The following is a 57,523-nucleotide window of genomic DNA, read 5'->3' on the forward strand; positions in this document are numbered from 1 at the left end:
GAAGAGCAGTGGGCGAAGATCCAGAAGGAGAACGCCTGATCATGGCGCTGCACGTGACCCTCGTCTCCGCGGAGTCGGAGATCTGGACGGGAGACGCCTCGCTCGTCGTGGCGAAGACCGTCGAAGGCGAGATCGGTTTCATGTCCGGTCACGAGCCGGTGCTGGCCATCCTCGCGGAGGGTCAGGTGCGCATCACCACCACCGACGGCAGCAAGGTCATCGCTTCGGCGAAGGACGGCTTCCTGTCGATGGAGGGATCGGACCTCACCATCGTGGCGGGCAACGCCGCACTGGTCGCCTGATCGGCTCTCGCTGAATCGACCATACGAAGCGCGCCGGCAGCCCTCGGGCTGTCGGCGCGCTTCGTCGTGTGATGACCGCTGCGTCATCGGGAAAGGACAACGTGCTGGTACTTCTGCCCCCATCGGAGACGAAGCATCCCGGTGGGAGTGGCGCGCCGCTGGATCCTGCCGCTCTCGCGTTCGGCGAACTGCTGCCGCAGCGTGAGCGCACCATTGAGGCCCTGGTGTCGCTGTCTTCGGACGTCGATGAGGCGGCGCGCGTCCTGAAGCTCAGCGAACGTCAGCGCGGCGACATCGCCGTCAACGCGGCACTGCGTGCGGCACCGACGCTGCCGGCGGTGGACCGATACACGGGGGTGTTGTTCGACGCGCTGGCTGCGAGCGATCTCGATCGCCCGGCGCGACGCTGGCTCGGTGAGCACGTCATGATTCACTCCGCCCCGTTCGGGCCCGTGGGCGCTCTCGATCGGATCCCGGCGTATCGGCTCGCGGCGGGAACGTCGATTCCGTCACTGGGCGCCCTCAAGCGCCTGTGGGCCCCAGCGGTATCCGCGGCGATCTCCGCGCATGCCCCGGCATTCGTTCTGGACCTGCGATCGGAGGCCTATGCGTCGCTCGGCCCGATACCGGACGATGTCGCGAGCGCGTACGTGCGCGTTGTGACGGCGGGGGAGGACGGCACCGTGCGCGCCCTCAACCACTTCAACAAGCACGCGAAGGGCGAACTGGTTCGTCGGCTTGCCCAGGAGCGCCCGCGGATCCGCTCCCGTGCCGGTCTGCTGCGCTGGGCCGACGATGCCGGCGTGGTGCTGCGAGAACGCGGTGCCGAGCTGGACCTGGTCGTCTGAGCGTCGGGCATGAGAGAAGGGCCGGAGCGATGCTCCGGCCCTTCTCTCATGCGTCTTACTTACTTGATGAAGCGGAAGTTCACGGGGTAGCGGTAGCTGCCGCCGCCGTTGACCTTGACCGCTGCCAGGATGCAGAACACCACGTTCGCAACCCACAGGAGCCACGGCAGCTTGCCGACGATGTCAGCGACACCCCACGCGCCCACGGACCACAAGATCCCGGTGAGAATCGCGGCGACGATCGTCACCGCGACCTGGCCGATCAGAAGCGTGATCTGCCAGTTGACCGCCTCCTTGCCCTCCACGTTGGTGCGGGGCCCACGGTCCTTGCCGATCAGCCAGATGATGAGCGGCGGGATGATGTAGAAGATGCCGCTGAGGTGCGCCCACATGGCCATTGTCTGGTCCTGCTGCGGGGCGTAGGGCGGGTTGCCGCCACCGCTGTACTGCGGCTGACCGTAGCCGGGCTGCGGTGCGCCGTACTGCGGCGGCTGCGGTGCGCCGTACTGGGGTGCCTGGGGTGCGCCGTACTGCGGCGGCTGCGGCGCACCGTACTGCGGCGCCTGCGGTGCCTGGGGTGCGCCGTACTGCGGCGGCTGCGGCGCACCGTACTGCGGCGCCTGCGGGGCCTGGGGTGCGCCGTACGCCGGAGGCTGGGGCACGCCCTCCTGGGGTGCGCTGTACTGCGGTGCCGCGGGTGCCTCATACTGCGGGGGCTGGGGCGGAGTGGGCTGTCCGGCGTTCGGGTCGTATGCGCCGGGCTGCGTCGGGTCCTGTGCCGGCGGCTGCGGAGCGCCCTGGGGCTCCTGGGGCTGCTGCGGCTGTGAGCCGTTCGGATCGCTCATGAGGGGCCTTCCATCTGTTTCGTTCCGCGCAGAAAATCAGGCGGGGTGCGGAATGCGAGGTCCGCAAGCAATAACGGTAGTCTGCACACCGCGGCGAGGCAACGAGGGACGTCGCAATTGCCGACTTCGTCATCCGCTGGAGACGTGGTGCGCGATCCACGCGTGGGCCGTGGCGCTCGCCGGTTCATGTCGTCGGGGTCTACTAGGATGAATCACAGCCTCGGCGTGAGGCATTGGAACCTGAGGGAGGCCTGGCGTGACGGAGCGCGGCACGACAGAGTCTCTCGTGGTCGCGCTGCCCAGCGGTGATGACGTCACGCTCACCTGGTACGGCGCCACCGACACGGGTCGCCGGCGCGAAGTCAATCAGGATGCCTTCCTCACCAGCTACCCGCTGTTCGTCGTCGCTGACGGAATGGGCGGTCATATCGGTGGGGAGATCGCCAGCGCCAGCACGGTGGAACGGCTGCGCGCAATGGTCGAGAAGGGCAAGGTCTCGGCCAAGGCCATCGAACGCTCGCTGACACGCGCAGTGGCCGACATCATGTCCCACCCGGAGACCACGGATGAGGGAACCGGCACCACGCTCACCGGTGTGTACCTCGATACCGATGCCGCCCGTGAATCGTGGGTCACGCTCAACATCGGCGACTCTCGGGTCTACCTGCTGCGCGACGACCAACTGGACCAGCTCACCACGGATCATTCGGTGGTTCAGGAGCTCATCGCCGCCGGGCGCCTCAGCCCGGAAGAGGCGGAGAATCACCCGTACGGCAACGTCATCACTCGCGCGGTCGGTCCCAGTGACAAGGTCGTTCCCGACTACGTGCGGGTCGAGATCTGCGATGGCGACCGGTTCGTCGTCTGTTCGGATGGCCTCACCAAGGAACTCACCGACTACGGAATCCAGCACTTCCTCAACGCCAATCCCGACCCTCGTGATGCGGTCGAGGCGATGATGCAGGCCGCGCTGGAGAACGGCGGTCGCGACAACGTCACGATCATCGTGCTGGACGTTGCTCGTACTCCCGCAGCGCGCTGACACGGGCCTCGTCGTCGACACGCGGCGGCGAAGAGAGCCGCGCTAACCGTCTGACGCGGTGCCGGTGAGGTGTGAGCTTCCTCCCCAGGAGCGGCGTGGCCGAATGTTGTTCTGATCGTCCGGGCTCTGGCGCCGGAGCTCCTGCCGATGCAGGATCGTCAGGGGATGAGCTTTCTCCTCGCCGCACGAACGACAGGGGCGGAGGAACCGCTGGCGCTCCCGCCCACCCCGGCGCCGCAGCCGGCCACGTCCCTCCCGCTGGTGGCCGCCATCGTTCCCGTGATCGGAGCCATCGGGATGTGGATGATGACCGGCTCGGCCCTGATGCTGTGGTTCGCGGCGCTCGGTCCGTTGATGCTCGTGGCGGGACTTGCGGATCGCGCACGAGGACGTCGCCGGGAGGGACGACGCGAACGCGCGTCGTTTCTGACGGCGATGGAGGCCGCGGCCGACAGCGTGGCGCAGCGTCAGGCACAGGCGCGCCGCGATCGGTGGGCGGCTCATCCGAGCACCATCGATCTGGCGGACGCGCCGGCAGAGATCTGGCGGAGCCATCCACAACGCGAGGCGACGGTGACCCTCGGCAGCGGCACGGTCCCGGTGGAGACCAGTATCGGGCGCGGCGATGAGCGTCCGGAGGTACAGGCGTTGCGTGCGAGCGCTCAGCTGCTCGCCGACTCGCCGGTCGTCGTTCCGCTGGATGGTGACATCTGCGTACGGGGCAATCCGATCGCTGCCGCTGCGGTGGCACGGGCCATCGTCCTGCACGTCTGTCTGCTGAATCCTCCCGGGCAGTGGCAGGTGCTGGCTCGAGGAGAGTCCTGGCAGAACGATCTTCCGCACACGGTGGGAGCCCCGGGCGCGCGGACCTTGGCTCTCGTCGGGCCGACGGATCCTCGTCCGCCGGCGGACGTGACGGTCAGCTGGATCGATCGTCGAGGCGTTGTTCCCACCGGTGCGCCCACGGTCATCGAGCTGGATCAGGCTCTCACGGCAGTGGTCGGTCGCGGTGCAGTGACGGCTCCACTGCGCTGCGAGGCGGTGTCTGTGGCGCAGGCCCTCCGCACCGCGCAGAGCCTCGGAGCGCGAGCGGAGAGCGGATCATCGTCAGATGACCCGTTCGTCTCTTTCGCCGAGCTCGGCGAGGCCGAGGGAGTGCTTGCGGTCCCGATCGGCCGAGCCGGTGGGCAGGACGCCGTTCTCGACATCGTGACAGACGGTCCGCACGCCGTCGTGGTGGGAACGACGGGAGCAGGCAAGAGCGAGTTCCTCATCACCTGGGTAGCCGCACTCTGCCGCTCCTATCCGCCGGACGCCGTGCAACTCATGCTCGCCGACTTCAAGGGCGGCACGGCGTTCGAGCCGCTCGCGAGCCTGCCGCACGTCGTCGGCGTGCTGACCGACCTCGACGGCGATCTCGCCGAGCGCGCCGTCCGCTCCCTCGCGGCCGAGGTCCGGCGCCGGGAGGCGGTGATCGCCGCGGTCGGGGCGCGCGATATCGGCGACGTCCGCGTCAGCCTGCCCCGCCTGATCATCGTCGTGGACGAGTTCCCGGCGCTCATCACCCAGCATCCGGAGGTGGAACCCGTCTTCACCGATATCGCGGCGCGTGGGCGAGCGCTCGGCATGCACCTGGTGATCGGCGCCCAGCGTGTCGCCGGGGTCGTGCGTGACGCCACCCTGGCGAACTGCCCACTGCGCATCGCCCTACGAGTATCGAGTGATCAGGACAGCCGCGCTGTGATCGGCGATGACGATGCCGCCGGCATCTCCGGCGGCCCGGACGGACGCGGGATGGCGTACGTGCGACGCAGCGGCGATGCGGTGCCGATCCGTACGCGTATCGCGCTGACTTCGACCGCGGATCTCGATCACGTGACCGGGCTTCATCACGATATTCCCTCGCTGGCCAGACCGTGGCTTCCTCCCTTACCGGAGCGCATCGGTCTGAGTGACGTGAGTCAGCACATCGCCGATCTGGACGAGGAGGACGGATTCTCAGCGGCTCAGCACCTGCTCATCGCGGTGGCGGACGATCCCGACCACCAACGCCGCCGGGCGGTGCGCCTTCGCCTCGGCGAACGGGGACTGGTGCTGCTGGGGAAGGCGAAGTCGGGCAAGACGACGTTCATCGACATGCTGGATGCTCGGGTGAGCCAGACGCTGCGCATCACGTCCGATCCCGAGATCGCGTGGGACGCGCTGGCTCGCTGGGAGGCGGAGCGTCCCGCACTCGTGTTGATCGATGACGTGGACGTGCTCCTCACGCTGTGGCCGGAACCGTGGGCGGCAGAGGCGGCCAATCGCATCGAGAGTCTCATCCGTCGTGCCGGGATGACGGGGACGACGGTGATCCTCACAGCGCAGCGCGCGTCCGGCCCGTGCGCACGCATCATCGACCTCATCCCTCGCCGAGCCGTGCTCGCGCAGGCGAACCGCGCGGATCACCTTCTCGCCGGGGGAGAGTCGTCGGGCTTCCGTGCGGGTCGTCCTCCCGGCCGAGCCACTCTCGACGGACTGGAGGTGCAGCTGCTCTGTCCCGACGAGGGAGCGGGCGACGCGCCCGCTGCATCGTCGGCTATGCCGACGGAGCGATCGTCGCAGGGCGCGGGAACGGGCACGGACACCGCAGCGTCCTCTGCCCCGGCGCGGCGATGGAGGCCCGCAGGGTCGGGCGCGCTGACCGGGGTGGTGCTGCGGGGATCAGCTCAGCGGCACCGCCACCTCGAGCGGATCTGGGCGGCATCGCTCCTCTCCGTGTCCGAGGTTCCCGCCACCGAGCTCGATCCACCACGGGATGTCGTTCTCGTGGGCGATCCCGAGCAGTGGCAGCGTGCCTGGCGCCTCCTGGAAGCCGTGCGACGAGAGGGGGAGTTGGTGATCTCCGCGGAGTGCTCGAGCGATGTCCGCACTCTGACCGGTGACCGTTCACTGCCGCCCTTTGCGCTGCCCGGACGAGCCTGGCTCTGCCGGATGGGTGGCGCCCTCACCCGCGTGACGTGGGACTGAGCGTGGGCCGGACCCGTGCGCGGAGGTCGAGCTCGATGCGGCTGCGCAGATCAGTGGAGCACGGTCGATCGGATGTGCACTCCGGGCGCCCGCCGGCGCGGACATCGAGCCCCGCGCAGCCGGGCAGATCAGAGGTGCACGGTAGACCGGATCCGGCCGACCGGGCGTCCGCCGCCGCGCACGTCGAGCCCCAGGACCGCGTCCGCCTCGGCGACCTGCGCCGCCGTGAGAGCCCCCGCCTGACCAAGCAGGTGGACGGCAACGGTGTGACCGGCACGCGTGGAGCCGTCCAGCGTCTTCACCACGACCGTGGTGCCGTCCGCAGCCACCATCGTCTGCACGCCTTCGGCGCCGAACTTGGAGTAGACGCCGAGCTTCTCCACGAGCGAGCTGTCAGGACGACCCGGTCCTTCGATGGTCCAGGGATTCTCGCGCACCGCCCGCATGAGTTCGCCGGCGAGTCGGTACAGCGCAAAGGGAGAGCGCTCGGAGGCCGTGCCGACGCGCTGAATCGCACGGGCGAGACCGGCGAGCGTCATCGCATAGACCGGGGCACCGCACCCGTCGACGGTGGTGATCTGCATCTTCTCGCCCACGAACCGCTCGATTACGTCGCGCGCGTGGGCCTGCAGCGGATGGGTGGGGTCGGTGTAACCCGCGGTCTCCCAGCCCGAAGCGCGGCACGCGAGGAGCATCGCGGCATGCTTGCCCGAGCACGCCATCCGCAGGGGCGAGATGTCCTCGCCGCGACGGATCATGTTGTCGCGCGTGGCGCTGTCGGCCGGCCACGAGGCCGGGCATTCAAGATCGGAGGGGCGAAGCCCGCCGCCGAGGAGCATCTCGGTGATGACTTCGACATGCAGGTCCGTGCCGACGTGGCTGGCGGTCGAGATCGCGAGCTGCTCGCCGGCAAGCTGCGCGCCCGCGGTCAGGGAAGCCAGAGCCTGAAGCGGCTTCATCGTGGACCGCGGCAGGATGAGCGCGTCGGTGCGCCCGAAAGAGCCCCGGATCTCACCATCGGGAGAGAGCACGATGGCCGCGCCGGCGTGCCGGGATTCCACAAAGCCGTTGCGATCCACCACGGCCAACTCGACCGCATCCTGCACACCGAAAGTTTCCATCACCGTCACCGTCCCAGCCTACTCGCGCGCGAGTCCGACGCCCCGGCCCATGCCGTCGCCAGCGTGAGAGACTGCCATCATGAGCCAGCACGAGTATCGCCAGCACGCCGAGTGGACCGGAAACACCGGAGACGGGACCACCGGCTACCGCGACTACGAGCGCTCCGTGACAGTACGCGTGGACGGCAAAGCCGACCTGCTGGCTTCCGCGGACAAACCCTTCCGCGGCGATCCGCAACGCTGGAACCCCGAGGACATGCTGCTGTCGTCGCTGGTGTCCTGCCACCTGCTGAGCTATCTGCATGCGTGTGTGCTGGCCGGCGTGGTCGTCACCGCGTACACCGACGACGCCACGGGCACGATGATCACCGAGGGCAACGGAGGTCGCTTCATCGAAGTCGTGCTCCGCCCCCGCGTCACCGTCACAGAGGCCGACATGGTCGACCGTGCGATCGCCGCGCACCGCGACGCACACGAGTGGTGCTTCATCGCGAACTCGGTGAACTTCCCGGTCCGGGTGGAGCCGGAGATCGTCGTCGCTTGAGGCAAGCGTTGGCGGGTGCGCGGAGCCCAGGCTTGCGGTGCTGTGACTCCGTCGCATGCGCTTGCGGTGTTGTGACTCAGTCGCGTGAGCTCGCGGTGCTGTGGCTCCGCGCGTGCGCTCGCGGAGTCAGCGGCGCTCGTGGGGCAGAACCTGCTTGATCCGCTCGATCGGGTTCTGCGCGGGGGCCTCGTTGTACACGCCGGCCAGCTCCTGGCCGGAGAGGGCGTGGATCGCGGCCATGATCTCGTCGGTGGCGAGCCGGCGTGCACGCCCCGAGTCCGCGGAGCCGTGACGTGTCACGTCGATCGGCTCACCGAAGCGGACCGTGATGCGCTCCTTCCGGGACGGGAACTTCGCCCCCTTCGGCAGCGCCTTGTCCGTGCCGATCAAGCCGACGGGAACGACGGGAGCTCCGGTCTGCAGCGCGAGGAACGCCACACCCGTCCGCCCCTTGTAGAGGCGCCCATCGAGTGAGCGGGTGCCTTCGGGATAGAGCGCGACGGCGCGGCCCTGATCCAGGATCTGACGCTGCTGATCCAGAGCATCGAGTGCCGCCTGCCCCGCTCCACGACGGACGGGGATCGCACCGATGGACGTGAAGAACGTTCGCGACGCCCACCCGCTGAAGCCCGTGCCATCGAAGTAGCTCGACTTCGCCAGGAAGTGAACGGGGCGGGGTGCCGCCACGGGGATGGCGATCGAGTCGATGAAGGAGAGGTGGTTGCTGGCCAGGATCACGCCGCCGGAACGCGGGATGTTCTCGCGCCCTTCGATGTGGGGGCGGTAGATCAGTCGCGCGACCGAGCCGATCGCCAGGCGACCGAGGGAGTATGCACCGCGGTTCATGGTGCCGGCGGAGTCCGTGCGGGTGTCGACTTCGGGTGCGTCGGCGTTCTCGGACTCGGGAGAGGTCATTGAGAGATTTTAACGTGCGACTCATTCCGTACTCGGAATGCCCCCGTCGCCCGCGCGCGTCCTGGACCCGGTGTTCCCAGCAGATCCGTATGGGGAATGCGGGACAATGGATGATCCGTCCGAACCAGAGAGGTGCCTTCGTGCGCTCACGTCGCCTGTTCCCCCTGATCGCTCTCGGCCTCGCGGCCCTCGCGCTGACGTCCTGCTCGGGAACGTCTTCGCCCGACGCCGGCTCCTCGTCCTCGGCATCGTCGTCCGCCTCGGCGGGAACCGCTGCTGCTACCGACGTCTGCGAGCAGCCCGCAGCCGAAGGCGACATCTCGAAGTCCGTCACCGTCTCGGGCGACGATCTCACCGCCGCGCCCACGATCAAGATCGCAGACGCCACGGTTCCCACCGCCATCGAGCGCACCGTCGCCGTCGCGGGCACCGGCGACAAGCTCGCGGACGGTGACTATGTGAGCTATGCCGTCACCATGTTCGACGCTACGGGCACGCAGACCTCGGACCAGGGTCACGACGGCACGGCCCTGACCGAGCAGCTCACCGCCACCACCGGCATCGGCCAGATCTTCGGGTGCGCGAATGTCGGCAGCCGCATCGTGATCGCCGCACCGCAGCAGGACGGTTCGGCGGGCTACTGGGTGTTCGATGTGCTCGGTGCCACGCCCGGTGCGCAGTGGTGCACCGTCTCGGACAAGCCCGGAAAGCTGCCCGAGGTCGCATTCGACTCGGCGGGCAAGCCCACCATCACCATCCCCGCGGGCACCGCGGCACCCACCGAGGTAGAGCTGAGCGTGCTCACTGAGGGCGACGGCGATGTCGTCGGGGAGGGCGACAGCGTGACCGTCGACTACACCGGTGTGAAGTGGTCGGACGGCACGGTGTTCGACAGCAGCTGGGACCGCGGCGAGCCCGCGACCTTCTCCACCACGGGTGTGGTGACCGGCTTCAAGCGCGCGCTCGAGGGGCAGAAGGTCGGGTCCACGGTGCTCGTCGCCATGCCGCCGAAGTGCGGCTACGCCGGCACCGGCAACGAGCTCGCCGACGAGACCCTCGTCTTCGTCGTGAAGATCGAGTCGTCCACGCCCGCCGCGGGCTGATCCGGATCTCTTGAGCCTCGCGCAACGCGTCGTCCCGTGAGGGGCGGCGCGTTGCTCGTTCTCGTGCGGGATTCCGTCATGCCCGTCGCCGATCTCTCGTCTCGGATGCCGCGAGTTCCGCGTTGTGCCCGAGAGCCGCGTCGTTAGGCTGGGGACATGCGTCGCATCCTCATTCTCGGCTCCACCGGCTCGATCGGAACGCAGGCGCTGGACGTGATCCGCGCCAATCCCGGAAGGTTCGAGGTGGCGGGTCTCGCGGCGGGGACCAACCACGAGGCGGTCGCCGCGCAAGCAGCGGAGTTCCAGGTCGAGCACACCGCGCTGGGAGCCGTCGAGGCCGAACAGCTGGTGCGCGATGTCGACGCGGACGTCGTCCTCAACGGCATCACGGGCTCCGTCGGACTGGGGCCCACGATCGCGGCCCTGGAGAGCGGACGCACGCTCGCCCTGGCAAACAAGGAGTCGCTGATCGTGGGCGGTGAACTGGTGACCTCGATCGCCGAGCCGGGTCAGATCGTCCCGGTCGACTCAGAGCACTCCGCGCTGGCACAAGCTCTGCGGTCCGGAACCTCTGCCGAGGTGCGTCGACTCGTGGTGACGGCATCCGGCGGCCCGTTCCGTGGGCGCGACCGCGCCTCGCTCAGGGACGTGACGCCCGCGCAGGCGCTGGCGCATCCCACGTGGGACATGGGGCGCGTCGTCACGACGAACTCCGCGACCCTCGTGAACAAGGGTCTCGAGGTCATCGAAGCCCATCTACTCTTCGGGGTGCCCTACGACCGGATCGACGTCGTCGTGCATCCGCAGTCCATCGTCCACTCGATGGTCGAGTTCATCGACGGGTCGACCATCGCTCAGGCGTCGCCACCGGACATGCGCCTGCCGATCTCGCTCGGACTGGACTGGCCGCACCGGATCGGGGGTGTCGGGCAGCCGCTGGACTGGACCACCGCGACCAGCTGGACCTTCGAGCCCCTCGACGACGACGCGTTCCCCGCTGTGCGCCTCGCCAAGCGCGTCGGGCGTGCCGGCGGAACGTTCCCTGCCGTGTTCAACGCGGCCAATGAACAGGCGGTGGACGCGTTCCACGAGGGGCGCCTGTCGTTCCTCGGCATCGTCGACCTGATCGAGCGCGTGGTCGATGCGCACGAGGCGCCGGCGTCGCTCACCTGGGAGTCACTCGCCGAGGCAGAGGCCTGGGCGCGTCGCACGGCCGACGCCCTCATCGAGAAGGCGTAGCCAGTCAGGAGACGTGCCTGACCTCAGCTGGGCTCGCGTGCCGAGTACGGCGTGCCCGCTTTGTCGAGGAGTCCTCGGAGAAGCGCGTGTTCTCGGGCGAGACCTGCGAAGCGCTCCCTGGCGTGACGGGGCAGTGAGCGCGAAGCTCAGTCGCTGTAGGGGACGGGCCAGCGGGGCTCGGGGACCGGCCAACCGGCGTCACGGAGCGCGCGTCGTGCGAGCTCACGCGCCGAGTATGGCGTTCGGACGCCACGGATGTCGCGATAGTCCTGATGGCCGGGGCCGGCCCACAGGATGGCGTCACCGTCGCCGACCAGCTTCACGGCCTCGACGATCGCTGTCTCGGGCGGCGAGTACTCGTGGATCTCCGCATCGGGCCGAGCGAGTCTCGCGCCCTCGATCAGCGTGCGTCGGATGCCGCTGGGCTCCTCGAAGCGCGGGTGGTGATCGGTGACGACCAGGATGTCGCTGCCCTGAACGCCGGCACGACCCATGTCGTGCCGCTTCGTGGCGTCGCGGTCGCCGTCGGCGCCGAAGAGCATCAGCACCTTGCCGGGTGTCACCCGCCGAACCGCGGCCAGCGTCTTCTCGAAGGCATCGGGGGAGTGGCCGAAGTCGACGTAGACCGCCGGTCCGCGCTCGCCGGACACCAGCTCCGTGCGGCCCGGGAGATACGCGGTGACGCGGCCGTCGCGCTCGAGGGCCGCGACGATGCGGTCCCAGTCGTAGCCGCCCTCCAGCAGCATGACGATCGCGAGGCCCGCGTTGGCCGCCATGTGGGGGCCGATGACGGGCACGACCGTCGTGAGGGTGCGGCCATCGCGTGCGGTGAGGCTGAACCGTGTTCCGGACTGTCGTTCCTCCACGATGTCCACCACCCAGTCGGCGGCGCGCGCAGCTTCGGGATCGGGGGCGATCAGCGGGGTTCCGATCGTGACGACGGGGACGCCGGCACGCTCGACCACCTGTGCCCCTGCGGCGGAATCCAGACTGACGACACCGCGACGGGACCGGTCCGGCAGGAACAGCGGGAGCTTCGCCTCGAAGTACTCCGCCATATCGGCGTAATCGTCGAGGTGATCGTGCGTGAGGTTCGTGAAGCCGGCCACGTCGAACATGAGTCCGTCCACACGGTGACGGCTGAGGGCCTGGGCGCTGACTTCGACGGCGACGGCCTCGACCTGACGCTCACGCATCAGAGCCAGCAGCGCGTGGAACTCGCTGGCTTCGGGCGTCGTGAGGCGCGACACGATGACCTGTCCGGCGATGTGGCGCTCGGCGGTGGAGGAGAGGCCCGTGGTGACGCCGATCTGTCGGAGGATCCCCTCCAGCAGGTGCGACACGCTCGTCTTGCCGTTGGTGCCTGTGGTGCCGAACAACAGGGGGAGCTGGTCATCGCCGCCGGTGGAGTAGACCCACGCCGACAGCGCGCCGAGGATGCCGCGGGGGTTCTCCACGATCACGATCGGAAGACCCGCATCGGCGGCGATCGTCGCGCCGTCCTCGTCGGTGATGATCGCGACGGCTCCCTTCTCCGCCGCGGTGGGAGCGAACTCCGCGCCGTGCCGATTGACGCCGCGAATCGCCACGAAGGCCTCACCAGGACGCAGGTCGGCGGTGGCGAGAGTGATGCCGGTCAGGGTGACATCCGCGATCTCGCCGCGGGTGGCGACACCGAAGCGATCGGCGAGCTCGCGCAGGGGGCGATGCGGCGGGTTCTCCGGGCGGAGGACCGGCGGAAGGTTCGGGGTGGGAATGTCGCTGCTCATGGCTCATCCATCATTCCACGCGGGCGCGTTTCGCGATGCGGCGCGCCCGACGCGGTTCTCATTCGCTCGCGCCCAGGACGGGTTGCTTTCATGAGCCAACTCAAAGGCGGCTGGCGGTAGCCTCCACATGTGAGCGTCGTCTTCTTCATCATCGGCATGGCTGTGATCCTCGTGGGCCTGGCCGTGTCGATCGCGCTGCACGAGATCGGCCATCTCGCCCCCGCGAAGCTCTTCAAGGTGCGCGTGGGGCAGTACATGATCGGGTTCGGACCGACGATCTGGTCGCGTCGTTTCGGGGAGACCGAGTACGGCTTCAAGCTGCTCCCTCTCGGCGGCTACATCTCCATGGCCGGCATGTACCCGCCGTCGCCGAAGGGGAGCAGGTCGGGACGAGCCGGGGCCGGCTTCTTCGCGACGATGGTGCAGGACGCTCGTGCCGCCAACGATGAGACGCTGGACGGCTCCGAGGAGCGCACGTTCTCTGCGCTTCCCACCTGGAAGCGCATCATCGTGATGCTCGGTGGTCCGGTGATGAATCTGATCCTCGCGATCGTGCTGTTCACCATCGTCTTCAGCGGATTCGGAGTGCAGACCGCGACCACCACGCTCGCCAGCGTCAGTCAGTGCGTGCAGCAGTCCGACGTCGCGGGAGACACCTGCGCGCCGACCGATCCGATCGCTCCGGCTGCGCAGGCCGGCCTCGAGCCCGGTGACACGATCCTCTCGATCGGCGGCACCGCCGTGCACGAGTTCTCGGATGTGTCCGCGATCATCGCCGCGTCCGCCGGCAAGGAGCTCGACGTCGTCATCCGACGCGACGGTGCGGAGCAGACGGTCCAGCTCACGCCGTTGCTCACGGAGCGGCCCGTGATCGGCTCGAACGGCAATGTCGAGACCAACAGTGATGGCACCACGAAGACGCAGCCCGCGGGCTTCATCGGCGTGAGCGCACAGACCGCGATGGTGCCGCAGCCGCTGTGGGCGGGCCCGCAGCAGGCGTTCAACAACGTCGGAGCCGTCGCCGGCGTGATGGTTCAACTCCCCCAGAAGCTCTACGGCACAGCTGTTTCCCTCTTCACCGGTGCCGAGCGCGATCCCGATGGCCCGATCTCGCCCGTGGGCGTCGGGGTCATCGCGGGCGAAGTCGCCGCGTCTGACGCGCCGATCACGAGCCGCGTGGCGGGCATGCTGAGCCTGGTCGCCTCCCTGAACGTCGCGCTGTTCGTCTTCAACCTCATCCCACTGCTGCCGCTGGATGGCGGTCACGTCGCCGTGGCACTGTGGGATGGTCTGAAGCGCGCCTGGGCGAAACTGTTCCGGCGACCGCCCCCGAAGCCGGTCGATGCCACGAAGCTCGTACCCGTCACGTTCGTCGTCGTGGTGTTCCTGGTGGCGATGGGCGCGCTGCTGGTCGTCACCGATGTCGTGAACCCGATCAGCATCCTCGGCGGTTGACGCAGGTCAGACCAGATCCGATGCCGAGTCCCGAGCGAGGGTCAGCGGCGACGTGACCGCACGACGGGACTGAAGGCGACGGCGGCTGAGATCAGTCCTGCCCCGATGAGGAGCAGGATGATCGAGCCGCCCCAGTCCGCGCCGCCACCGCCGCTCGCACTCGTGAGCGAGACCTGCCGAGGATCGGCGGTGTCGTACGTGACGCTCAGCGTGCTCCCGATCTCCGGTTCCGTGCCGCGGTGGTTCTGCGTGCTCTCGGTGTACGTGGTGCCGTCAACCACGTACTCGACCACCGGGAAGTAGCGCTTGCTCATCCCCGTGCCTGACGCATACTCCACCTGCGTGACTGTGGCATCTATCGGCTCTGAGGCTCGTGACGCCTTGATGGCGTCGCCGCCCAGCTGTGTACCGCCGAACACGAGAGCCGCGATTCCCAGGACCAGGGAGAACACCGACCAGGGCCACCCCCAGCCCCGAGAACCGCCCTCCACCATCAGGCGAGGGCCTGCGCCACGAGCCGCTCGAGGGTCTCCAGACCGTCCCGGGAGAGGATCGATTCCAGGTGTCCCTGCACCGAGGCCGTGTGTGGCCCGCGAAGCGCGTACACGTCACCCCGATCGTCGGCGGACAGCTCCAGATCGGCGACCGTGGTGGTACCGGGGGAGACCCGAGCGGTGAACGTGTTGTAGAAGCCCACCGACGCTGGCTGGCCGAACACGTCGACGGTCTTCTGCACTCCCTGGTGCGGCGAGTCGAGGGGGCCGAGATCGATCCCGACCGAGTCGGCGAGGATCTGGTGGCTGAGGCAGACGGCCACGAGGGGCTGCCCGGCGAGACGGCGAGCGCCGACCACCTCGCGCATACGACGGATCCGAGCGCTGGTGTCGTCGCGCGGATCACCGGGGCCGGGACCCGCCACCACGACGTCGGCGGCCGCCACCTGTTCGTCGGTGACCTCGTTCCACGGCACGATCGTCGCGTGCAGACCCAGGTGGCGCAGCTGGTGCGCGAGCATCGTGGTGAAGCGATCCTCGGCATCCACGACCAGCGCCGAGGTGCCGGAGAACGGACCGGCGTGCGCATCCTCCGAACCGTCCTGCGGGTTCATCCAGAACGGTGCGAGTCGGCTGTTGCGCGACGCGAGAAGATCGGCGATCTCCGGATCGGCGGCCAGCGACACCGGCTCGGGCTGCGGTGCGTCGGGGTCCGCGGTCACCGCGACGGGCAGGTCCCGAGGAATCGCGCCGATCGCCCCGAGAACACCGGCGGCCTTGCCGTGGGTCTCTCCGACCTCACCCGCGGGATCGGAGTGGCGTACGAGCGTGGCACCGACCGGGACGCGGAGTCGGCCGTCCACCAGGTACGCGGTGCGGATGAGGATCGGGGCATCCAGGTCATGGCCGCCCTCGGCGTTGGGCGTGAACAGTGCGGCCACTCCGGAGTAGTACCCGCGTGGGGTGCGTTCGTGCCGTTGGATCACGGTGCAGGCGTTCTGCATCGGGGAGCCGGTGACGGTCGGCGCGAACATCGTCTCGCGCAGGATCTCGCGCGGATCCATCCGGCTCGATCCTCGCAGCATGTACTCGGTGTGCGTGAGCCGAGACATCTCCTTGAGATGCGGACCCGTGATGCGTCCGCCGTCGCTGCAGACGGCGGACATCATCTTCAGCTCCTCGTCCACCACCATGAACAGTTCCTCGGTCTCCTTCGTGGAGCGGAGGAACTCGCTGAGGGATTCCTTCGTGGCGCCGCCGGCCGGGTGACGGAAGGTGCCGGAGATCGGGTTCATCGTGACCACACCGCCCTGGGCGGAGACATGCGCCTCTGGGCTCGCACCGACGGCGATGTGACCCTCGGTGATCACCGCGAAGGTCCAGTACGCACCGCGCTCATGCTCGAGGAGCGCACGGAACCAGGTCAGCGCCGCAACGCGCGGGTCGGCATCGACGCCGGCGACGTAGTCACGGCGGATCACGAAGTTCGCGCCCTCGCCGCGACCGATCTCATCGCGAATCACCGTGCGAACGATCTCGGCATACTCCTCGTCGGAGATGTCGAACCCGGCGTCGGCGAGCGGGATGGGCGTCGTCGGAAGCTCGGCGATGAGGTCGGCGCGAGGAACTCGGGCGTGCTGGTCGACCACGAGCGTCCGCAGTGGTGCATCGTCATCGTGAGCCGAGAATCCGCGTTCGCGAACCTGGCGATAGGGCACCAGCGCGAACACCTCGCGCGGCACTCCGTCGACCACGAGCGGGATGTCGGCCAGCAGATCGACATCCGACACCTCGCCCGTGAGGATCTCGACGTCTGGTGACCCCTGGCGGGCGAGCAGCACGAAGGCACCGGATGTGGGGATCATCGACTCCTGCTCGGCGTCCGCGGACGGATTGGTCTCGGGCGTCAGCGACCCGGTCATGTGTTCTCCTGTTCGGGGCGGAGTCTGATTCGAAGGCTCGAAACACGAAAGACCGCCCAAGTGGGGGCGGTCTGGAATCGTGGCTACGCGAAACACCGCCTCAGGAGGCGGGCCACCAGGACAGGTTCGCGTGCATGCGCCGAACCTATCACAGCGCCCGTCACGCCCGAGCCGGTGTTACTCACGCTCGTGAGGTTCATGGCGCCGACACGGCCGTCGTGCAGGTGCCAGGCCCTAGGCTGGAGTGGTGCCCGCTGTGAATCTCGGTATGCCCGCTGCCCGCGAAGTCCTTGCCCCGCGCCGCAAGAGTCGACAGATCCGTGTCGGCAAGGTGCTGGTCGGTGGCGACGCCCCTGTGTCAGTGCAGTCGATGACCACCACCAAGACCACCGACATCAACGCCACGCTGCAGCAGATCGCAGAACTCACTGCGTCCGGCTGCGAGATCGTGCGTGTCGCCGTGCCGAGCCAGGACGATGCCGACGCCCTTCCTGCCATCGCGCAGAAGAGTCAGATTCCGGTCATCGCCGACATCCACTTCCAGCCGCGCTACATCTATGCGGCCATCGATGCCGGCTGCGCCGCCGTGCGCGTGAACCCCGGCAACATCCGGGAGTTCGACGGCAACGTCGGTGAGATCGCCGCCGCGGCGAAGGCCGCCGGAGTATCCCTGCGCATCGGCGTCAACGCCGGATCGCTCGACAAGCGGCTCCTGCAGAAGTACGGCAAGCCCACCGCGGAGGCTCTCGTCGAGAGCGCGGTGTGGGAGGCGAGCCTGTTCGAGGAGCACGACTTCCACGACTTCAAGATCTCCGTCAAGCACAACGACCCGATCGTCATGGTGAAGGCGTACCGCCAGCTCGCTGAGCGGGGCGACTGGCCGCTGCACCTCGGCGTCACCGAGGCAGGGCCCGCATTCCAGGGCACGATCAAGTCCGCGACCGCGTTCGGCATCCTGCTGTCCGAGGGCATCGGCGACACCATCCGTGTCTCGCTGTCCGCACCCCCCGCCGAAGAGGTCAAGGTGGGTCACCAGATCCTGCAGTCGCTGAACCTGCGCGAGCGCAAGCTGGAGATCGTCTCCTGCCCGTCGTGCGGCCGCGCCCAGGTGGACGTCTACACGCTGGCGGACAACGTGACCGAGGGACTCAAGGACATGACCGTGCCGCTGCGTGTGGCGGTCATGGGCTGCGTCGTGAACGGTCCGGGCGAGGCGCGGGAGGCCGACCTCGGCGTCGCCAGCGGCAACGGCAAGGGACAGATCTTCGTGAAGGGTCAGGTCATCAAGACCGTTCCTGAGGCGGACATCGTCGCCACGCTAATCGAAGAGGCCAACCGCATCGCCGCGGAGATGGGGCCCGACGCGCCCCTCGGCACCGCGCAGGTCGTCACCAGCTGACGCCGGCGTAGGGGAGCGGAGTCTTGCCGTGACGGCACGGACCCGCTAGCGTGAACGGGTTGCGATCGGCGCGACCCGGCTGGCCGGCATAAGGGAGAGGAGTGATGACTGATGAACACGAACACGGTGTCATCCGTACCCTCTTTCCTTTCCGAGGCCGCATACTGACGTTCCGCATCGACTGAGCGGCGGCCTCCTCTCTGGAGATCTCCCTCATGTCATTCGAGTCCTTCCTCGACTCTTCCTCTGTTTCTTCGTCCCGTCCGTTCGCCGCCTTCGATGACGACGTCCTCGACGGTCATGCCTTCGACCAGCGCGAGCCGGGACCCGACCAGCGGTGGAGCACCTGGCCCTCCGCATCGCCCACCGAGCGTGGGCCGCTTCCGCACCCCTCCTGGCTCGTGACGAGCGCCGCCGCTTTCGACACCGAACTCGGCATCGTCAAGACCGGGAAGGAAGCGGACGTCTACCTCATCGAACGCGCAGTCCCCGATCAGGCGGGGTGCCTGCTGGCGGCGAAGCGCTACCGGGGCGCCGAGACCAGCGACTTCCACCGCTCCGGTCAGTATGAGGAGGGCAGGCGACTGCGTCGCTCTCGCGACGTCCGCGCGGTGGAGAAGAAGTCCGCGTATGGCCGCTCCGTCTCAGCCGGACACTGGGCGGGGTCCGAGTTCGCCGCCCTCTGCGCCGCCTACGAGGCCGGCATTCCGGTGCCCTACCCCGTGCAGGTTTCGGGCACCGAGGTACTGCTCGAGTTCATCGGGCAGGGCCGTCAGGCGGCGCCGCGGTTGGCTCAGACACGGTTGCGTGGGGCAGAGCTGGCCGATCCTTTCGACCAGGTGCGCGCCTTGCTGATCGCCTTCGCTCGCGCGGGGCTGGCGCACGGCGACCTGTCTGCGTACAACCTGCTCCTGCACAACGGACGCGTCGTGGTCATCGACCTGCCGCAGATCGTCGATCTTGCGGCGAACCCGGCCGGCGCGGATTTCCTGCACCGCGACGTGCTGAACGTGTGCACCTGGTTCCAGCGTCGTGGCCTGGACGTGGATGCCGAGGAGGTCTTCGCCGACGTGATCGCCCAGCTCTGGTGAGGGTTCGGGCGTGGCGGTTCTGACCTCCGTCAAGGTGGGCGATGCGGAGGGTGATGAGCGTCCAGCCCCGGGACGCCGACGGTACGGGGCGGAGCGCCAATCGGCGTGGCCGAATCGTTGCGACCGACCGGGAGGCGCTTCCCTATGATCGAACCATGCGCTCTCCGTTCGCTCGATTCCTCACCGCTGTGGCGGCGACATTGGTTCTCGCCGGATGCACGGCAACCGAGCCCGGACAGGCAGCCTCGAGCACCCCTGCCACGTCGACACCGTCGGCGTCGGTCGAGCCGACCGCTGAGTCGACGCCCACGGACGATGCCGTCGAGCCTGCGGAACCGGAGATGGCTTTCGCGGGCGACTGTTCACAGGTGCTGACGGACGAGGACCTGAACGTGATCGCGCCCGCGACCTGGACGCTGACCGATGCGAACGGCCCGACCCCCGCGTCTGCGCTCGCGGGAGCGCTCAGCTGCCGCTGGGATGGCGCGGGAGCCGGGGTCGTCTCGGTGGATATCCTCCCGCTGTCCCTGGTGTCAGACGAGGCGCTCGCGACCCCGGACATCGTCACCTGCCCCGACGGCGAAGGACCAGATCTGTGCATGGCGGAACTTGCCGTCGGCGACTCCTGGCTCATTGCGGGAGCCGGCACCGAAGACGCACTCTCGGCCGTTGTCGGGCGGGTCGGCGCGCGCCTCATCGGGCAGCACCCCGTGGCCGCTCCGCTGCCGACAGGCTCCTGGGCAGTGCCTGACTGCTCCGTGATCGTGGACGCCGTCCGCGCGGCCGGCATGACCGACGCTGAGCCGGGGGTGCAGAACGACTCCCAGCCGTACGGTCCGCTGTGGGACGCGCTCGCGGCGGATGGACGCGCCGGCTGGTGCGGTGCTCATCAGCCGCAGGAAGGCGGGATCTCTGTCACCCTGTATCCGGGTGGTGCCGATCGTGGGCACGAACCCAGCGGCGAGCAGTTCGACGTGGATGGTGCGGATCGAGGCTGGATCACGCGCGAGGATGCCGGGCTGAGCACGGGTGTGCTGGACGCGGGCGTCAACCGCCTGACATTCGCCACCTCGGGCTCCCTGGAGTCGCAGGACGAGGTCCTCGCCGGGATCCTGTCGGTACTCACCGAACGTACTGATCTCTGAGCGCCGCCGCGTGATCAGCTCACTCGACGGTGCGTCGTGAGAGAGTTGCCCACGTGAATGAGACGCTCGTGACCTTTCCCTCCGGCGCGATCGAGGGCGACGCCGTCGTGATGGCCGTGCGTGCGCATCCGGACGGCGCCGTGGTCGTGCTGGACACCACACCGTTCCACCCGGTTGATCACACCTGGCCGGATCAGCCCGGAGACACCGGCACGATCATCGCAGGAGACACGCAACTGCGCGTTCTCCACACGGTCATGGCCGCGACCGAGAACGGCACAGACCTGCTGATCGGCGCAGATATCCCCGTCAAGCGTGGAACCGACGGCTGGACCTGGCTGGTGGCGCACATCGTCGAGGGGCAGGCCTCGGTCGCCGAGGGCGACGCCGTTCGAGCCCATGTCGACGCCGAGCGCCGTGCCGACCTCAGCCGAGGACACACGGCCTGCCACCTCGCCTCCCTCGCCCTGGACGCCGCGCTCGCGGACCTCTGGCGCAAGGAGGTTCGTCCCGATCCGCTCGGACACCCCGATTTCGAGGGCCGCGCCAATGAGACCAGCTTCATCCACCCGAACGGCAGCGTCGATCGCTATCGCCTGGGCAAGAGCCTGCGCAAGGCGGGGTTCGATACAGAGACGTTCGCAGCCTCCCTCGCCGAGCGTGAAGAGCGGGCGAATGCGCTGCTGGCCGCTTGGGTGGCCGCGGGATCCGCAAGCCGCATCGAGACGGCCGGGCCGGCCATCACAGACATGCGCACCTGGCACTGCAGCCTGCCGCAGGGGGACGCCTCCTTTCCGTGTGGCGGTACCCATGTCGTCTCCCTCGCCGACTTCCGCCGCATCACGGTGGATTTCACGATGCCGGATGAGCAGACCCTGGTCATGACGACGACCGCGATTCCCATCTGAATCGGGACGCGGATCCTGTCGTCCGTTCGGGAGGATGACGGATCTGATCACGACCGGCGTGGGTGTCTCACCGCCACGCGCACCCGTTCAGGCGCCGTTCGTCGGGGCATGGGAGGGTGGAGGCATGACCGAAGCCACCGTGACCCCCGGACCCGATGAGACCCTCCGCGCCGAGATGGATCGCATGCTGCACGACGCCGGCATCACGGCGAACCGCGAGCTCATCCGCCGCATCATCGGCACGGCCATTGAACTCGGCCGGGACGGCACCGAGCGGCTGGACCTGAAGATCACGGCGTCTGCTGTGGCGGAGATGCGCCGCGCATTCCGGATCTTCGCACCGTACGCCGGGGTTCCGAAGGTCACCATCTTCGGATCCGCGCGCACCCGGTCCGATGACCCGCTCTACGAGCAGGCGCACGACATCGCCGAGCGTCTGGCCGAGCGCGGTTGGATGGTCGTGACGGGCGCGGGCCCCGGCATCATGCAGGCGGCGGCGGAGGGTGCCGGCCCGGACCGCGCGATCGGCGTCTCGATCCGGCTGCCGTTCGAGGAGCGCCCCAACGCGATCTTCGCCGACCGCGACAACGTGGTGGCCATGAAGTACTTCTTCACCCGCAAGCTCATGCTGATGAAGGAATCCAGCGGATTCGTGTGCGTGCCCGGCGGCTTCGGCACGATGGATGAGATGTTCGAGCTGCTCACACTGCAGCAGACCGGTAAGGCGGAGCCGATGCCGATCGTCCTGCTCGATGAGCCGGGCGGTCAGTTCTGGTCGGGTCTGCGTCATTTCGTCGAGGAGCAGATGATCCCGGCCGGTGTGGTGTCGGGTGACGATCTGGAGCGGGTGCTCATCACGGACTCGGTCGAGGCGGCCGAAGCCGAGATCACGGGCTTCTGGCGCAACTACGACTCACTGCGCTGGATCGACGAACTGCTCGTGCTGCGAGTGCGCAATGCGCCCACGCCCGACGAGCTGGAGTCCCTCAACGAGCGGTTCGGGCATCTGCTGGTGTCGGGGCGGATCGAGAGCATGTCGGCCATGCCGGTGGAGATCGCCGATGGGGACGTGCCCGATCTGCCGCGCCTCACGATGATCCTCAACCCGTTCAAGGTGGGTCACCTGTTCCACCTGATCCGGGCCATCAATGATCTGGATTCCGCTCCTGACCGGGTGCCGGCGGGAACGAAGAACCCGTCCGAATAGGGCGGTCAGCGGCCTCGCATCATTGAGCGCGCGGATCCGACGGAGGACAAACCCGAGCTTCTCACGAGCGCGCGTCTTCCCCGGGCAGATCAGCTCGTCGGTCCAGATGCCACCGGATCGCATCGAGCAGGTATCCTGGAGAGGATGCCCGTTCGCGGGTCAAGAGCTGAATATAGGGAGGCCCACCGTGGAGATCGATCTCGGACTGCTGCGCAACATCGAGCGAGAGAAGGAGATTCCCTTCGACGAACTCGTTCGCATCATCGAGCAGGCGGTGCTCACGGCCTACGCCAAGCACACGTCGCCGGAGGGTTCGCTGCCCGTGGGCGCACGTGCATCGCTGGATCGCAAGACCGGTCACGTCGCCGTGTACATCCCGGTGCTCGATGACGAGGACGCGGTCATCGGCGAAGAGGAGCACATGCCCGAGGACTTCGGGCGCATCGCGGCCTTCGCCGCCAAGCAGGTCATCAGTCAGCGTCTGCGCGACATCGCGGACGACGCGGTTCTCGGGGAGTTCCGTGGCAAGGAGGGCGACATCGTCGCCGGTGTCATCCAGCAGGGTCCGAACCCGCGGATGATCCACGTGGACCTCGGCTCGGTGGAGGCCATCCTTCCGCCGGAGGAGCAGGTACCGGGCGAGGAGTACACGCACGGTTCGCGCATCCGCGTGTACGTCACCACAGTGGCCAAGGGGAACAAGGGTCCGCAGATCACCGTCTCGCGCACCCACCCGGGCCTGGTCCGCAAGCTGTTCGCTCTGGAGGTTCCGGAGATCGCGAACGGTCTGGTGACCATCGAGTCGCTCGCCCGTGAGGCGGGGCACCGCACCAAGATCGCCGTGATCGCGAACGACCCGCAGGTGAACGCCAAGGGCGCCTGCATCGGCGAGATGGGGCGCCGTGTGCGCGCTGTCACCGAGGAGCTGTCGGGGGAGAAGATCGACATCGTCGACTACAGCCCCGACCTCCCCACGTTCGTCGCGAACGCGCTCTCGCCGGCGAAGGTGACCTCCAGCTTCGTGCTGGATGCCACCACCAAGGCCGTGCGCGCCCTCGTGCCCGACTACCAGCTGTCGCTCGCGATCGGCAAGGAGGGCCAGAACGCCCGCCTCGCCGCAAAACTCACGGGGGCGAAGATCGACATCCAGCCGGACTCGATCCTCGACGACAAGTGATCTGACGCGGCGGCGGACCCATCGGCGAAACGCCGAAGCGGTCCGCTGCCGCGCGATCTCACGCTGGTGCGGCATTCCGCTCCAGCACCGCGATGCCGCGCCGAGACAGCCGTGTCGGTCGAGGGCGATGAGAGCGAGCACGCACCCGGGAGGTGTAACATGGAAGCCGTACGGACGTGCGTCGGATGTCGCAACCGTGCATCTCGTTCCGCTCTTCTGCGGGTAGTGGCCTCCGAAACCTCCCTCGTCATCGACGAGCGAGCTTCGATGCCCGGGCGAGGTGCGTGGGTGCACGACGATGCGCAGTGTCTGGAGAAGGCACTGCAGCGGCGAGCATTCGTACGAGCACTCCGTGTGTCGGGGCCACTTGACACGCAGACCATCGAGAAACGGCTGAACGGCTATGGAAACAAAGTGAACGGCTCGAAATGAGACCCGTCCGCTGATACGGTCTGCCCTGCCTGGGTGGACCCAGACAGGAGAAATGTGGCTGCCAAACCACGCGTACACGAGATCGCATCTGAACTCGGTGTCGACAGCAAGGTCGCCCTTGCGAAACTGAAGGAACTCGGCGAGTTCGTCAAGAGCCCGTCGTCCACGATCGAGCCCCCGGTCGCACGCAAGCTGCGTGCCGCCCTCGAGGCTGAGCGTGCTGCCGGCGGTGCATCCGCCGCTGCGCCCGCCCCGGCGGCTCCGGCGAAGCCGGCCGCCACCCCCGGTCCCAAGCCGGGCCCGAAGCCCGGTCCCAAGCCGAGCGTTCCGGCAGCCGAGAAGGCTCCCGCGCCGCAGGCTGCACCCGCGCCTGCCGCCCCCGCCGCTGAGAAGCCGGCCGGCGACAAGCCCGCAGGTGGCGCACCGAAGCCCGGTGCTCCCACTCCCGGACCGCGCCCCGGTGGCCCGCGTCCCGGGAACAACCCCTTTGCGTCCTCGCAGGGCATGGGCCAGCGTCCCGCCGGTCCGCGTCCCGGCAACAACCCGTTCGCCTCTGCGCAGGGCATGGGCCAGCGCCCGACCCCGGGCAACATCCCGCGTCCGCAGGCACCCCGTCCGGGCTCGCCCCGTCCGGGTGCTCCGCGTCCGCAGCGTCCCGGTGGCGGTGGCCGTCCCGGTGGCGCTCCGTTCCAGCAGCGTCCGGGTGGACCCGGTCGTCCCGGCGGTGCCGGTGCTGGTGCCGGTGGCGGCTTCCAGCGTCCCGCCGGTGGCGGCGGCTTCGCCGGTCGTCCCGGCCCCGGTGGCCGTGGTCGTGGCGGCACAGCCGGTGCGTTCGGTAAGGGTGGCGGCAAGTCCAAGCAGCGCAAGTCGCGTCGGGCCAAGCGCCAGGAATTCGAGATGCGCGATGCCCCGATGGTGGGCGGCGTCAACGTCTCGCGCGGTAACGGCGAGACCATTCGCCTGCGTCGCGGTTCGTCCATTGCGGACTTCGCCGACAAGATCGAGGCCATCACCGGCTACACGGTGCAGCCCGGAACGCTGGTGACGATCCTCTTCAACCTCGGCGAGATGGCCACGGCCACCGAGTCGCTGGATGAGTCGACCTTCGAGGTCCTCGGTGCTGAGCTGGGTTACAAGATCCAGATGGTCTCGCCCGAGGATGAGGACAAGGAGCTCCTCGAGGGCTTCGGTCTGGACCTCGACGCCGAGCTGGCTGATGAGGACGACGACGACCTGGAGATCCGCCCGCCGGTGGTGACCGTCATGGGTCACGTCGACCACGGTAAGACGCGACTGCTCGACGCGATCCGTCAGACCAACGTCGTCGCGGGTGAGGCCGGTGGCATCACCCAGCACATCGGTGCCTACCAGATCTGGACCGAGCACGAGGGCATCGAGCGCGCCATCACCTTCATCGACACCCCGGGTCACGAGGCGTTCACCGCCATGCGTGCCCGTGGTGCGCAGGTGACGGACATCGCGATCCTCGTTGTCGCCGCCGACGACGGCATCATGCCGCAGACGGTTGAGGCCCTGAACCACGCCCAGGCGGCAAACGTGCCGATCGTGGTCGCGGTGAACAAGGTCGACAAGCCCGAGGCCAACCCGGCCAAGGTGCGCCAGCAGCTGACCGAGTACGGCCTGGTGGCCGAGGAGTACGGCGGCGACGTGATGTTCGTCGACGTGTCCGCTCGCCAGAACATGGGCATCCAGGACCTCCTGGACGCCGTGCTGCTGACGGCCGACGCCGGCCTCGACCTCCGCGCCAACCCGAACAAGGCCGCTCGCGGTGTCGCCATCGAGGCGAAGCTCGACAAGGGCCGCGGTTCGGTCGCCACCGTCCTCATCCAGTCTGGAACGCTGCGCGTCGGTGACGCGATCGTCGCCGGCACCGCCTACGGACGTGTCCGTGCGATGCTCGACGAGAACGGCGAAGCCGTCGACGAGGCGTACCCGTCGCGTCCGGTCCAGGTGCAGGGTCTGAACTCGGTGCCCCGCGCTGGCGACACTTTCATCGTCACCGATGAGGACCGCACGGCGCGTCAGATCGCCGAGAAGCGCGAGGCCGCCGAGCGCAACGCTCAGCTGGCCAAGGCGCGCAAGCGCATCTCGCTCGAGGACTTCACCCGGGCTCTCGAAGAGGGCAAGGTCGAATCGCTCAACCTCATCATCAAGGGTGACGTCTCCGGTGCCGTCGAGGCACTCGAGGAGTCGTTGCTCAAGATCGAGGTCGACGACTCCGTGCAGCTGCGCATCCTCCACCGCGGCGTCGGTGCCATCACCGCCTCCGACGTGGACCTCGCGACGATCGACAACGCGATCATCGTGGGCTTCAACGTCCGCCCCGACCAGAAGGCACGCGAGCGTGCTCAGCGCGAGGGTGTGGACATCCGGTTCTACTCGGTCATCTACTCGGCGATCGAGGACATCGAGAACTCCCTCAAGGGAATGCTCAAGCCGGAGTTCGAAGAGGTCCAGTCGGGTGTCGCCGAGATCCGCGAGGTGTTCCGCTCCTCGAAGTTCGGCAACATCGCCGGTGTCATCGTGCGCTCGGGAACCATCACCCGCAACGCCAAGGCCCGCGTCATCCGCGACGGTGTGGTCATCGCCGATGGCCTGGCCATCGAGTCGCTGCGCCGGTTCAAGGACGACGTCACCGAGGTGCGTACGGACTACGAAGCCGGTATCGGCCTCGGCAAGTACAACGACATCCAGATCGGCGACGAGATCGAGACCACGGAGATGGTCGAGAAGCCTCGTTCCTGATCGACAGGCTCCCGAGGGAGCCGTGTCATCGCGGCACCGCCCGCCTCACATCGTGGGGCGGGCGGTGCCCGTTACGGCCGAGCCCCGATACGGAGCTCGGTCTGCATCCCTCACTACGATAGAAATTGTGCGCTTGTCGCACCCCCGAGCAAGGAGGCAATCATGGCCGGAGAACGACAGGGTCGACTGTCCGACCGCATCCGCGTGATCATAGCGGAGCGACTCGACAAGGGATTGCGCGACCCCCGCCTCGGTTTCGTGACGATCACTGACGTCCGAATGACCGGCGACTTGCAGAACGCATCGGTCTTCTACACGGTGTACGGCACCGACCAGGAGCGCGAGGACAGCGCCGCCGCGCTGAAGGCGGCCACCGGAATGCTGCGCTCCGAGGTGGGCAAGCGACTGGGTGTGCGCCTGGTGCCCACGCTGGAGTTCATTCCCGACGCCCTTCCGGAGACCGCAGATCACATCTCGGCGCTCCTGCGCGAGGCGCACCAGCGTGACGCCGAGGTGGCTCAGACCGCCTCGGGCGCGACGTACGCCGGCGAGGCTGACCCCTACGTCAAGCCGCGTGAGGACGACGACGCGGACTGAATGTCCGGGGCTTCCTGTCGGAGGCCTGACGTACGGTGAGGGAGTCGGGTGACCACACCCGCACGCACGAAAGGGGAGATGATGCGGTTGAAGAGCATCGCACGGACCCGGACCGCCGCTGCGTTGGCGGCGCTGATGATCGGGGGAGCTCTGGCACTCTCGGGATGCGCGACCTCATCGGAGGGCACCAGCGGAGCGAGCACTCCCGCCGTGGAGCCGACCGCATCCGCGTCGTCTCCGACGCAGACGACTCCGCCCGCAACCACGGAACCCACGGCGGAGCCCACGACGACCCCGTCCGAGTCCGCACCTGCCGACGATCCCGCGGGCTGGGTGGTCAGTGGTGCGGGCGTCGGTCCGCTTGTGCTCGGTGAGGACTTCGCGACGCTCGCCGGTGCCGTGGGCTCCGGCTGGACGATCGGCTGTGGCGCGCAAGCGCCGTCGCCGGACGCGCCGGTGATCAGCTATGCCGGCGCCGACGGGCTCTCCATCTTCGCGGCCGCGGGCTACGCCGTATCGGGCGAGGCGAACACGACGCTGAGCCAGGTGGCGATCACCGGATCTGCGGGCACCAGCCCGAAGACGGCCGAAGGAATCGGTATCGGCTCCACCCTCGCGGAGGCTCAGGCAGCTTATCCGGAGGCGCAGAACGCGATGGTGGCCAACTACTCGATGGCGCTGCGCGTGCCGGCGGCCGGAGGAACGATGTACTTCGGCGCCAGTGATGGTGAGACGATCAGCGGCATCGAAGTCACCGTGCTGGAGCGACCGATGGCGGAGTTCTGCGGCTGAGCCGCGTCGACGCACAGCGGAGCTGATCAGCGGGGGAGGCGGGCGCCCTCTCCGTCGATCTCGATGAGCCCATCGGCCACGAGAGAGTCGATCGCCCGATCCCGCTGCACGGGATCGGGCCAGTCCGCAATCAGCGCGACGACCGGAACGTCGTGGTCGGCGTGGCGGAGGATGCGAAGCACGGCGCCGCGGGCCTGTCGATCACTGCCCTCGTACCTCGCCTGCTTAGGTCGCTGGTCGCCCGTGTCGGGATAGCCGGCCGCGCGCCACGCGCAGAGCTCGCGCAGCGGACACTCCTCGCAGCGCGGGGTGCGGGCGGTGCATACGAGTGCGCCGAGTTCCATAGCCGCGGCATTGACGACCGCCGCAGCGTGATCGTCATCGGGAAGCAGCGCCGACATGTCGGCGAGATCCCGTTTGGCCGCAGGACCCGGCTGCGAGCGACCGTGGACGGCGCGCGCGATCACCCGCCGCGTGTTCGTGTCGACCACCGGTTCGCGCCGGCCGTACGCGAACACCGCCACAGCGCGCGCCGTGTAATCGCCGATGCCGGTGAGCGCCAGCAGTGCGTCGACGTCGTTCGGGACGATCCCGTCGTGCCGCTCCGTGATCTCCACGGCTGCACGGTGCAGCCACAGCGCGCGGCGCGGGTAGCCGAGGTTCGCCCATTGCTTGACCGCTTCGGCGGGCGGTGCCTCCGCGAGCGCCGCCGGGGAAGGCCAGCGCTCCAGCCAGGCCTCCAGCAGGGGGATCACTCGGGTCACCGGAGTCTGCTGCAGCATGAACTCGCTCACCAGGATTCCCCACGCGCCGAAGCCAGCACGACGCCACGGCAGATCGCGCGCGGTTCGCTGGAACCACGGCACCAGTGCATCGGCGATCTCGGACACGAGTCACCAGCCTATCCGCCCGACACACGTAGGCTGGAAGCATGCGGCTCCCGATCACCCCCGTCACCACGCTGCAGCGAGAGCTGCGCGGACAACTGCGGCACAACAGCCCGGCCGGACGCGTGGTCGTGCTCGTTGACGGACTGGACCCGGAGGCCACGCGAGAGTTCGCCGACTCGTTCGCCGAGATCATCGGTGAGGACGACTCCGCAGTGCTGCGTGCATCGCTCACGGATTTCGTGCGTCCGCGCTCCGAACGCGGTGCCGAGCCGGCGCCGGCCCCCGTCGACGTGGATACCCTGCGGCGCGTACTGCTGGACCCTTTCCGTGAGGGCGGACAGGCGTCCGCCACCGCGGGCGTCCAGCTGCGGGTGTGGGATGAGCGACGAGATCAGCCGGTCGAGGCGCGCTGGGTCACCGCACCCGAAGACGCCGTCCTGGTGCTCGACGGCGTGTTCGCCCAGCAGGAGGGCATTCGCGGCACCGCCGCCTTCGCCGTCTGGCTGGAGTCGCCCGAGAGCCGCCTGGCCGAGCGCCCCGGCCGATCGACCGACGCGCCCTACACCGACGCCGAGTTCCGCTACCTCCGCGATGTGCGTCCCCGTCGAGCGGCATCCGCGCTCATCGACATCTCGCGATCGGACCGTCCGGTCGAGTTCTTCCAGGACTCCTGCTGATGGCGCGCGCGACGGGACCCCGCCCCGCGGCGGGGCTGCTGCTGGTGGACAAACCCCAGGGGATCACGAGTCACGATGTCGTCGCTCGCGTCCGTCGAGGATTCGGCACGCGCAAGGTCGGTCATGCCGGAACGCTCGATCCGATGGCGACCGGACTGCTGCTCGTCGGGATCGAGGGAGCCACCCGGCTGCTCACGTTCCTCGTCGGGCTGGACAAGACGTACACGGCCACCATTCGCCTCGGCGTCAGTACGGACTCCGACGATGCTGACGGCACGGTCACCGCATCGGTGTCGGCGGACGCGGTCACCGATGCCGCCATCGCTGAGGGGATCTCAGCGCTGACGGGTGACATCCTGCAGGTTCCGAGCACCGTCTCGGCAATCAAGGTGGACGGCAAGCGCGCGTACGACCTGGCACGGGCGGGGGAGACCGTGGAGTTGAAGTCCCGCCCCGTCACCGTCTCACGCTTCGACGTGCTGGAAACGCGGCGGGGCGATGAGGTGATCGACCTCGACGTGGTGGTCGACTGCACCAGCGGCACCTACATTCGCGCGCTCGCCCGTGACCTGGGCGCAGCGCTGGGCGTTGGGGGCCACCTGACCACACTGCGGCGGACGGCCGTCGGACCCTTTGACGTCGCCGAGGCCGCAGCGCTGACCGACGATATCGGCTCCGCCGCCGTACTGCCGCCCGCCCGGGTCGCGACGGATGTGCTCGGTGCGCTGACGGTCAGCGCCGAGGAGGCCGTGGACCTTCGCCACGGCAAGAAGCTCGTCGGCGCGGCCGAACGTGTCGCATCCTTCCCCGTGGCGGCGATCGCGCCGGATGGCTCGCTCATCGGCGTGCTGGAGCGACGCGGCTCGGATCTGAAGAGCGCGATGAACATGCCGGAGGAGCAGTGATGACGGGGCATGATCACACCGGTGACGAGGGGCACGCGCGCGTGAGCCTCGGTTTCGCGGTGTTAGTCGGTGTTTGTGGCGTTGTCCGTGATGGGTCGGGGGTTGGCGCGTGATCCTTGGTTTCGCGGTGTCTGCCGGTTGTTGTGGCGTTGTCCGTGATGGGTCGGAGGTTGGCGCGTGATCCTTGGTTTCACGATCGCAGTGATTGCGGTGGCGGTCGCCGCCGCCCTGCTGTGCGTGGTGCTGGGCCTGATCGGACGCGTGCCCGGGGACTGGAGTGTCGGTGCGCTGGCGGTCCTGGAGCTGCTGCTGATCGCACAGATCGTCATCTCCATCGTCGCTCCGTTCGCCGGCAACCCTCCCTCGGGGAGCCTGCTGGAGTTCTGGACGTACCTGATCTCCGCGGCGCTGATTCCCGTCGGTGTCGTGGTGTGGGCCTTCGTCGACAGATCCCGATGGGCGACCGTGGTGATGGGTGTCGGTGCTCTCGCCGTGGCGATTATGGTGTGGCGCATGGAGGTCATCTGGACGGTTCAGGTCGCGTGATCGCCGGGCCACTTCCGCGCCACGGGTAGAATCGTCCGAGTGATGACTCAGGCTCAGACCGGGAAGACGACCCGGGAATCCGAGACCCCACGACGCGCAAAGAACCCGCGTCGGATGAGCGGTATCGGTCAGGTGCTGGTCGCGGTGTACGCGGTGCTCGCGCTCGGCGCCACCGCTCGGTCGTTCGTTCAGATCGTTGAGAAGTTCGGTGACGCCCCGCTGGCCTACTCGCTGTCGGCTGCCTCTGCCGCGGTCTACATCGTGGCGACTCTCGCACTGATCTTCTCCCGCCGCCCGGGCTGGTACACCGTCGCGTGGATCGCGATCTGTTTCGAGCTGGTCGGCGTGCTGGTGATCGGAACGCTCAGTCTCACCCTGCCTGAGCTGTTCGCGCATCCGACCGTCTGGAGCGTGTTCGGCATGGGGTATGTTTTCGTTCCGCTCGTGCTTCCGTTCATCGGCCTCTGGTACCTCATCACTCACAAGCCGGCGGCGCAGCCGGAGGTTCGCTCGTGATCGTCTTCTCCGATCCCGCAGACATTCCTGACGGGTTCGGGCCGTCGGTCGTCGCGATCGGCAAGTTCGACGGCGTGCACACCGGTCATCGACAGGTGCTGGAGCGTGCGCGGGCCGATGCCGAGCGGTTGGGAGCAAAGGTGGTCGCGGTCACATTCGACCGCAACCCGTTGGCCACGATCCGTCCGGAGCTCTGCCCCAACGAGCTGGTGAGTCTGGGGCAGAAGATCGACCTGCTGGCCGGGACCGGACTCGACGCCGCCGTCGTGCTGCGCTTCGACGAGGAGATGGCCCACGTGTCGGCGGAGGACTTCGTCCGCGACATCCTGGTGCGCGACCTCGGCGCGGTCGTGGTGCTCCTCGGACGGGACTTCCGATTCGGTTACCGTGGCGCCGGCGACCCGCAACTGCTCGAGCGCATGGGCGCGGAGCTGGGATTCACCACGGACGTGGTTGACGACGTCCTGGTGGCCGGCGAGGAGCGACGGGTGTCGTCGAGCTGGATCCGTGAGCTGCTGTCGCAGGGCGATGTCCGGCGTGCGGCGCAGCTGCTGGGACGGCCGCACCGTGTCGAAGGCGAAGTCGTGCACGGTCTCAAGCGCGGGCGGGAGCTCGGGTTTCCCACGGCGAACCTCTCACCGCAGTCGCAGGGCGATGTTCCCGCCGACGGCGTATACGCGGGGTGGCTGGTGACGCCGGACGGCGTTCATCACAAGGCGGCCATATCGGTGGGCGTGAATCCCACCTTCGACGACGTCGAGTTTCGTCAGGTCGAGGCGTACGTCCTGGACGAGACCGGGCTGGACCTGTACGGACAGCACGTGGTGGTCGAGTTCGTTGATCGCATTCGCGGCATGGTCGCGTTCCAGGGCATCCCCGCTCTCATCGAGCAGATGACCGACGACGTCACGCGCACCCGCGCCCTTCTCTCCTGACGTGAGAACTGCGCATGAGCGCAGGGTGAAGTGCTCATATGAGCACGAGGCGGCTCAGATGTTGTCAGGTGCGGTGAGCGGCGGTACCGTCGAGGGGTGGATGACGAACTGCTCGCGGTCCGCGTCGCGGAACTCTATTACGAGGAGAACAAGACGCAGGACGAGATCGGCGCGCTCCTCGGGATCTCCCGATGGAAGGCGGGCCGGCTGCTCACGCAGGCGCGCGAGCGCGGCATCGTGCGTATCGAGATCGTCCACCCGCGCGCTCGTCGCCTCGCGCTCGAACGCGAGCTGTGCGCTCGCTTCGGTCTGAACGACGCGATCGTCGTCCCCGTTCCGGACGAGAACGGCTCTGTCACCTCCGTGGTGACCCAGGCGGCGGCCGACTTCCTCACGGCGCTGCGTCCCGTCCCGAAGACCCTCGGCGTGAGCTGGGGACACACCCTCACCGAGGTGGCGGACAAACTGCCCGATGGCTGGGCCACCGGCGTCACCGTCGTGCAGATCAACGGTGGAGTGAGCCTGAATCGTCGCGCCTCCACGGCGGCGACCCTCGCCTCGACGATCGCCAACCGCGGCCGAGGACAGGTCGTGCTGCTGCCATCCCCGGCCGTGCTCGAGCGTCGCGAGACGAAGGACGCCATCGCGTCCGACCGCACCGTCGCGGCCGTGCTCGATCTCGCGCAGCGCGCCGACGCCTACCTCTACAGCGCCGGGCTCGGCGACAAGAACTCCGCCCTCGTGGACTCCGGATACCTGCGCGCGAGCGACCTGGAGGAGCTGGCCATGAAGGGCGCCGTGGGCGACGTCCTTGGCCGTTACGTCGACGCCAACGGCAACATCGTGGACCCCGAACTGGACGGCCGCACCGTCGGCGTCGAACTGAGCACCCTCCGTGCCGCCAAGACCGCGATCTTCGTGGTGGCGGGCGAGGACAAGCACGACATCGCCCGCGCGGTGGTCGTGAACGGACTGTGTTCCATCCTGATCACCGACGAGGGCACCGCCCGAGACCTGCTGGAGGACGAATGACCGCTGTGGCGGACACCGCAGAGCGCGCCGTACGAGCGCGCGAGATGATCGGCGGTGAGCCCGACGACCGCACCCTCGCCCGCTTCCTGCACGGCTTGCCCGGTGTGGACGCCGTCGGTCTCGAGCAGCGCGCCGCCGACCTCGGCACGCGCTCGATCAAGACCACGTCGAAGAAGTGGGCCCTGGATCGGGTGATCGAGCTCATCGACCTCACCACGCTCGAGGGTGCGGACACCCCGGGCAAGGTGCGCTCGCTCGTCGCGAAGGCCGTGCACCCCGACGCGTCCGACCCGAGCTGCCCGCGCGTCGCCGCCGTCTGCGTCTACGGCGACATGGTCCCGTACGCCGTCGACGCCCTCGGAGCGCTGCACGGCGACCCCGACGACGGACTCATCTCGGTCGCCGCCGTGGCCACGGCCTTCCCGTCCGGACGCTCCTCCCTTGCGATCAAGCTGGCCGACACCCGCGAGGCCGTTGCGGCGGGCGCGGACGAGATCGACATGGTCATCGACCGCGGGGCGTTCCTGTCGGGTCGCTACTCGGTGGTGTTCGAGCAGATCGTCCAGGTGAAGGAGGCCTGCCGACGTCCGGATGGAAGCTCTGCCTCACTCAAGGTGATCCTGGAGACGGGCGAGCTCAACACCTACGACAACATCAAGCGCGCCTCGTGGCTCGCGATTCTCGCGGGCGGCGACTTCATCAAGACGTCGACCGGCAAGGTGACCCCGGCGGCGACGCTTCCCGTGACCCTGCTGATGCTGGAGGTCGTCCGCGACTGGCACCGGCTCACCGGCGAGAAGATCGGCGTGAAGCCCGCGGGCGGTATTCGCACTTCCAAGGACGCGATCAAGTACGTCGTGACGGTCGCCGAGACCGTCGGCGAGGAGTGGCTCCAGCCGCACCTGTTCCGCTTCGGGGCATCGAGCCTGCTGAACGACGTGCTGCTGCAGCGCCAGAAGATGACCACCGGACACTACTCCGGCCCCGACTACGTGACCATCGACTGACGATGAGTTCCCCCGACTATGTCGCATCCCGCGCGGATGCGAGCCCGGATCTGAAGGACGAAGCACGATGAGCTTTCTCGAGTACGCTGACGCGCCGGAATCCCGCGCGATCCTGAACCTGAAGGACGAGTACGGCCTCTTCATCGACGGCGAGTTCGTCGGCGGCAACGGTGCCTCGTTCCGCACCATCAACCCGGCGGACGAGACGACGATCGCGATGATCTCGACCGCTGACGAGAGCGACGTCGACCGCGCTGTCGTCGCTGCCCGCCGCGCATACGACCGCGTGTGGTCGAAGATGAGCGGACGCGACCGCGGGAAGTACCTGTTCCGCATCGCCCGCCTCATTCAGGAGCGCGCCCGCGAACTGGCGGTGGCTGAGTCCCTCGACAACGGCAAGCCCATCAAGGAGAGTCGCGACGTCGATGTACCGCTCGTGGCCGCGTGGTTCTTCTACTACGCGGGCTGGGCGGACAAGCTCGACTACGCCGGGCTCGGCGCGAACCCGCGCGCCCTCGGCGTCGCCGGTCAGGTCATCCCCTGGAACTTCCCGCTGCTGATGCTCGCGTGGAAGGTCGCTCCGGCGCTCGCCGCAGGAAACACCGTCGTGCTCAAGCCCGCCGAGACCACGTCGCTCACGGCGCTGCTGTTCGCGGAGATCGTCCAGCAGGCGGGCCTGCCTGCCGGCGTGCTGAACATCGTCACCGGCGCGGGGGCCACCGGCTCCGCCGTGGTGAACCACCCCGACATCAACAAGGTGGCCTTCACCGGATCCACCGCTGTCGGCCGATCGATCGCGCAGTCCGTCGCCGGAACCGGCAAGAGCCTGACGCTGGAGCTCGGCGGCAAGGCGGCGAACATCGTGTTCGACGACGCCCCGATCGACCAGGCCGTGGAGGGTGTCGTCAACGGCATCTTCTTCAACCAGGGTCACGTCTGCTGCGCAGGCAGCCGTCTCCTGGTGCAGGAGTCGATCGCGGAGGACTTCGTCGATCGACTGAAGTCGCGGCTGTCGACGTTCCGCCTCGGCGACCCGCTGGACAAGAACACCGACATCGGCGCGATCAACTCGGCCGCCCAGCTGGAGCGCATCCGTGCCCTGAGCGACATCGGCGAGGCCGAGGGTGCCGAGCGCTGGAGCGCCGACTGCGACATCCCCGACAACGGGTTCTGGTTCGCACCGACGATCTTCACCAACGTGCAGGCCAGCCACCGCATCGCCCGCGAGGAGGTGTTCGGTCCGGTGCTGTCGGTGCTCACCTTCCGCACGCCCGCTGAGGCGATCGAGAAGGCGAACAACACGCCCTACGGTCTGTCGGCCGGCATCTGGAGCGACAAGGGCTCGCGGATCCTCGCGGTTGCCGACCGTCTGCGCGCCGGCGTCGTGTGGGCCAACACGTTCAACAAGTTCGATCCGTCGAGCCCGTTCGGCGGCTACAAGGAGTCCGGCTACGGACGCGAGGGCGGCCGTCACGGCCTTCTCGCCTACCTGAAGGGTGGAGCGGCGTGAGCAAGCGACTGACCGTGCCGAAGACGTACAAGCTGGCCATCGGTGGCGCGTTCCCGCGCAGCGAATCCGGTCGCACCTATGCCGTCAGCTCTCCGTCGGGGGAGTTTCTCGCCAACGCAGCGAAGGCGTCGCGAAAGGATGCCCGTGATGCGGTGAAGGCCGCGCGGGCTGCCGTGAAGGGCTGGTCGGGCGCGACCGCCTACAACCGCGGCCAGGTGCTGTACCGCATCGCCGAGGTGCTGGAGGGGCGGCGTGCCCAGTTCGTCGAGGAGATCTCGGCGCAGCAGGGTGTGTCAACGGCGGTCGCCGGGGCGCAGGTGGACGAGGCGATCGATCGCTGGGTCTGGTACGCCGGCTGGTGCGACAAGTTCTCCCAGGTCTCCGGTGCCGCCAACCCGGTAGCCGGGCCGTACTTCAACATCTCGGTTCCGGAGCCCACCGGCGTCGTGGCGATCGTCGCTCCACAGGACAACGCCCTGCTGGGCCTCGTCTCCGCGATCGCTCCGGCGCTCGTGGCCGGCAACGCCGTCGTGGTCATCGCGAGCGAGGCGTTCCCGCTGTCGTCGATCTCTTTCGCGGAGGTGCTCGCCACCAGCGATGTTCCCGCGGGCGTGGTGAATGTGCTCACCGGATCGCCGGCGGAGACGGCGCCCTGGCTCGCATCGCATGACGACGTCAATGCGCTCGACCTGGTGGGTGCCGGCGCGCTCGACTGGATCTCGCTGCAGCAGTCTGCGGCGGGCACGCTGAAGCGCGTGCTCACGCCAGAGGACGGCGCGGACGCTGCGGCGCCGTCGTTGCAGCGCATCACCGCGTTCACCGAGACGAAGACCGTCTGGCACACGAAGTCGATGATCTGACTATGTGACGACCGGCCGGCTCTCCCACACCGGGAGGCGGCCGCTGTCGTTTGTCAGAGCCGCGTGTGCTTGTCGGGATTGGCGACCTGCCGAATCGCGGCGATGCGTCCGGTCGGACCGAACGTGAGGGTCACGACATCGCGGCGGACGCGTCGGCGGAAGTCGATGGCCGGCTCGCCGTTGACGTGAAGCGTCCCGACGACGATCTCGTCGTCGGCGCGTCGCGCCTTCTCGAACACGCCGATCACGAAGCGCGCGATGGCGGCGGCTCCGAAGATCGGGTTCAGGGCCGCGCTGACCACGCCGCCACCGTCGGTCCAGAGGATGGCGTCGTCCTCCAGCATCGAGGTGACGACGGCGATGTCTCCCGACTCGACAGCGGCGATGAGCCGGTCCAGGGCCGCGGGGTCCGCGCGAGCGGATACGGGCTCATCGGGGCGGATGTCCAGCCGTCGTTCACCGCGCGAGATGAGCTGGCGGACGGCCGCGGGCGTGGTCTCGAGGATCTCCGCGATCTCCGGTGCAGACATGGCGAATGCGCGATGAAGCACGATAGCGGCACGCTGACGGGGCGGGAGCTGCTCGGCGAGGTGGAGCAATGCGATCGAGAGCATCTCGCGCGTGGCGACGACGTCGTCCGGGAGTCGGTCCGTGGCCACCGGTTCCGGCAGCCACGGACCGGGATAGCTCTCACGTCGCGCCGCGATAGACCGGACGCGATCGATGGAGCGCCGCACGCAGACCGTGGTCAACCAGGCGGGCCAGGAGCGGATCTCCGACGCACTCTGCTCGACCTGAACCGCGAGCTCCGCCACCTCGGAGACCACGTCCTCCGCTTCGGCGAAGTCGCCGAGCATGCGATACGCGATGCCGAGGAGACGTCCGCGCTCGTGCTGCCACGCCGTCGCGGCGGGGGAGAGGATCGTCATCCGTGCTCCTTGCAGGGGAGTGTCTGGGAACAGTCGCGCAGCCGAGTCCTCACGCCACCGGATGAGCGGCGTCCACCGGCGGCGTCATCCGAGTGGCGATCGCGATGCGGTTCCACACGTTGATGGTAGCGATCGCCAGCACCAGAGCACCGAGCTCAGCCTCGTCGAAGAACGCCGCGGCGCGATTCCAGACTGCGTCGTCGACAGCGTCCTGGCCGAGGCGGGTGATGGAATCGGTGAGCGCGAGCACGGCCTTCTCCCGTTCATGGAGCAGGCTGCCGGCGTGCTCCCACGCCGCTGCCGCGGTGAGCACGCGCTGCGGGATCCCGGCCTTCAGTCCGTCGGTCATGTGCATGTCCACGCAGAACGTGCATCCGTTAATGACGGAGGCGCGAATCTTCAGCAGCTCGAACAGACGCTTGTCCACGTTCGTGCGTGCGTAAGCCTCCATCCCGATGACGGCGGTGTAGCCGAGGCGGTTGGTCTTGTTGATGTCGATGCGAGTCATCTCTCGTCCTGCTTCTCTCAAGGTGACCCCATGACCCCCGAGACTTCCGTATGTGGGCGAGAATCGCCGCGTTGCGAGGATTGTCGCCCACAGACGGAAGTCTCGCGGGAGATGGGGGTCAGTGTTGACGGTGGTGTCAGAAGGGGTGTCGTTTGGGCGCGCTGGGGTGTGACATCGACTCGCGCGTCGCGGTGATGGCGGGGGAGCGGAGCGATGCGGTAAAATACAGGCATGGGCGCTTCCGCCCCGAGTCGCTGGCCGCTGAAGCGGATTCTGCGGTCCGGGCAGCGAGAGCATCCGTGATATCGCACCGGTGCATGCCGGCCCCCCGGGAGGAATCCCGGACGTTCGCTCAGGAGGAGCATGCCGACCACGGCAACCGCCGCATCACGGCGCAGGAAGTCCTCGTCTTCCCGCCGCGATGACGAGGCCCCGATCATCCCCATCCTCGCCCGCAAGGTGCGTGAGGTGGAGGCCAAGGCGCAGAAGGGCAAACTCGGCCCGACCAACCGCGTCAAGTTTCAGGTCATCGCTTTTCTGGTGCGCGAAGAGCGCACTCGGGTGAAGGCCGACCCGGATCTCACCGACTCCGCACGCGCCGAACTGCTCAAGCGCCTCGAGGGCGTGGCGCAGATCCTCGCGAAGACCGCGGCTCGTGACACCTCGATCATCCCGCTGCTGGAGGCGGACCAGGCCACCAGCCCGGTCGCCAAGCGCATGCGTCGTGACTGGCTGCTCGAGTCGGGTGCCGAACTCGCCCCGGACGAGCTGATCATCACAGACGTGGTGCCGGTTGCCGCCACCCCCGTGGTCTCCGCCGCCATCGCGGAGCGTCAGGTGACGCCGCCCATGGTCGAGTCGCGTCTGGAATCCAATCCCTTCCTCGCCCCCGACACCTCGGTGGTCATCCCCAAGGAGACGCCGCGTCGTCGCCTGGACGGCTGGGACCTGATGGGCCCGCTGTACAAGGCGTTCGAGACCGGTGCCGGTGGCGGTGCCGCGTCGATGGAACTGCCTCCGGTTCCCGAGTTCGATCACATCTCCCCCAAGGGGCTCGAGGTGATGCCGCACCAGATGCGCTTCATCGAGGCCGTCCGCACGGGCAAGCGCAGCTTCCTGCTCGCCGACGAACCAGGGCTGGGCAAGACCGCGCAGTCCGTGTTGGCCGCCTCGGTTGCCGGCGCCTACCCGCTGCTGGTCGTGGTGCCGAACGTCGTGAAGATGAACTGGGCGCGTGAGGTGGAGCGCTGGACACCGCAGCGTCGCGCCACGGTAATCCAGGGCGATGGCGAGAACATCGATGCCTTCGCGGACGTGTTCATCGTGAACTACGAGATCCTCGACCGTCACCTGGAGTGGCTGAGCAAGGTGGGTCTGCGCGGCTTAGTGGTCGACGAGGCGCACTTCATCAAGAACCTGAGCTCGCAGCGCTCGCAGAACGTGCTCGCCCTCGCTTCCCGCGTCCGGGAGACCACCCCGGGCGGCAAACCGCTGCTCATGGCGCTCACCGGTACGCCGCTGATCAACGATGTCGAGGACTTCGACGCAATCTGGCGCTTCCTGGGCTGGACCAACGGCGAGCGTCCGGGGCCGGTGCTGGCCGAGAAGCTGGACGCGACGGGCCTGACCCCGGCGGACAAGGCGTTCTACCCCGAGGCCCGTGACGCTGTCATCTCGATGGGCATCGTGCGGCGCAAGAAGAAGGACGTGGCCGCCGACCTTCCTGACAAGCTGATCGCCGACATGCCCGTGCAGCTGGACGACGAGTTCGGTCGCTCCATCCGTCAGGCAGAGCGCGAGCTGGGCGAGCGCATGGCAGCCAAGTACCGTCGCATCATCGAGGCGCGCGGGCGGGTCACGGACGGGATCGACGAGGACATCGTGCGTCTGGTCGCCCAGCACGAGTTCGACGACGCCAAGAACGCCGATGCCGGTGGCGACAACGTGTTCACGATGGTGCGCCGGATCGGTCAGGCGAAGGCGGGCCTCGCGGCCGACTACGCGGTGCAGCTGCAGCGCTCGGTGGGCAAGGTGGTGTTCTTCGCCAAGCACATCGACGTCATGAACCAGGCCGAGGCACTGTTCGCGGCGAACGGGCTGCAGGCGGTCTCGATCCGGGGCGATCAGACGTCCACGGCACGACAGGAGGCGATCGACGCCTTCAACAACGACCCGGCCGTCGCCATCGCCGTGTGTTCGCTCACCGCCGCCGGCGTGGGCGTCAACCTGCAGGCGGCGTCGAACGTGGTGCTGGCCGAGCTGAGCTGGACGGCCGCCGAGCAGACCCAGGCCATCGACCGCGTGCACCGCATCGGTCAGGACGAGCCGGTCACGGCATGGCGGATCATCGCAGCTCACACCCTGGACTCGAAGATCGCCGAGCTCATCGACCAGAAGCAGGGGCTCTCGCTGCGCGCGCTCGACGGCGTCTCGGTCGAGCCGGGCTCGCAGGACTCCGTGCAGCTGGCGGCCCTCATGCACCTGCTGCGCGAGGCCCTCGGCGCCTGATTCGCTGACAACGACACAGCCCCCGTACCTCGTGTGCGGGGGCTGTGTCGTTGCTGGAAGGAATTCCTGTTCTTGACGCGTTCAAAGCGCGAAAGCTGTTGCGAAGGCGAAAGTCCCTGGAATTTGTGTCAAGAACATCCATTCTCATCGCTCTGAATGGCGCTCGAGGGTCGGGGACCGCTAGATTCGATGCAGGCACCGTCGCCTCGTTCCCCTCCTCTTTCAACGCGCGAAGGCAGCATTCATGAAGATCGGTATCCTCACCAGCGGCGGCGACTGCCCCGGACTGAACGCCGTGATCCGCGGCATCGTGCTCAAGGGCACCACGACCTACGACCTCGAGTTCGTGGGCATCCGTGACGGCTGGCGTGGCGTGGTCGAGGGGGACTTCATGCCGCTCACCCGTCATGAGGTGAAGGGGCTGTCCAAGACCGGCGGAACGATCCTCGGCACCAGCCGCACAAACCCGTACGAGGGCGATCGTGGCGGTGCGGAGAACATCGCCAAGACGCTCTACGGCCACAAGATCGACGGCATCATCGCGATCGGCGGCGAGGGGACGCTGGCCGCGGCCGACCGTCTGTCCAAGGACGGCATCAAGGTGATCGGCGTGCCGAAGACCATCGACAACGACCTGCAGGCCACGGACTACTCGTTCGGGTTCGACACGGCCGTCAACATCGCCACGGACGCGATGGATCGCCTGCGCACCACCGGTGACTCGCACCAGCGTTGCATGGTGGCCGAGGTCATGGGCCGCCACGTCGGGTGGATCGCACTCCACGCCGGCATGGCTGCTGGCGCGCACGCCATCCTCATCCCGGAACACCCGATGACGCTCGATGAGATCGCGGCGCTGGTCACCTCCGCCCACGATCGTGGGCGCGCGCCGCTCGTGGTGGTGTCGGAGGGCTTCACTCTCAAGGGAATGGACGAGGCCTACAGCGACAAGGGCCTCGACGCGTTCAACCGTCCTCGTCTCGGTGGCATCGGCGACCTGCTCGCGCCCGAGATCGAGCGCATCACGGGCATTGAGACCCGCGCCACCATCCTCGGCCACATCCAGCGCGGCGGTGCGCCCAGCGCCTTTGATCGCGTGCTCGCGACGCGTCTGGGCCTGCATGCGGCCGACGCGATCGTCGACGGCGCGTGGGGGCAGATGGTGGCACTGCAGGGCACCGATATCGTGCGCGTCCCGTTCGCCGATGCGCTCGGCGAGCTGAACACCGTGCCGCAGTACCGCTACGAGGAGGCTGCGGCCCTCTTCGGCTGAGAGTCACGAAAGGCCGGATCGCAAGGCATCGCGATCCGGCCTTTTCGCTGTTCTCGGATGGCGCCGCGCTCACACATCCGAGGGTGCGGGACCATACGCGGACACGACGCACCGCATGAGCTCCTGTTCCATCGCCTCGGTGAGCTCCGTCTCCAGCTCGTCGAAGCGGGCCGCGCTGTCGGTCGGTGCTGCGGCGGCGATCAGCCGGTAGACATCGTCGATCGTTGAGACGTCGTCGCGCTCAATGACCGGATCCAGCAGTTCCTGCAGCGCGATGAGGGCGGTGTGCGTGCGCTCGGCGCCGATCAGCTGGACGGCGTCGCGGGCGATCGCGAGATCCTGCTGGCCCCAGTTGCCGAGGAACTGCAGGAAGCCGCCGTTGTAGACGTCTGCCTCCAGACGCCACAGCGCCACAAGCTCGCGGTCGCGGGCGCTGAGGGCGCCGGAGTCCCAGTCGGCCTGCTGGAGAACCGCGAGCGCGCCCTCGTACAGCCTGTCCTGCTCGATGGTCCACAGTGACAGCGCGCCCTCGGGATTCTCCTGGCCCAGTGCCGGCCAGTTCACCCCACGGCCATGATCGACGAGCACCCAGCGTCGTTGCTGCGACTCCGGCAGCTGTGCCGCGCGCGAAGCCCAGGACAGCGGTGCGCTGAGGGTTCGTCCATCATCGAGCTCGAGGAGCACGCGCTGGGGATCGAAACGGACGTCCACGACGCGGGCGCGGACGTGATCGGCGGAGTGCGGGGTCACAGAACCATAGTGCAGCACCGGGGCCGGGAGGTGATCCTCCCGGCCCCGGTGCTTCGCCGAACTCAGGCGGCTGGCTCGATCTCCGCCACACCGAGCACCTCGAACAGCCAGGCCAGTTCGTAAGCGCGCTCGTGCCACGAGTTGTACCGACCCGTGACGCCGCCGTGGCCCGCGACCATCTCGCACTTCAGCAGCGCATCGGCACCGACATCTCGCAGGCGGGCGACCCACTTGGCCGGCTCGACGTAGAGCACGCGCGTGTCGTTCAGCGAGGTGACAGCGAGGATCCGCGGGTAGCGGACGTCCTCACGAACGTTCTCGTAGGGGGTGTACGACTTCATGTACTCGTACACCTCCGCGTCCGCGAGCGGGTTGCCCCACTCGTCCCACTCGATGACGGTGAGCGGCAGCGACGGGTCGAGGATCGACGTCAGGGCATCGACGAACGGCACGGACGCGAGGATTCCCGCGAAGAGTTCCGGAGCGAGGTTGGCGACGGCGCCCATCAGCAGGCCACCCGCGGACCCGCCCTCGGCGACCATGCGCTCGGGGGTCGTGTAGCCCTCGGCGACGAGGTGACGGCCGACCGCCACGAAGTCCGAGAAGCTGTTCTTCTTGTTGCGGATCTTGCCGTCTTCGTACCAGGCGCGACCCATCTCGCCGCCGCCGCGCACGTGAGCCACGGCGAAGATCACGCCGCGGTCGAGCGCGGACAGTCGCATCGAGGAGAACCCGGGATCGATCGAGTGCTCGTACGATCCGTAGCCGTACAGGTGCAGCGGGCGCGCGGGCGCGCCCGCGCCCACCGGACCGTACGAGCGACGCCAGACCAGAGAGACCGGGATCTGCGTGCCGTCGTCGGCGGTGGCCCAGACGCGTGCCTGCTCGTAGTCGGCGGGGTCGTAGTCGCCGAGCACCGGCTGCTGCTTGCGCAGGTGCAGCTCGCCGGTGGCGACCTCCCAGTCGTACACGCTCGACGGCGTCACGAACGAGCCGTATCCGAGCCGCACCTGCGGCGGTGCCCACTCCGAGTTGCCCGAGACGCCCACGCTGTACAGCGGCTCGTCGAAGGACAGCTCGTCGATCGTGCCGGTGGCGTAGTCCAGTCGCCCCACGCGGACCAGGCCTTCGCGGCGGTACTCGACCACCGCGAAGTCGCGGAAGCACTCGATTCCCAGCACGCGGCGACCCGGCTCGTGGGGAAGGATCGCCGTCTGCTCACCACGCGGATCGGCCGCGGGCACGCGGATGAGCTCGAAGTCGAGCGCGCCGGCGTTGTGGGTGATGAAGAGAACGTCCTCACCGTCGATCACGGCGTGGTCGACGCCGTACTCGACGCCCTCGACCGCGGGCCACACCACGGCGGGCGGGGCCGTCAGGTCGGCGGCGGGAACGAGAGCCACCTCGCTGGTGATGGATGAGCCCTTCTCGATGACGAGGTAGGCGTCGCTGCGCGTGAACCCGGCGCCCACCCAGAACCGCTCGTCGTCCTCGTGGAAGAGCTGGATGTCATCGGTGGGCGAGGTGCCGATGCGGTGCAGCCACACGGTGTCGGGTCGCCACGCGTCGTCGACCGTCGTGTAGATGAAGCCCGTGCCGTCCGGGACGAACTCGGCACCGCCGGCCGTGCCCTCGATCACGTCGTCGTACGTGACGCCGTCCACCAGATTGCGGACCCGGATGGTGTAGCGCTCGTCGCCCTCGACGTCGATGCCCCACAGCATGTGGGTGCCGTCGCGCGAGATGTCCATGCTTCCGACCGAGAAGAACTCGTGCCCTTCGGCCTCGACGTTGCCGTCGAACAGCACCTCTTCGCCCTCGACCGGCTCGTCCGCGGTGAGCTGCGGGGGAGTCCAGTCGTCAGGCGAAGCCAGCGGTGCGCGGCACTGCACGCCGTACTGCTTGCCCTCGATCGTTCGGCCGTAGTACCACCAGTTGCCGCGCCGGTTGGGGACGGAGAGATCGGTCTCCAGCGTGCGCGCCTTCACCTCGTCGAAGATGCGCTGGCGAAGCGGCGCGAGATGTTCTGTGCGTGCGTCGGTGTACGCGTTCTCGGCCTCCAGGTGCGCGATGACCTCGGGATCTTCTTTGGCCCGCAGCCACTCATACGGATCGGCGAACGTGTCGCCGTGATGGACGCGGTCGATCGGGCGCTGCTCGGCCCGGGGAGCCTGAATCTCGGTCACCCCTCCACGCTATCGCGCCCCACCGACAGGGCGCCGATGTGCTGGGGGAGCGGAGGCGGATCTTTCGCCGTCAGCGTTGTCGCAGACCTGCGACATGTTCGCGACACGCGTGCCACCGACGGTTCACCCGACACCCGTAGGGTCGAAACATGAACGCAGAACGAACGGCACGCGCCTGGGGTGCGCTGCTCCTCGCCACGTCTCTCACCCTTCCTCTGGCCGCATGCGCCGCTGAGGTCCAGCCACCCGCGAGTGCCACCTCGTCCAGCGCCGACAAGACGGCCACGACCGCGCCATCGCCGAGCGCCTCCGCGACCGCCGACGCCGCGGCAGCCATCAGCGGATACGCCCCCGGCGAGATCCCTCCCATCCCCGCCCTGGTGATTCCCCCCATCGCTATGGCGGATGCGGCGCTCGCCGGAGTCGCCACCTCCTTCGCCTCCGATCTCCCGCAGGTGCCCGGTATTCGCATCACTCCGGCGGCCTGTGGCGATGCCGTTGCCCGCGCTACCGCGGACGGCGTCATGGTGCTCAACGGCGACGGTTCGGGCTCGGTGTCCGGTGACGGTGGCACGACGGTCAACAACGGTGACGGCTCCGGATCCTTCACCGTGGGCGACGGCGTGGGCGTGGTGAACGGCGACGGCTCCGGATCGTTCAGCGGCGGCGAGGTCACCATTGTTAGCAACGGCGACGGCTCGGGTTCCTACAGCGACGCGAATCTCACCGTCGTGGTGAACGGTGACGGGTCCGGCTCGTCGTCTGATTCCAGCCTCGGCACCACGCTGGTCAACAATGGTGACGGCTCGGGATCGTTCTCCACCGAGACCATCACCATCGTCAACAACGGCGACGGCTCCGGTTCCTACAGCGACGCGGACCACACCGTGGTCAACCACGGAGACGGTTCGGGACTCTTCGACGGCGCCACCATCGACATGGAGCCGCTGGCGAAGGCGGCGCCCGTGGGCATGTTCCCGTCGATGGGAGCGCTCGCGCCGATCGAGTACTGCGGCACCACGATCACCCTCGAGGACGGTGTGCTGTTCGACTTCGACCGCTCCGATATCCGAACCGATGCGGCGGCCACCATGGATGCTCTGGCGACCGCGCTGACGACGCTGAACGTGCCGTCGGCCGAAGTGGGCGGACACACCGATGCGATCGGCGACGACGCGTACAACCTCACGCTTTCGGACGAGCGGGCGCAGGCCGTGGTCGCCGCGCTGCAGGAGCGCGGCGTCACCACGTCCTTCACCGCGGTCGGGTACGGCGAGAGCGCACCCGTCGCCCCCAACGAGATCAACGGCGCGGACAACGCGGAGGGTCGCCAGCTGAACCGCCGCGTGGAGATCTTCGTTCCCGCGTTCTGAGTGCGTCCCACCCCACGATGCCTGCCTGCTTCGGCAGGGAGGCATCGTCCTCTCGGCGGCACCGCTGCGTTTCATGTGCCACGGGGGCCGCGTGTAGGATTCTGAATGGCCGGTTGCCGGTTCTCGAAAACGAGGTGAACTCTTCGCTCACCAGGTCGATCACGTCGACGCCCTTCCTCGTACATCCATCTGAAAGCGGCCGGTGGAACTCGCAGCCCTCATCGTCGTCCTGGTCATTCTCCTGGCGCTGTTCTTCGACTTCACGAACGGCTTCCACGACACCGCGAACGCGATGGCGACGCCCATCGCCACGGGTGCGCTGAAGCCGAAGACCGCGGTTCTCCTCGCTGCCGTGCTGAACCTGGTGGGCGCGTTCCTGTCCACCGAGGTGTCGAAGACCATCTCCGGCGGCATCATCAACGAGGCGGACATCCTCGCAGCCGACGACAGCCATACGCTCTTTCCCTCACTGATCTTCGCCGCCCTGATCGGCGCGATCACCTGGAACATGCTCACCTGGTTGCTGGGCCTTCCCTCCAGCTCCTCGCACGCCCTGTTCGGCGGCCTCATCGGCGCCACGATCGTCGGCGTGAACATGTCCGCGATCAACTTCGGCGCCGTGATGTCGAAGATCATCCTCCCTGCCCTGATCGCACCCTTCACCGCGGCGATCATCGCCTTCGTCGCCACGAAGATCGCCTACGGCGTGACCCGCCGCTACGACGGCAAGCCCGATGGTCGTGACGGCTTCCGCTGGGGTCAGATCGTCACCAGCTCCATGGTCGCCCTCGCCCACGGTACGAACGACGCGCAGAAGACCATGGGTGTCATCACGCTGGCGCTGCTCACGGTCGGCTGGCAGTCGCAGCACGAACCGCAGTTCTGGGTGATCCTGCTGTGTGCTCTGACGATCGCGGCGGGCACGTACATCGGCGGCTGGCGCATCATCCGCACCCTGGGCAAGGGTCTCACCGACGTCAAGCCGGCGCAGGGTTTCTCCGCCGAGGCATCGACCGCGGCCACGATCCTCGCGTCGTCCGCGTTCGGTTTCGCGCTGTCCACCACGCAGGTGGCGTCGGGTTCGGTCATCGGCTCGGGCCTCGGCCGTCGTGGCTCCAAGGTGCGGTGGGGCACCGCGGGCAAGATCATGATCGGCTGGCTGCTGACGCTGCCCGCCGCGGGTCTCGTCGGCGCGCTCGCGGCCCTCGTCGTGGTGGCGTTCGGTCACTGGGGCGTGCTCGTGGACGCCGTGATCGCACTCGCGGTGATCATCGGTCTCTTCCTCTACTCCCGCCGCAACATGGTGCACGCCGGCAACGCGATGAGCGATGTCGCCGCGTCCGGCGTGGCGGTCGCCGTCGAGGACAACCCGCCGCCCACGCGCACGCAGCGCATGATCATCCGCGCCGAGGAGCGCGCGCAGGCTCAGGCACAGCGCCAGATCGACGAAGTCGAGCGTCAGGCGCGCGCCGCCGAGCGTCGTGCCGTCGAGGCGGAGGAGTGGGCGCAGGAGGTCGAGCAGCGCCTGCGCAAGGCCGAGCGCAAGGCCAAGGCCGCCAAGGAGCAGGCGGCGGCCGCGAAGGTGAAGGCGAAGGACGTCCGCGACAAGTCGGAGAAGTCTCGCGAGGCCAAGGCTCACGCGAAGGCGGCCAACGCCGACCATTCGCAGGCGCGCGAGAAGAAGGAGTCGGGACGATGAGCATCGAGTGGGACGCATTCCTCAACGTCTTCGTCGGCGCCCTCATCGGCGCGTCCGTCGTGGTGCTGTTTTACGCGTGCGGGCTGCGCCTCCTGGTGCGTGCCGGTCGTGCCCCCGTCGTGGGGCCCGCCGAGTTCACCGATGCGATCACGGTGATCTCGGAGAAGGAAGCGCAGCGCGCTCAGAAGGCCGCAGCCAAGGCCGCGCGCAAGAGCCCGCTGACGTTCTCGCAGAAGCGCATCGCGCTCTACGGCGCCTACGCCTGCTTCACGCTGTGCGGTGCGGCGCTGTTGGGCGGCGTGCTGATGATCGTGTTCAAGAATGCGCTCTTCGGCTGAACCGGCACACGCTCCTGCGCCGAACTGGCCCCCGGGCGTCCACAGTGATGCCTTCTGGCTCCGCGAGTCCAGCTTCCGAACCCCGCGTGTCCGCGGCGGTTCCTAGACTGTGGGAATGAACGAGTTCCGCTTCGGTGCGCACGCCCCGGCACGTCGAACGCTGCTGCACCTCAGCGACACGCATCTGCTTGACGGCGCCCGTCTCGGCGGACGATACGACACGGTGGCGAACCTGGAACTCACGCTGGCACGGATCCGCGCGATGCAGCCGCACCCCGATGCGATCATCGTCACGGGGGATCTCACCGAGCTGGGGGAGCCGGCGTCCTATCGTCGACTGCGCGGCATGCTGGAGCCCGTCGCCGAGGACATCGGTGCGGCCCTCATCTGGGTCGCCGGAAATCACGATGAGCGGCCCGCGCTGCGCGAGCATCTGCTGGACCGGACCGCCACGCAGGAACCCGTCACATCGGTGCACGACCTCGGTGGGCTCCGTGTCATCGCGCTCGACTCCACGGTGCCCGGGTGGCATCACGGTGAGCTGGATGCGGCTCAGTTGGCCTGGCTCAAGGCGGAATTGGCAACGCCCGCACCACTCGGCACCATCCTGGCGTTGCATCATCCGCCGCTGCCGAGCCACATCCCGTTCTTCGACATCCTGGAGCTGCGCGACCAGCCCGCACTCGCCGCGGCGATCGCGGGAAGTGATGTGCGCGCGATCCTGGCGGGACACCTGCACTACTCCACCAGCGGAACCTTCCAGGGCATCCCGGTGAGCGTGGCATCGGCCACCTGCTACACGATGGACCTGGCACTGCCCGACGACCGGGTGAACGGCATGGATGCCGGCCAGTCCTTTCACCTCGTCCACGTCTGGGACGACACCATCACGCACGCCGTTGTGCCCGTCGCGTCGGCGGAGACCGCCGACACCTTCACGCCCGAGTGGTACGCGAAGGTGTCGGCGATGAGCGCCGAGGAACGCCTGGATTACTTCAGTCGCAAGCGCTGATCACCGGAATTTCGGCGGCGATGGGCGCTGACGCGGCTCGACGATGTCAGCCGCAAGCGCGGATCAGGACGCCCGCGCAGGGAGGGGACTGAGTCCGCCCGGCGCGAACACCAGCCCCGCGAATCGGCGACCGATCTCCTCGTACAGCTCGGTGTCCGGGTGCAGGGAGTCCGGCATCCGATACCGTGCCAGGTCGTCGGTACCGTACAGCTCTGTGCCATCGAGGTAGACGATGTTCTCCCCGGCGGAGCGACGGACATCGACGACGTGCGCGACCTGCGCACGACTGTCGGCCAGGGTGAGCGCACCCATCGGAATGTCGGCGATGTCTCCTCGCGTGAAGCAGCGCAGTCCGCCGTCGTCAAAGAACTCGACATCGGCGGGTCCGGGGACGTCCTCGCTGCCGGGCCACAGGATGGCGGAGCACAGGACGATCGGTGTGTCGGGATGACCGACGCGTACGCGATCGAGGAACCCCTGCAGCGCCGGGACGAAAGTGCGGCGATCCATCGCCCGCGCCCCGACGATGTTGACGCCCACCTTCACGGAGATCACGTCGGCGGGGGTCTGCGCGATGGCGTCGGCGACGAAGGGGTCCAGCATGCACTGCCCGCCGAAGCCGAGATTGATGACGTTCGCCCCCGCAAGATCGGCGGCGCGCACCGGCCACACGCTGGTGGGGAGCTCGGCTTCCGCGCCGTGGCTGATCGAGCTGCCGTAGTGGATCCAGACCGGGCTGCTCGAGAGCGCGGGGGCTCGGACGCCGCCGTCGGCGCGCACATCGAGGAGATCGATGATCATTCCCTGCGGAAGGAAGACAGTCACGGTCTTCGCGCCGGCGGGGAGCGGTCCGAGCTCCACCGTCGAGTGATCGCGGATCGCCCGGGTCGTCGCCTCTCCCGGTGATGCGATCTCGCGGACCTGATCAACAGGAGCCGCGGCCGTCGTCATGATGTGGTCATTCACTCGCGCGACGAACGTGGTGCCGGGGCGCTGCACGCCGCCGATCTCGATCGCGGTGCAGCGCACATCGAGCTCCAGGCTCGTGGCGTCGGTCTCCACGTGAAGACGCACGCCGCTCGCACTGGACACCATGGCGCGCAGGATCTGATCCTCCGGCGGGAAGTGCGACCAGAGATGGGGCGGAATGCGCGTGGGACGCAGCGCACCGGCGTGTTCCTCCAGGGCCAGCTGCCCTTCGATGCGAACCTCGCCACCGGAAAACGCGACGACCGAACCGTGGCTGCGGTCGGTCATCGGGCTCCCCCCGCCTCACCGGTGATGAAGTCGACCGTGCGGGAGTACAGCAGATCCCGGTCGGGGACCCGTGTCCAGCCGTGGTCGGCCCCGTCGACGATGAGGATCTGCGCGCGTTCCCCGTAGACGTCCGCGTAGCGTTCCGCATAGCTGACCGGCACGAAGTCGGCGGTGCCATGCATGAGGTTCACCGCGCCGCCGAATCCCGATGCACGTCCGTAGACGTCGAAGGTGGTGGCGTCCGCGCGCATCGCGGGGCCGAGACGCGTGCCGAGGAAGTCGAAGTACCCGTCGGTGTCGAGGCTGTCCAGCGACCGCCCCTGCAGCATGCCGCTGCTGATCTCGTCGGCGAACACCGCAGCCGTCGACCACATGCTCACGGACCGCACCGGGCGCGTGGCTTCGGCCGCGACAACCGAGGCGACGACCGCTCCCAGACTGATCCCCACCAGATGCAGGTTGTCCGCGTCCGTGGCGGGGAGGGCTGCGACCGCGTCGAGCACCCCCTGCGCGTGCGTGACATCACGCGAGACGGTCGTGTCGAAGAACGTGCCATCGCTCTCTCCGTGCCCCGCGCGGTCGTACGCGACCGACGCGATTCCGCGGTCGGCCAGCCCGCGGGCCAGCGCGACGAACATCGAGGAGAACTCGACCCGCGATGATCCGAATCCGTGGAACAGGATCGCGGTGGGGAATGGCCCGTCGCCCACCGGCACGTAGTGGGATCCGCGCAGGCGCAGCCCGTCGACGTCGACGTGGAAAGGAACGATGTTCATGATGTTCTTCTTTCGCTCGGGGAAGTACTCAGGCGGACAGCGGGACAGGACGCTCATCCGGTGCGTCAACCAGGTTGTCTTCCTCATCGAAGGCGTTGGTGGTGCGGCGACGGAATCCCAGCCAGCCGATCAGGAAGCCGGCGGCCGCGAGCAGCGACACTCCGACGTACATCAGGCTCGGGTTGAGCAGCAGCAGTGCCGGCGTGACGACGTTCAGCGCTGCGGTGGCGAAGCGTGAGATCGCGTAGATCGTGCCCTGCGCGGTGGCGCGCAGCATGGTCGGGAAGGACTCCTGAGTCCAGACCTTCATGATCGTCTCGAAGCAGAACGCGCCGAAGAAGACCGTGGCGACAGTGGCGATGATCACCGAGGGCAGGCTGAAGTTCATGACCACGGGCAACAGGTTCATCACCACGACGCCGATCGCACCCACGACGTAGTACATCATCCGCAGCCTGGTGTCGACGACCGTCATGAACCACAGCGCTCCGACTACCGCGGCGGGCATCGCGAGGATCGTCCAGGAGTTGTACTCGGCGATGGTGGAGTGCGAGACGTTGACGGCCACGAAGGTGCCGAAGCTGCCGGCGACGCTCACCGACATCGCAGCGAGGGTGTAGTAGCCGATCAGGGTGAGGAAGGGGCGGCGGTACACCGGACCGACGAACTCCCGCAGTTGTGCCCGGGTGGCACGCACGGTGGCGACGCCGCGGCGGCGCTCGTCGCGTGCGGTCAGCCAGGCGGCCGATTCCGGAATGGTGAGGCGGAGCAGGAGAACGGCCAGCGCGATGGCGGCGAAGGTCGCGAAGATGATCGTGGCGCCGGCCGGCCCCATGGTGCCCACGTTGATCGCCAGCAGCACCGCCAGGAGGATGCCGAATCCACCGAGGAGGTTGGAGAAGACCAGGATCTTGCCGCGGTTACGCGCCTGGGCGGCCTCGGAGATCGTGGCGAGGGCGACCGGAAGGTCAGCGCCGACGCCGATGCCCACGAGCGCGATGCCGATCACGAGGACCGGAAGAGCCGAGCTGAGCACCGGGAGGGCGGCACCGATCGTGATCAGCGACAGCGTTGCGAGGAAGACCGTGCGGCGTCCCCACCGATCGCCCAGTGCGCCGCCGAGGAGCGATCCGATGGCCACGCCGGCCGTGAGCACACCCGTGAGCACGCCCACCGCTGCGGCGTCGAGTCCGGGCTGACCCGGCGCGAAGGACTGCAGCATGACCAGGGCGATGGGGATCGCGGTCGTCGCTCCCGCATCGACGAAGGTGGCCATTCCGCAGACGAACCCCACCCACCATGAGTTGGGCCCGCGATGGGCTGAATGAGTTGCGAACATGCGAGCACTCCCTTGTAGTCGTCCGGCGATGGTGATGGACCGCGCCGATGTGTTCCCCTGGGATGATGATGCTATACGGATTTAGCAGCTGTCAACACCTGCTTTGTCGACACGTGAACTCGGTGATCAGTCCGGCGTGCCGGGCGCGCCGATGGAGGCGCCCACGAGGAGCGGCATGGGCAGTCGGCGCACTCCCGGATCATTCGGGCTGTTCAGCAGAATCCGAACCGCTTCACGGCCGAGCTGTTCGTGCGGCAGCGCTACGGAGGTGAGCTGCGGCATCACCGTGTTGACGTACGCTCCGCCGTCGAATCCGATCACGGATACATCGCGCGGCACGGTCAATCCGGCCTCCTGGAGCGCGTGGTAGGCACCGACCGCGAGGGCATCGTTGGCGCAGATCACAGCCGTGGGCCGGTTTCCCGTCGCGAGGAGCTCCTGCATCGCGCCGTGACCGTTCGGCACGTCCCAGTCGGAGTCGATCGCGATGGTGCCGGCGAGCCGTGTTCCGCTTTCGCTCAGCTCGTCCTCGATGCCCGCGAGGCGCTCGGTGAGCGCCAGCGGGCTCCAGCCGTGCCAGGCGGCACCTCCGCTGAAGCCCGTCGGGAATGTCCCGACGAACCAGATGCCGTCCCGGTGTCCTGCCTCCAGCAGGGCTCGGGCGGCGGTGCGACCGCCCGCGCGCTCATCGGGAATGACAGCGGGGACCGCGGGCTCATCCGAGATGCAGTTCAACAGCACGACGGGCATGCGTCGCGCGAGGTGGGGGAGCTCGACCTTCCGCGTGAACATCGAGGAGTAGAGCAGGCCATCGACGTCGCGATCGACGAGATTCTGCAGCGCGCGTGACTCCGTCGCCGCTTCGCCCTGGGTGTCGACGGTGAACAGCAGGGTGTCGGCTTCGCCCAGGGCTCGCAGCGCGCCGCGCACCATGGCGTTGGCGAACGAGGTGGTGCCGACGAAATCAGAGACCAGGGCGACAGTTCCCGACTTCCCGGTGCGCAGTGTCTTGGCCGCCAGATTCGGACTGTAACCCAGCTGATCGGCGGCTTCACGGACGCGGGCTGCGGTCTCCGCGGAGATCCGCAGGTCGGTACGGCCGTTGAGCGCGAAGGATGCGGCGGAACGGGAGACTCCGGCCAGGCGCGCGACTTCGGTCAGCGTGACGCGCTTCGTGTCTGCGCGACGTGGACTGTCTGGCTGCATGCTGGCCCTCCCGCCTTCAGCGTAGAGGACGCGATCCGCCGATTCGGGTGTCTGGTCGTCCAGACATGACATGTTCGTTGAGCAATTCGACCCCGGCCCGCCGACTAAGCTGGAGCCATCCCATCCGTTCACACACGACCCACGAGGCCGTACGAAGGAACTGACTTATGGACGCAATGACGCGCACCCGCACGGAGACTGATTCGCTCGGCTCCCTGGACATTCCCGCCGACGCCTACTGGGGCATCCACACCGCTCGCGCGCAGGAGAACTTCCCGATCGCGAAGCGCCCCATCTCGGTGTATCCCGACCTCGTGATCGCCCTCGCGATGGTCAAGCAGGCCAGTGCGCGCGCCAACGCGGAGATCGGCGTGCTGAGCCAGGCCAAGGCCGACCTCATCGACCGAGCCGCCCAGCGTGTGATCGACGGCGAGTTTCACGACCAGTTCATCGTGGGCGTCATCCAGGGTGGCGCGGGAACGTCCACCAACATGAACGCGAACGAGGTCATCACCAACATCGCGCTGGAGATGGCGGGACGGGAGAAGGGCGACTACGCGTTCCTCTCGCCGATCGATGACACCAACCGCAGCCAGTCCACCAACGACGTCTACCCGACGTCGATCAAACTCGGACTCTCGCTCACCCTGCGGAGCCTCCTCGTCGAGCTGGATCTGCTGCGCTCCTCGTTCCTGACCAAGGCGGGGGAGTTCCACGACATCCTCAAGGTCGGGCGCACCCAGCTGCAGGACGCCGTGCCGATGACGCTGGGGCAGGAATTCCACGGCTTCGCCACCACGCTCGGCGAGGACTACAGCCGTCTGAAGGAGAACGCCTTCCTTCTCACCGAGATCAACATGGGTGCCACCGCCATCGGCACGGGAATCACGACTCACCCCGGCTACGCCAACGCCGTGTGCACGCACCTGCGCGAGATCTCGGGAATCCCGGTGACCACGGCGACGGACCTCGTCGAGTCGACGAGCGACACGGGTGCGTTCATGTCCTTCTCCTCGACGCTGAAGCGCAACGCGATCAAGCTCTCGAAGATCTGCAATGACCTGCGCCTGCTGTCCTCGGGCCCGCAGGCTGGGTTCGGAGAGATCAATCTTCCGGCCCGTCAGGCCGGGTCGTCGATCATGCCGGGCAAGGTCAACCCCGTGATCCCCGAGGTCGTGAACCAGGTGGCGTTCGCCGTCGCCGGTGCCGACCTCACGGTCACGATGGCCGTGGAGGGCGGACAGCTGCAGCTCAACGCCTTCGAGCCGGTCATCGCCCACTCGATCTTCCAGTCGATCACCTGGATGCGCCAGGCGATGTGGACGCTGCGCGTCAACTGCGTCGACGGCATCACCGCGAACACCGAGCGGCTCGGCGCAATGGTGGGAGCCTCCGTCGGAGTGGTGACCGCCCTGACCCCGTTCATCGGGTACGCCTCGGCAGCCGCGCTGGCCAAGACGGCGCTGATGACCGGCCACAACATCGCGGACCTCGTGGTGGAAGCAGGGCTCATGACGCGCGAAGAGGTCATGAAGCAGATCTCTCCCGCCCGCCTCACCGGTCTTGAGGTCGTCACGGGCTCGATTCCTGTGGTGCAGCCAGCGGAGAACGTGGTTGCGGTGGAGGACGCCTCGAACGCCTGATCGTCTTTGCGACAATGGCCGGTACCCCTCGGGTGCCGGCCCTTGTCGTGTGGCGCACCGCAGTATCCGTGCGGGAGTGGAGTCTGGCGTGTGACGGCAAGGGATCCCGCGGCGCGATATTCAGGCGCTGTGGGCATCCAAGATCCGCACGATCTCGTCGTAGCCGCGCTCGCGGGCGAGGTCGGCGGGCGAGGCGCCCCAGGGGTCGGGCATCCCGGGCCGTGCTCCGTGCTCGAGGAGAAGCTCGACGATCTCCCGACGCACCGGACCGCCGTCGCCGAGGATGATGGTCTCGATCAGCGCCGTCCAGCCGAGGTTGTTCGTGAGGTTGACGTTGATGCGGGTGTTCTCCACGAGGTATCGCACCACCTCGACGTGCCCCTTCTCGGCGGCGGGCGTGAGGCCGTTGCCACCCATCCGGGTGCGCCGCGCGACGTCGGCGCCGGCCGCAACCATGATCCGGACCAGTTCGAGGTCGCCCGTCGTGCAGCCCAGAAGGAACGGGTTGGCGCAGGTCTGATCCTGAGCGTCGATGTCGACGCCGGCGGCGATGAGGACCCGCACAGCGTCATGGTGTCCGCCGCGTGCCGCCAGCAGGATCGCGCTCGCGTCTTCTCGGTCGAGAACATTGCGGTCTGCGCCGGCCTCGAGAGCGGCCCGGATCGCGGGCAGGTCGCCCAAGGCCGCCGCCGTGAGATAGTTCTGGTCGACCTCGCGGAGGATGTGGGGGAGAGGCATCGGTGGCTCCTTCTTCGACGAGGCGGCGGAATTCCACAATGGTATACCATTTTGGCCATGATTCTCTGGATCGCGTGGTCGGGAATGTGTCTGGGAGAATGTGCGGGTGAGCACCCCCAACAAGCGCGAACCCGAATCCGTCCGGGTGACCACCTGGCTGCGAGACGCGATCCTGGACGGCGAGCGCCCGCCGGGCAGTCGGCTGATCGAGCGGGACCTTGCGGCAGAATTCGGTGTCAGTCGTATCCCCGTGCGCGATGCCCTGAAACAGCTCGTGACCGAGGGACTCGTGGAGCCTCGTCCGAACACCTGGGCGATCGTGCGGGAGTTCACGGACGCGGACCTCGCCGATCTCGACGAGGTGCGTGCCGTCCTGGATCCGCTCGCGTTCCGACTCGCCGCCGAACGTCATCGCCGCGACGGTCTGGAGCGGCTGGAAGCCGCGCTCGCCCAGGAACAGGAGGGTGCGCGCAGCGGCGAACCTGTCGCATCCCGTCGCGCTGCCGCCGACTTCCACGAGATCGTCACCGAGCTCAGCGAGAATCGGCTCCTCGGGGAGATGATGCGGGGTATTCGCAGCCGCGTGCGCTGGGCGCTCACGCAGCACGACGATCTGCAGCACATCAGCGGTGAACACGTCGCGCTGTTCGAGGCGATCCGCGACCGTGATGGCGACCGCGCCGCGCGGCTCGCCACGGAGCACCTCGAGAGCAGCCGTCGCGAACGCGTCGCCCACACCGAGGCCCGCCGCACCGGCACGATCCGCACCGTCCGCTGAGCGCTCTTCGCCTTGTCGCTGGTGCTCGTCGTCGAGGACGCGCTCCGCGAGACGAGGGGCCGTGGTGACGTGCTTTGCGGACTCAGTGCGCCTGTGGTCCTCCCGGCCTGGGGATTCTCAGTCGTGGATGCGGCAGTGCGTGACGAGTTCGCCGATGCCGTCGATGCCGACCGTCACCGTCGATCGGTCCCGAAGGAAGATCTGCGGGTC

53 protein-coding genes (2 of these 53 running past the window's edge) are annotated in these 57,523 nt (G+C 68.1%); 36 read left to right on the forward strand and 17 right to left on the reverse strand.

The window, feature by feature from the left end; genetic code table 11:
- The 3 genes from atpD to ABTV68_RS06270 all read left to right on the forward strand — a co-directional run.
- Positions 1-39, forward strand: the 3' portion of a protein-coding gene (gene atpD / locus ABTV68_RS06260; RefSeq protein WP_433676757.1) for a F0F1 ATP synthase subunit beta. 1,410 nt of this gene lie to the left of the window's left edge; the window shows 39 of its 1,449 coding nt (coding positions 1,411-1,449); its start codon lies beyond the left edge, outside the window; the stop codon is at positions 37-39.
- 2 nt (positions 40-41) lie between these two features.
- On the forward strand, positions 42-302 hold the full coding sequence (locus ABTV68_RS06265) for a F0F1 ATP synthase subunit epsilon (RefSeq protein WP_231092741.1): 261 nt from the start codon (positions 42-44) through the stop codon (positions 300-302).
- 101 nt (positions 303-403) lie between these two features.
- Entirely contained in the window at positions 404-1,150 is a 747-nt protein-coding gene (locus tag ABTV68_RS06270) for a YaaA family protein (RefSeq protein ID WP_433677556.1), read from the forward strand.
- Positions 1,151-1,209: 59 nt separating this feature from the next.
- Here ABTV68_RS06270 and ABTV68_RS06275 read toward each other — a convergent pair whose 3' ends face one another.
- Positions 1,210-1,995 carry a DUF4870 domain-containing protein gene (locus tag ABTV68_RS06275; RefSeq protein WP_433676758.1) on the reverse strand — a complete coding sequence of 262 codons (786 nt, stop codon included), beginning with the start codon at positions 1,993-1,995 and terminating at the stop codon, positions 1,210-1,212.
- 286 nt (positions 1,996-2,281) lie between these two features.
- Here ABTV68_RS06275 and ABTV68_RS06280 point away from each other — a divergent pair, with 286 nt between their 5' ends.
- Together ABTV68_RS06280 and ABTV68_RS06285 are read left to right on the forward strand one after the other, a co-directional pair.
- Positions 2,282-3,037: a PP2C family protein-serine/threonine phosphatase gene (locus ABTV68_RS06280; RefSeq protein ID WP_433677557.1), complete on the forward strand. Its 756-nt coding sequence runs from the start codon at positions 2,282-2,284 to the stop codon at positions 3,035-3,037.
- Between the two features lie 165 nt (positions 3,038-3,202).
- Positions 3,203-6,046 (forward strand): FtsK/SpoIIIE domain-containing protein, encoded by a 2,844-nt coding sequence (locus ABTV68_RS06285; RefSeq protein ID WP_433676759.1) that lies wholly within the window; start codon positions 3,203-3,205, stop codon positions 6,044-6,046.
- Positions 6,047-6,174: 128 nt separating this feature from the next.
- Here ABTV68_RS06285 and ABTV68_RS06290 read toward each other — a convergent pair whose 3' ends face one another.
- The gene (locus ABTV68_RS06290; RefSeq protein WP_433677558.1) at positions 6,175-7,167 is read right to left on the reverse strand and encodes an asparaginase; all 993 of its coding nucleotides are present in this window, start codon (positions 7,165-7,167) and stop codon (positions 6,175-6,177) included.
- A gap of 76 nt (positions 7,168-7,243) precedes the next feature.
- Here ABTV68_RS06290 and ABTV68_RS06295 point away from each other — a divergent pair, with 76 nt between their 5' ends.
- On the forward strand, positions 7,244-7,711 hold the full coding sequence (locus ABTV68_RS06295) for an OsmC family protein (protein WP_433677559.1): 468 nt from the start codon (positions 7,244-7,246) through the stop codon (positions 7,709-7,711).
- Between the two features lie 126 nt (positions 7,712-7,837).
- On the opposite strand, the gene ABTV68_RS06300 is transcribed toward ABTV68_RS06295, so the two are convergent.
- Positions 7,838-8,557, reverse strand: a complete 720-nt coding sequence (locus ABTV68_RS06300; RefSeq protein ID WP_433677560.1) for a lysophospholipid acyltransferase family protein — start codon at positions 8,555-8,557, stop codon at positions 7,838-7,840.
- Positions 8,558-8,766: 209 nt separating this feature from the next.
- On the opposite strand from ABTV68_RS06300, the gene ABTV68_RS06305 reads away from it, so the two are divergent.
- Both ABTV68_RS06305 and dxr read left to right on the forward strand, forming a co-directional pair.
- Positions 8,767-9,729 carry an FKBP-type peptidyl-prolyl cis-trans isomerase gene (locus ABTV68_RS06305; protein WP_433676760.1) on the forward strand — a complete coding sequence of 321 codons (963 nt, stop codon included), beginning with the start codon at positions 8,767-8,769 and terminating at the stop codon, positions 9,727-9,729.
- A gap of 156 nt (positions 9,730-9,885) precedes the next feature.
- A complete protein-coding gene (gene dxr / locus ABTV68_RS06310; protein ID WP_433676761.1) occupies positions 9,886-10,968 on the forward strand; it encodes a 1-deoxy-D-xylulose-5-phosphate reductoisomerase in 1,083 nt (360 codons plus the stop codon).
- Between the two features lie 146 nt (positions 10,969-11,114).
- On the opposite strand, the gene ABTV68_RS06315 is transcribed toward dxr, so the two are convergent.
- Entirely contained in the window at positions 11,115-12,737 is a 1,623-nt protein-coding gene (locus ABTV68_RS06315; protein ID WP_433676762.1) for a Mur ligase family protein, read from the reverse strand.
- A gap of 129 nt (positions 12,738-12,866) precedes the next feature.
- On the opposite strand from ABTV68_RS06315, the gene ABTV68_RS06320 reads away from it, so the two are divergent.
- Complete coding sequence (locus ABTV68_RS06320; protein ID WP_433676763.1) at positions 12,867-14,192, forward strand: M50 family metallopeptidase; 1,326 nt, start codon at positions 12,867-12,869, stop codon at positions 14,190-14,192.
- A 41-nt stretch (positions 14,193-14,233) separates the two neighbouring features.
- Here ABTV68_RS06320 and ABTV68_RS06325 read toward each other — a convergent pair whose 3' ends face one another.
- Positions 14,234-14,644, reverse strand: coding sequence for a DUF3592 domain-containing protein (locus tag ABTV68_RS06325; protein WP_433676764.1), 411 nt, complete (start codon positions 14,642-14,644; stop codon positions 14,234-14,236).
- A 41-nt stretch (positions 14,645-14,685) separates the two neighbouring features.
- The gene (locus ABTV68_RS06330; protein ID WP_433677561.1) at positions 14,686-16,551 is read right to left on the reverse strand and encodes an anthranilate synthase family protein; all 1,866 of its coding nucleotides are present in this window, start codon (positions 16,549-16,551) and stop codon (positions 14,686-14,688) included.
- 325 nt (positions 16,552-16,876) lie between these two features.
- Between ABTV68_RS06330 and ispG the strand changes: the two genes are divergently transcribed.
- From ispG to ABTV68_RS06380, 10 genes are all read left to right on the forward strand, one after another.
- The gene (gene ispG, locus ABTV68_RS06335; RefSeq protein ID WP_231091333.1) at positions 16,877-18,007 is read left to right on the forward strand and encodes a flavodoxin-dependent (E)-4-hydroxy-3-methylbut-2-enyl-diphosphate synthase; all 1,131 of its coding nucleotides are present in this window, start codon (positions 16,877-16,879) and stop codon (positions 18,005-18,007) included.
- A 215-nt stretch (positions 18,008-18,222) separates the two neighbouring features.
- The gene (locus ABTV68_RS06340; protein ID WP_433676765.1) at positions 18,223-19,098 is read left to right on the forward strand and encodes a serine protein kinase RIO; all 876 of its coding nucleotides are present in this window, start codon (positions 18,223-18,225) and stop codon (positions 19,096-19,098) included.
- 155 nt (positions 19,099-19,253) lie between these two features.
- Positions 19,254-20,243, forward strand: coding sequence for a hypothetical protein (locus tag ABTV68_RS06345; protein ID WP_433676766.1), 990 nt, complete (start codon positions 19,254-19,256; stop codon positions 20,241-20,243).
- 68 nt (positions 20,244-20,311) lie between these two features.
- The gene (locus tag ABTV68_RS06350) at positions 20,312-21,151 is read left to right on the forward strand and encodes a hypothetical protein (protein WP_433676767.1); all 840 of its coding nucleotides are present in this window, start codon (positions 20,312-20,314) and stop codon (positions 21,149-21,151) included.
- Between the two features lie 124 nt (positions 21,152-21,275).
- A complete protein-coding gene (locus ABTV68_RS06355) occupies positions 21,276-22,358 on the forward strand; it encodes a TIGR00730 family Rossman fold protein (protein ID WP_433676768.1) in 1,083 nt (360 codons plus the stop codon).
- A gap of 187 nt (positions 22,359-22,545) precedes the next feature.
- Entirely contained in the window at positions 22,546-23,535 is a 990-nt protein-coding gene (gene nusA / locus ABTV68_RS06360) for a transcription termination factor NusA (RefSeq protein WP_433676769.1), read from the forward strand.
- A gap of 159 nt (positions 23,536-23,694) precedes the next feature.
- Complete coding sequence (locus ABTV68_RS06365; RefSeq protein ID WP_433676770.1) at positions 23,695-23,967, forward strand: YlxR family protein; 273 nt, start codon at positions 23,695-23,697, stop codon at positions 23,965-23,967.
- Between the two features lie 54 nt (positions 23,968-24,021).
- Positions 24,022-26,733, forward strand: coding sequence for a translation initiation factor IF-2 (infB, locus tag ABTV68_RS06370; protein WP_433676771.1), 2,712 nt, complete (start codon positions 24,022-24,024; stop codon positions 26,731-26,733).
- Positions 26,734-26,895: 162 nt separating this feature from the next.
- The gene (rbfA, locus tag ABTV68_RS06375; RefSeq protein ID WP_433676772.1) at positions 26,896-27,330 is read left to right on the forward strand and encodes a 30S ribosome-binding factor RbfA; all 435 of its coding nucleotides are present in this window, start codon (positions 26,896-26,898) and stop codon (positions 27,328-27,330) included.
- Positions 27,331-27,378: 48 nt separating this feature from the next.
- Positions 27,379-28,122 (forward strand): hypothetical protein, encoded by a 744-nt coding sequence (locus ABTV68_RS06380; protein ID WP_433676773.1) that lies wholly within the window; start codon positions 27,379-27,381, stop codon positions 28,120-28,122.
- Between the two features lie 26 nt (positions 28,123-28,148).
- Here ABTV68_RS06380 and ABTV68_RS06385 read toward each other — a convergent pair whose 3' ends face one another.
- A complete protein-coding gene (locus ABTV68_RS06385; protein ID WP_433676774.1) occupies positions 28,149-29,012 on the reverse strand; it encodes an A/G-specific adenine glycosylase in 864 nt (287 codons plus the stop codon).
- Between the two features lie 41 nt (positions 29,013-29,053).
- Here ABTV68_RS06385 and ABTV68_RS06390 point away from each other — a divergent pair, with 41 nt between their 5' ends.
- The 9 genes from ABTV68_RS06390 to ABTV68_RS06430 all read left to right on the forward strand — a co-directional run bounded on the left by ABTV68_RS06390 (position 29,054) and on the right by ABTV68_RS06430 (position 37,000).
- Positions 29,054-29,689: a uridine kinase gene (locus ABTV68_RS06390; protein ID WP_433676775.1), complete on the forward strand. Its 636-nt coding sequence runs from the start codon at positions 29,054-29,056 to the stop codon at positions 29,687-29,689.
- Positions 29,689-30,594: a tRNA pseudouridine(55) synthase TruB gene (gene truB, locus ABTV68_RS06395; protein WP_433676776.1), complete on the forward strand. Its 906-nt coding sequence runs from the start codon at positions 29,689-29,691 to the stop codon at positions 30,592-30,594. Before ABTV68_RS06390 ends, truB begins: the two co-directional genes overlap by 1 nt.
- 177 nt (positions 30,595-30,771) lie before the next feature.
- Complete coding sequence (locus tag ABTV68_RS06400; RefSeq protein ID WP_433676777.1) at positions 30,772-31,140, forward strand: hypothetical protein; 369 nt, start codon at positions 30,772-30,774, stop codon at positions 31,138-31,140.
- A gap of 114 nt (positions 31,141-31,254) precedes the next feature.
- Positions 31,255-31,656, forward strand: coding sequence for a hypothetical protein (locus tag ABTV68_RS06405; RefSeq protein ID WP_433677562.1), 402 nt, complete (start codon positions 31,255-31,257; stop codon positions 31,654-31,656).
- Positions 31,653-32,591, forward strand: coding sequence for a bifunctional riboflavin kinase/FAD synthetase (locus ABTV68_RS06410; RefSeq protein WP_433676778.1), 939 nt, complete (start codon positions 31,653-31,655; stop codon positions 32,589-32,591). The genes ABTV68_RS06405 and ABTV68_RS06410 overlap by 4 nt, the downstream gene beginning before the upstream one ends.
- A 96-nt stretch (positions 32,592-32,687) precedes the next feature.
- Positions 32,688-33,623 (forward strand): sugar-binding transcriptional regulator, encoded by a 936-nt coding sequence (locus tag ABTV68_RS06415; protein ID WP_433676779.1) that lies wholly within the window; start codon positions 32,688-32,690, stop codon positions 33,621-33,623.
- On the forward strand, positions 33,620-34,630 hold the full coding sequence (deoC, locus tag ABTV68_RS06420) for a deoxyribose-phosphate aldolase (protein WP_433676780.1): 1,011 nt from the start codon (positions 33,620-33,622) through the stop codon (positions 34,628-34,630). The genes ABTV68_RS06415 and deoC overlap by 4 nt, the downstream gene beginning before the upstream one ends.
- Before the next feature lie 67 nt (positions 34,631-34,697).
- On the forward strand, positions 34,698-36,140 hold the full coding sequence (locus tag ABTV68_RS06425; RefSeq protein WP_433676781.1) for an aldehyde dehydrogenase family protein: 1,443 nt from the start codon (positions 34,698-34,700) through the stop codon (positions 36,138-36,140).
- Positions 36,137-37,000, forward strand: coding sequence for an aldehyde dehydrogenase family protein (locus tag ABTV68_RS06430; RefSeq protein WP_433676782.1), 864 nt, complete (start codon positions 36,137-36,139; stop codon positions 36,998-37,000). The genes ABTV68_RS06425 and ABTV68_RS06430 overlap by 4 nt, the downstream gene beginning before the upstream one ends.
- A gap of 53 nt (positions 37,001-37,053) precedes the next feature.
- Here ABTV68_RS06430 and ABTV68_RS06435 read toward each other — a convergent pair whose 3' ends face one another.
- Complete coding sequence (locus tag ABTV68_RS06435; RefSeq protein WP_433676783.1) at positions 37,054-37,929, reverse strand: sigma-70 family RNA polymerase sigma factor; 876 nt, start codon at positions 37,927-37,929, stop codon at positions 37,054-37,056.
- Positions 37,930-37,978: 49 nt separating this feature from the next.
- Positions 37,979-38,437, reverse strand: a complete 459-nt coding sequence (locus ABTV68_RS06440) for a carboxymuconolactone decarboxylase family protein (RefSeq protein WP_433676784.1) — start codon at positions 38,435-38,437, stop codon at positions 37,979-37,981.
- A gap of 363 nt (positions 38,438-38,800) precedes the next feature.
- Between ABTV68_RS06440 and ABTV68_RS06445 the strand changes: the two genes are divergently transcribed.
- Entirely contained in the window at positions 38,801-40,945 is a 2,145-nt protein-coding gene (locus tag ABTV68_RS06445) for a DEAD/DEAH box helicase (protein ID WP_433676785.1), read from the forward strand.
- Between the two features lie 244 nt (positions 40,946-41,189).
- Complete coding sequence (locus tag ABTV68_RS06450; protein WP_433676787.1) at positions 41,190-42,218, forward strand: ATP-dependent 6-phosphofructokinase; 1,029 nt, start codon at positions 41,190-41,192, stop codon at positions 42,216-42,218.
- Positions 42,219-42,287: 69 nt separating this feature from the next.
- Here the strand turns inward: ABTV68_RS06450 and ABTV68_RS06455 are convergent, their stop codons facing one another.
- The gene (locus tag ABTV68_RS06455; protein WP_433676788.1) at positions 42,288-42,968 is read right to left on the reverse strand and encodes a DMP19 family protein; all 681 of its coding nucleotides are present in this window, start codon (positions 42,966-42,968) and stop codon (positions 42,288-42,290) included.
- Between the two features lie 62 nt (positions 42,969-43,030).
- Positions 43,031-45,154: a S9 family peptidase gene (locus ABTV68_RS06460; RefSeq protein ID WP_433676789.1), complete on the reverse strand. Its 2,124-nt coding sequence runs from the start codon at positions 45,152-45,154 to the stop codon at positions 43,031-43,033.
- 149 nt (positions 45,155-45,303) lie between these two features.
- On the opposite strand from ABTV68_RS06460, the gene ABTV68_RS06465 reads away from it, so the two are divergent.
- The 4 genes from ABTV68_RS06465 (at position 45,304) to ABTV68_RS06480 (ending at position 49,576) form a co-directional block, all read left to right on the forward strand.
- Complete coding sequence (locus ABTV68_RS06465; protein WP_433676790.1) at positions 45,304-46,527, forward strand: OmpA family protein; 1,224 nt, start codon at positions 45,304-45,306, stop codon at positions 46,525-46,527.
- A 202-nt stretch (positions 46,528-46,729) separates the two neighbouring features.
- A complete protein-coding gene (locus ABTV68_RS06470; protein ID WP_433676791.1) occupies positions 46,730-48,226 on the forward strand; it encodes an anion permease in 1,497 nt (498 codons plus the stop codon).
- Positions 48,223-48,564, forward strand: coding sequence for a peptidase (locus ABTV68_RS06475; RefSeq protein WP_433676792.1), 342 nt, complete (start codon positions 48,223-48,225; stop codon positions 48,562-48,564). Before ABTV68_RS06470 ends, ABTV68_RS06475 begins: the two co-directional genes overlap by 4 nt.
- Positions 48,565-48,679: 115 nt before the next feature.
- Positions 48,680-49,576 (forward strand): phosphodiesterase, encoded by an 897-nt coding sequence (locus ABTV68_RS06480; protein ID WP_433676793.1) that lies wholly within the window; start codon positions 48,680-48,682, stop codon positions 49,574-49,576.
- Between the two features lie 63 nt (positions 49,577-49,639).
- Here the strand turns inward: ABTV68_RS06480 and ABTV68_RS06485 are convergent, their stop codons facing one another.
- The 4 genes from ABTV68_RS06485 to ABTV68_RS06500 form a co-directional block, all read right to left on the reverse strand.
- A complete protein-coding gene (locus tag ABTV68_RS06485; RefSeq protein WP_433676794.1) occupies positions 49,640-50,833 on the reverse strand; it encodes an SGNH/GDSL hydrolase family protein in 1,194 nt (397 codons plus the stop codon).
- Complete coding sequence (locus ABTV68_RS06490; RefSeq protein WP_433676795.1) at positions 50,830-51,609, reverse strand: alpha/beta hydrolase family protein; 780 nt, start codon at positions 51,607-51,609, stop codon at positions 50,830-50,832. The genes ABTV68_RS06485 and ABTV68_RS06490 overlap by 4 nt, the downstream gene beginning before the upstream one ends.
- A gap of 28 nt (positions 51,610-51,637) precedes the next feature.
- Positions 51,638-52,948: an MFS transporter gene (locus ABTV68_RS06495; protein ID WP_433676796.1), complete on the reverse strand. Its 1,311-nt coding sequence runs from the start codon at positions 52,946-52,948 to the stop codon at positions 51,638-51,640.
- Positions 52,949-53,074: 126 nt separating this feature from the next.
- The gene (locus ABTV68_RS06500) at positions 53,075-54,154 is read right to left on the reverse strand and encodes a LacI family DNA-binding transcriptional regulator (RefSeq protein WP_433676797.1); all 1,080 of its coding nucleotides are present in this window, start codon (positions 54,152-54,154) and stop codon (positions 53,075-53,077) included.
- Positions 54,155-54,330: 176 nt separating this feature from the next.
- Here ABTV68_RS06500 and ABTV68_RS06505 point away from each other — a divergent pair, with 176 nt between their 5' ends.
- Positions 54,331-55,797, forward strand: coding sequence for an aspartate ammonia-lyase (locus ABTV68_RS06505; RefSeq protein WP_433677563.1), 1,467 nt, complete (start codon positions 54,331-54,333; stop codon positions 55,795-55,797).
- Positions 55,798-55,917: 120 nt separating this feature from the next.
- On the opposite strand, the gene ABTV68_RS06510 is transcribed toward ABTV68_RS06505, so the two are convergent.
- The gene (locus ABTV68_RS06510; protein WP_433676798.1) at positions 55,918-56,535 is read right to left on the reverse strand and encodes an ankyrin repeat domain-containing protein; all 618 of its coding nucleotides are present in this window, start codon (positions 56,533-56,535) and stop codon (positions 55,918-55,920) included.
- A gap of 106 nt (positions 56,536-56,641) precedes the next feature.
- On the opposite strand from ABTV68_RS06510, the gene ABTV68_RS06515 reads away from it, so the two are divergent.
- Complete coding sequence (locus tag ABTV68_RS06515; protein WP_433676799.1) at positions 56,642-57,313, forward strand: GntR family transcriptional regulator; 672 nt, start codon at positions 56,642-56,644, stop codon at positions 57,311-57,313.
- A 117-nt stretch (positions 57,314-57,430) separates the two neighbouring features.
- Here the strand turns inward: ABTV68_RS06515 and ABTV68_RS06520 are convergent, their stop codons facing one another.
- Positions 57,431-57,523 carry the 3' end of a fumarylacetoacetate hydrolase family protein gene (locus ABTV68_RS06520; RefSeq protein ID WP_433676800.1) on the reverse strand. It continues 771 nt past the right edge of the window, so only the last 93 of its 864 coding nucleotides appear in the window; its start codon lies off the right edge, out of view — the gene reads right to left on this strand; its stop codon occupies positions 57,431-57,433.

Origin of the sequence: Microbacterium gorillae (assembly GCF_050990725.1) — a bacterium.
Lineage (GTDB): Bacteria > Actinomycetota > Actinomycetes > Actinomycetales > Microbacteriaceae > Microbacterium > Microbacterium gorillae_A.

What these genes read in the sequence shown, in the direction of transcription:
- ABTV68_RS06265 (WP_231092741.1), top strand. Translation starts at nt 42, where the DNA reads ATGGCGCTGCACGTGACCCTCGTCTCCGCGGAGTCGGAGATCTGGACG.
- ABTV68_RS06275 (WP_433676758.1), bottom strand. Translation starts at nt 1,995, where the DNA reads ATGAGCGATCCGAACGGCTCACAGCCGCAGCAGCCCCAGGAGCCCCAG.
- ABTV68_RS06285 (WP_433676759.1), top strand. Translation starts at nt 3,203, where the DNA reads ATGAGCTTTCTCCTCGCCGCACGAACGACAGGGGCGGAGGAACCGCTG.
- ABTV68_RS06290 (WP_433677558.1), bottom strand. Translation starts at nt 7,167, where the DNA reads ATGGAAACTTTCGGTGTGCAGGATGCGGTCGAGTTGGCCGTGGTGGAT.
- ABTV68_RS06300 (WP_433677560.1), bottom strand. Translation starts at nt 8,557, where the DNA reads ATGAACCGCGGTGCATACTCCCTCGGTCGCCTGGCGATCGGCTCGGTC.
- dxr (WP_433676761.1), top strand. Translation starts at nt 9,886, where the DNA reads ATGCGTCGCATCCTCATTCTCGGCTCCACCGGCTCGATCGGAACGCAG.
- ABTV68_RS06315 (WP_433676762.1), bottom strand. Translation starts at nt 12,737, where the DNA reads ATGAGCAGCGACATTCCCACCCCGAACCTTCCGCCGGTCCTCCGCCCG.
- ABTV68_RS06330 (WP_433677561.1), bottom strand. Translation starts at nt 16,551, where the DNA reads ATGATCCCCACATCCGGTGCCTTCGTGCTGCTCGCCCGCCAGGGGTCA.
- ispG (WP_231091333.1), top strand. Translation starts at nt 16,877, where the DNA reads ATGCCCGCTGCCCGCGAAGTCCTTGCCCCGCGCCGCAAGAGTCGACAG.
- ABTV68_RS06340 (WP_433676765.1), top strand. Translation starts at nt 18,223, where the DNA reads ATGTCATTCGAGTCCTTCCTCGACTCTTCCTCTGTTTCTTCGTCCCGT.
- ABTV68_RS06345 (WP_433676766.1), top strand. Translation starts at nt 19,254, where the DNA reads ATGCGCTCTCCGTTCGCTCGATTCCTCACCGCTGTGGCGGCGACATTG.
- ABTV68_RS06355 (WP_433676768.1), top strand. Translation starts at nt 21,276, where the DNA reads ATGACCGAAGCCACCGTGACCCCCGGACCCGATGAGACCCTCCGCGCC.
- ABTV68_RS06365 (WP_433676770.1), top strand. Translation starts at nt 23,695, where the DNA reads ATGGAAGCCGTACGGACGTGCGTCGGATGTCGCAACCGTGCATCTCGT.
- rbfA (WP_433676772.1), top strand. Translation starts at nt 26,896, where the DNA reads ATGGCCGGAGAACGACAGGGTCGACTGTCCGACCGCATCCGCGTGATC.
- ABTV68_RS06390 (WP_433676775.1), top strand. Translation starts at nt 29,054, where the DNA reads ATGCGGCTCCCGATCACCCCCGTCACCACGCTGCAGCGAGAGCTGCGC.
- truB (WP_433676776.1), top strand. Translation starts at nt 29,689, where the DNA reads ATGGCGCGCGCGACGGGACCCCGCCCCGCGGCGGGGCTGCTGCTGGTG.
- ABTV68_RS06405 (WP_433677562.1), top strand. Translation starts at nt 31,255, where the DNA reads ATGAGCGGTATCGGTCAGGTGCTGGTCGCGGTGTACGCGGTGCTCGCG.
- deoC (WP_433676780.1), top strand. Translation starts at nt 33,620, where the DNA reads ATGACCGCTGTGGCGGACACCGCAGAGCGCGCCGTACGAGCGCGCGAG.
- ABTV68_RS06425 (WP_433676781.1), top strand. Translation starts at nt 34,698, where the DNA reads ATGAGCTTTCTCGAGTACGCTGACGCGCCGGAATCCCGCGCGATCCTG.
- ABTV68_RS06435 (WP_433676783.1), bottom strand. Translation starts at nt 37,929, where the DNA reads ATGACGATCCTCTCCCCCGCCGCGACGGCGTGGCAGCACGAGCGCGGA.
- ABTV68_RS06440 (WP_433676784.1), bottom strand. Translation starts at nt 38,437, where the DNA reads ATGACTCGCATCGACATCAACAAGACCAACCGCCTCGGCTACACCGCC.
- ABTV68_RS06445 (WP_433676785.1), top strand. Translation starts at nt 38,801, where the DNA reads ATGCCGACCACGGCAACCGCCGCATCACGGCGCAGGAAGTCCTCGTCT.
- ABTV68_RS06450 (WP_433676787.1), top strand. Translation starts at nt 41,190, where the DNA reads ATGAAGATCGGTATCCTCACCAGCGGCGGCGACTGCCCCGGACTGAAC.
- ABTV68_RS06465 (WP_433676790.1), top strand. Translation starts at nt 45,304, where the DNA reads ATGAACGCAGAACGAACGGCACGCGCCTGGGGTGCGCTGCTCCTCGCC.
- ABTV68_RS06475 (WP_433676792.1), top strand. Translation starts at nt 48,223, where the DNA reads ATGAGCATCGAGTGGGACGCATTCCTCAACGTCTTCGTCGGCGCCCTC.
- ABTV68_RS06480 (WP_433676793.1), top strand. Translation starts at nt 48,680, where the DNA reads ATGAACGAGTTCCGCTTCGGTGCGCACGCCCCGGCACGTCGAACGCTG.
- ABTV68_RS06485 (WP_433676794.1), bottom strand. Translation starts at nt 50,833, where the DNA reads ATGACCGACCGCAGCCACGGTTCGGTCGTCGCGTTTTCCGGTGGCGAG.
- ABTV68_RS06490 (WP_433676795.1), bottom strand. Translation starts at nt 51,609, where the DNA reads ATGAACATCGTTCCTTTCCACGTCGACGTCGACGGGCTGCGCCTGCGC.
- ABTV68_RS06495 (WP_433676796.1), bottom strand. Translation starts at nt 52,948, where the DNA reads ATGTTCGCAACTCATTCAGCCCATCGCGGGCCCAACTCATGGTGGGTG.
- ABTV68_RS06500 (WP_433676797.1), bottom strand. Translation starts at nt 54,154, where the DNA reads ATGCAGCCAGACAGTCCACGTCGCGCAGACACGAAGCGCGTCACGCTG.
- ABTV68_RS06505 (WP_433677563.1), top strand. Translation starts at nt 54,331, where the DNA reads ATGACGCGCACCCGCACGGAGACTGATTCGCTCGGCTCCCTGGACATT.
- ABTV68_RS06510 (WP_433676798.1), bottom strand. Translation starts at nt 56,535, where the DNA reads ATGCCTCTCCCCCACATCCTCCGCGAGGTCGACCAGAACTATCTCACG.